Here is a 57,671-nt window from a genome sequence, read left to right on the forward strand (position 1 = left end):
GAGAAAATGAAATTAATAAAAAAATAATCAAAATATACATATGAAGTTATATCCAATACAATGTGGAAAATTTAAACTGGACGGCGGTGCTATGTTCGGCGTCGTCCCAAAGAGTCTGTGGGAAAAAACTAATCCGGCAGACGAAAAAAACCTGATCGAGCTGGGAACCCGTTCCCTGCTTATTGAAGACGGCAAGAAACTGATTCTGGTTGACTGCGGTCTTGGAAATAAACAAGATGATAAATTCTTTGGCCACTACTCTCTTTGGGGAGATGATAACCTGGATAAAAATTTAAAAAAATATGGTTTTGTAAAGGAAGATATTACTGATGTCTTTCTTACTCACCTTCACTTTGACCACTGTGGTGGTGCCATTGAATGGAACGACGACAGAACCGGATACAGACCTGCTTTTAAAAACGCACAATTCTGGACCAATGAAAATCACTGGCAATGGGCAACAGAGCCTAACGCGCGCGAGAAAGCAAGCTTCCTGAAAGAAAATATCCTTCCGATGCAGGAAAGCGGACAACTGAGTTTTTTACCGCTGCCAACAACAGGAAATTACGGATTTGCCCCTGATCTTAAGATGGATGTTATTTTCGTAGACGGTCATACAGAAAAGCAAATGCTTCCGGTTATTCAATATCAGGAGAAAACAGTTGTTTTTGCTGCAGACCTTATCCCTACTGCCGGGCATATTAATCCGGTCTACGTAATGGGGTATGATACCAGACCTCTTTTAACCATGGAAGAAAAAGGAAAATTTCTTAAACAGTGCATCGATAACGAATATTTATTGTTCTTTGAACATGATGCCCATCATGAGCTGGCAAGCCTTAAAATGACAGAAAAAGGAGTGAGATTGGACGAGACGTTTAGTTTTAATGATGTTTTTGGATATTAATTTTTAAGTATGGAAGAATTACGTTCAGAAGCACAACAACCGGAACCGGAACCAGCGCCCAAGATCATCGGATTAACAGGAGGAATCGGGTCCGGAAAAACTACCGTAGCCCGTTTTATTGAAGAATTTGGATTTCCTGTTTATTATTCTGATGACAGAGCAAAAACCATTGTCAATGACGATGAAGAGTTGAAAGTAAAAATTAAAGAATTACTAGGCAATCAATCTTATGACGAAAACGGATTTTATGACAGAAAATTTGTTGCCGATAAAGTTTTCAACAACAGAGATCTTCTCCAGCAATTAAATGAAATTATTCATCCTGCTGTACGTATTGATTTTGAAAACTGGGTGAAAAAACAAAGTAAATATCTTGTTTTTAAGGAGACCGCATTACTTTTTGAGCTTAGACTCAACAGACAATGTTATAAGTCTCTTTTGGTGACTGCAGAAGATAACATCAGGATCAAAAGGGTAATGGACAGAGACGGTAAAACATATCGTGAGGTAGAGGCAGTTATGGAAAAACAAATGCCCGAAAGAGATAAAATAAAAATGGCAGATTGTATTATCTATAACAATACCAATTTGGAAGAATTAAAAGAACAGACTGAAAAGGTAGTTTTTACTATTGAATAAACCTGTTACTGCATAAAAAATAAGCCCTCATATCAGAGGGCTTATTTTTTTATGATTAATTGTATTGTTGTGCTGTCAATTTTGAGAATACAGTCTTCTCTTATATCATTTTTTCAGCGTTCAGAAATTGTTTCATTCCTTGATAAATTTCTTTTGTGCGGTTTTACCGTTATCATCAATATCAAGCACATAAACTCCGCTAACCAGTTTACTCACATTGATCTGATTATTTAAGAGAATACCATCTGCTATTATCTGCCCGGCTGCATTATAAATTTTATACTTCGCTTTCTTACTGATGTTCTTCACATACAGTACTGAGCTTACCGGATTAGGATAAATCAATATATCAGTCTGATTAATTGGGTTAGGCCCCAGATTCCTGGATATTCTTACCGCGTAATCTTCCACTTCTCCGTTAGCGAAATTAAGGCAATTCACAGGAATATCTCCTCTTTGCATTGCTACTCTCATCGTGACATATTTATAGTCTGTCATACTTACAAAAGCATCAGTCGGCACACTGAATTTCCCGGAAACAGGGGTTGTTGTATTCGGTGGGGAAGCAAGGACCCTTTCATTGATATCAAATGCACCATCTCTGTTAAAATCAATCCATACTGCAATCCCTTCGTTGTAGGTAGCTCCTGTCCATCTTTTCTCAATGATAATTTCATTATCCGTAGATCCTTGTATAAGTTCTATTATTTTTTTAGAGTCTCCTGAATAATTTGTGTACGTAGAAGCACCTGAAGCATTTTCCATAAGAGGTTTACCATTCGGCTTAACCGTTACCTTTGATATATGTTCAACTGTAGCACTTCCCGAAGACATGGTACAATATGTTACCGTAGGCGTTGTGAAATAATAAGGAGGAGTGAAAGCGCCCGGTGTTCCGTTACAAACATTAGCGACCTGCATTTCATATTTTGTCAACTCCATTAAGCCGGTTAATATATAGTGATTTGTATTCACCGGAACATGAGTCCAGCTCGGAATCCCCACTTTTCTATATTTTAAAATATAAGTGGTCCCAGGGAAAGGATCCCATTTTATTTCTGCCGATGTAGGCAGCAACTGAGTAATGGTTAATCCCGGAGGAGGAAGTTCACATGTTCTCTCAGTCGTGAAGACCATCGGATTTGAATAAGGATTCCATGAATTTTCATTAGCACACTTATTGGCAATCTGTACTTCATATGTGGTATATGGATCTAAACCGCCAAGCGTATAAGTATTGGCTGGTGCAGCTGGTAAAGGAATATCAGGGTTCGGCCATCCCGCAGTCCCTACTTTTCTCCATCGCATTTTATATGATACACCGGCTATAGTCGGATTCCATGTAATCAAGGCAGAATTGGTTGTAATAGTACTTACTGTAATGCCCGGAGGAGTAGGATCACATCTTGTTGTGAATGTTTCCACAGGAGTAAATGTTCCTGTTGTAGCCCCACAGTTGGCTGCGACCTGAACTTCATATGCAGTGGACGGAATCAGATTATTTAGCGTATACGGAATACTTGACACATATACATTTGTCCATGCCGTTGTTCCTGCTACTCTGTACTGTAAAAGGTAAGTCAGGTTATCTGTCGCACCTGTCCAGTTGACAATGGCAGAGGTATGGGTTATGGTATTAAATGATAATCCGGTAGGCGTAGCAGTACTACACGGTTTTAATTTTACAACATAATCTTCCACTTCACCATTGACTGCGTTTTGACACATTGTCGGAGAACTTGAACGTTGTAATACCACTCTCATGGTTGTCGTTAACGGTCCCGAATAGGCTCCAGCCGGAACTGAGAATAAACTGGTAACCGGAGTGGTGGTACTTGCTGCAGAATTAATAATCCTCTCCGAATTACTAAATTGCCCATCTCTGTTAAAATCGATCCATGCTGCAACAGCTACGTTACCTGTCGCACCTGTCCAGCCTTTTCCTACCGAAATTTTGTTATCTACCGAACCAATCTCCAATGTGATCAGTGTTGCAGGTGTAGTATAGCTGATGTAATTGGTTTGTACAGAATTATTACTCATTACCGGCAATGCAGGATTCACAGAAGTAACCGTCACATTTGTAATATGATCATTGGTCCCTGTTCCCGTCATCGGGCAGTATGATAATGCAGGTGTTGTAAACTGCTGCATTGTTGAATATGTTCCGGGTGTACCTCCGTTACATCTGGTTGCGATCTGAAATTGGTACTGAGTCTGTTCTACCAAACCTGAGATGGTGTAATTATTCCCGACAGGCGGCACAGGATCAATTATTGTCCATGCTGCAGCACCTACACTTCTCCATCTCAAAACATATACTGCTCCGGCAGTTGCCGACCATGATATATTCGCCGAGTTCGGAGTAATATTGGTAACTGTAATATTAGATGGTGCAGCATTGGTACATTGTGGCATATCAATAAGTTTTACCGCATAATCTTCTACTTCACCGTTCGTAAATGTACCACATTGATTAGGATTATTGGTATCTCTTAAAACTACCCGCATACGGGTGGTAAGAGGTCCGCTATAAGCTGTTGCCGGAACCTGGAATGTACCCGTTACCGGAGTAGTCGTATTATTTGAGTTGTTTAAAATCCTTTCTGAGGTATCAAAAGTACCGTTTTTGTCAAAATCAATCCAGACGCTTACTGCCTTACTACTAGTGGAAGCTGGCCACGACTTGGAAACAGATATACTGTTATTAGATGTTCCCCTGACCAGAGTGATGAGTTTTGCAGCATCTGCCGAATAATCAGTATAATTATTCGCTGCTGAAGTATTGCTCATCGTATATGAATTGGTAGCAACGACCGTTACATTGGAAATATATCCGTTGTTGGTATTGGTAGATGTGGCTGTACAATAAGGCGTCATGAAAACTGTAATTGCCGAAAAACTACCTTGCACTCCCGAGCATATATTTGCGATCTGAACCTCATAATATGTACCTGCCGTAAGACCTGTAAGTGTTACCGTGTTTGTAGTAGGTGCAGGAGTCACTGTTGTCCATGCTGTAGTTCCTGCGACACGATATTGTACGACATAGGTTGCATTGAATGAAGCATTCCAGGTGATGGTGGCATTATTCTGGGTAGTTGCTGTAACCTGAACACCACCCGGCGGATTTGAAGTACATATGGGTAAGGTCTCTATCGGCGCATTTCCAATAGCATAAAAGACGTTATTGATAGCACTTACCCTTATTTTTGCCGTTCCTCCTACCGTAAGTGGAAAACCGCTGAAATCCAGAACCTCAGTTCCATCGTTTGGTGTGGAAGCAGATACTACATTCCAGGTGGCTCCGTTATTGGTTGTAAAATCTATTTTAACATTCGCGGCATTATACGGCGCGGCATTGGTATTTACCACATTCCAGGTCACTGTTGTCGGGCCGTTATTATAAATAGTTGCCGGATTGACTATAAAAGGGCCGTTATTACCTACTATTATGGTTTGAACTGCGGTTTGTGTTTGCTGTTGGCTCGGGTTCGGATTATTGTCCCGTACAGTAATCCCAAATCTTGATGTTCTGGCAACCGTAGATACCGCTTCCCACAGATTGTTTGAATTATTTAAAACTCCCGCCAGTACAGAAGACAGCCTTGGAAAATAGCGGCTGGGACTTGTGGTTGGCATCAAAGATCTAAAGGAGGGACCTTCTGCGGTTGTCCCCAGATTAACTGCATTAATCTGCCCTGTCATCAGATCTGCTTCTTCCCAGGCATATGTCATAGGATCATTTTCTGCATCTGTAGCTGAAGCAGTCAGGACGAAAGCAGTTCCCTTCGGAATAGTATACGTAGGAAGAGGCCCAATTACCGGCGGATTATTGGTTACATTGGTTTCTATATCACACGTTCTTTGTGCCAGTATAGCCTGAATATCATCAATGCTTTTCTTAAAAAAGTAAGCATCACTGTTTAGCTGTACATTGAAAGTCGTTCCTGCCGGAGGGGTGACACCCTGGCTATCCGCAACACCGGCGTACGCCATAATTGTAGATCCGGAACCGGGCTCCATTTGTGCAGAATTTCCTTGATTTTGATAGGTAAATGTATGATATCCTCCTAATTGATGCCCCATTTCATGGGCTACAAAATCAATATCAAAAGTATCTCCCTGCGGACTTCCGTTAGATGGTGAGGTATAAGCCGATCCTTTACCCTGGCCGGTAGAAGGATTAGAACTGCCCGGGTCCAGACAGATACACCCTATGCATCCTGCATTTCCGCCACCCCCTGAAGCTCCGAATAAATGCCCTATGTCGTAATTGGCATTTCCTACATTCGCTGTCAATGTATTTTGTAATTCCAAATTCCAATTATTCATTTGGCTTGATGGAGAATATGGATCTGTAGTAGGATTGGTGTAAATTACATTAGGATAATTTTGTACAATCAAGTGAAGAGCCAAATCTTTTTCAAAAACTCCATTTACTCTCGTAAGGGTCGCATTAATTGCTGTCAGAGCACCAGCCACAGTACCACCATGAAATTGGGTATATTCTCCTGTCACAGACATTGCCAATCGTAAAGTCCTGTATTTTCGGTCAGAGGACCTGGCAAAATTTGTAGGCTGATTCTGAAATGCTTGTCCCTGCTGAAAGAGTTCCTCTATTTCCTTTTTTTCGCTGTCTCTCTCTTCGGTAGAACAGACAAATCCATTTTTACTACCCTGAGTTTTGGGATGAACTTCATAAATTGTTTTATCAGAATTGGCGGGCTCAATAAATTCATACCCTTCGTTGGTAAAAATCATCGACTGGAAATCGTTGGGAGCCAAACTGAACCTTACATATTTGGAAGGATCATCCAACCCCACCCCTACATAAGATCCCAGCTGATACTGATCTGCCAGTTCCTTTACTACAACCGGCAGGCTAAAGACTGCAAACCTTTCAATTTTACCCCCTAAAGTTGGTAAAGAGATGGTAACTGGTTTTGCATTTTTTCCTGCTTCCTGTGCTTTTTCAAGCTGAGATTTTAGCGATGAAATATTTAAAGAATAATAACTCTTAGCCTTTGAGTCATTGTTAGTTTCTTTTCCACTGAATGTTGTGGGCATCCATTGTGCGTGCACTACTACAAACAAACATAGGAAAAAAAGAGAAGTAAAGATTTTCTTCATAATTTTCTCTTAATTTTATATTAATCTCACAAATCAAATTATTTATTTGACATAAAACAAAGATAAATAACCAATCAATGAAATATCATTAACAAAAAGGTAGTGATATTAAAAATTTAAATATTTAATTGCGTTTAAATGAAAAAATTCAACAAATAATGAATTATTGATTAAAAACAATAAAAAATTCTTACAATACCAAAAAAATAGGCCTCCATTTCTGGAGGCCTATTCTATGTGAAGGTTACTTTATTATTCTTTAATAAATTTCTTCTGAGCTGTATTTCCGTTATCATCAATATCCAAAACATACACTCCATTAATCAATCTGCTCACATTGATCTGATTGTTTAACAGAATACCGTCTGCTATTACCTGTCCTGCAGCATTGTAAATTTTATACTTCGCTTTTTTGCTGATATTTTTCACAAACAATACTGAGCTCACAGGATTAGGATAAATCATGATTTCGGTCTGATCTAATGGGTTTGGAACTCCTTTTTTAGAGATTCTCACCGTGTAATCCTCTACTTCACCATTGTTAAAGTTGGTACAGCTTACAGGAATACCATCTCTTGACATTGCCACTCTCATTACCACATATTTATAGTCTGTCATACTTACAAAAGCATCAACAGGTACATCAAACTTCCCTGAAACAGGAGATGTAGTATTTGGAGATGAGGTAAATACTCTTTCATTGATATCAAATTCTCCATTTCTGTTGAAATCGATCCAGACTGCAATTCCTTCATTATAGGTATTACCTGTCCATTTTTTCTCAATGATAATTTCGTTATCGGTAGATCCCTGAATAAGTTCAATAAACGTTTTAGGAACTCCTGTGTAATCCGTGTACGTAGATGCTCCGGAAGCGTTAGCCATTGAAGGTTTACCATTAGGATTAACCGTTACCTTAGAAATATGCTCACCTGTAGCACTGCCTGATCCCATTTTACAATAAATTACTGTTGGTGTTGTAAAATAGTAAGGAGGTGTATAATTTCCAGGTGTACCATTACAGATATTTACTACCTGCATTTCATATTTTGTAAGCTCTACAAGACCATTTAATACTATATTATTAACCGCTGTAGGTACTTCTGTCCAGCTTGGAATACCTACTTTTCTATATCTCAGAACATATGTGGCTCCAGGGAAAGGATCCCATTTAACCTCTGCAGATGTTGGTAATAACTGTGTAATTGTTAATCCCGGCGGAGGAATTTCACATATTCTTTCGGTTGTAAATACTTTTGGATTTGAATATGGATTTAAAGTAGTTTCTCCGTTACACATATTAGCAATCTGAACCTCATAAGTCGTAAACGGCTCCAAAGGAATAACACTACCTAATACATAAGTATTTGCAGGAGCAGCAGGCAGAGAAATATCGGCATTTGGCCATCCTGTAGTTCCTACTTTTCTCCATCTCATTGTATAGCTGGAACTCGCAGCAAGAGGAGCCCAGGTTACAAGAGCAGTGGTTGGAGTAATATTACCAATAGTAACAGTTGGAGGCGTAGGATCACATCTCGTCGTGAATGTCTTAATAGCCGTAGCTGTTCCAATAGTAGTTCCGCAGATTGCTGCAATCTCAACCTCATATGTTGTCGCCGGTGTAAGTCCGGTAACGGTAAGAGGCATATTTCCTAATAATGTAGAGGCAAATACTTCCGTCCAGGTTGTAGTTCCCTGCACTCTGTATCTTACTACGTAACTTACATTACTTGCTGCTCCCGTCCATGTAATAACCGCAGAGTTATGAGTAGGTGCAGGCGTAGTAAATGTAGGTGCATTTGGAGTAGTTGTACTACATGGTCTGATCATAACTTTATAATCTTCCACTTCCCCGTTCACAGCATTCTGACACATTGTAGGAGAACTGGTACGTTTCAGCACGACTCTCATCGTAGTACCCAATGCTCCTGTATAAGCAGTAGCAGGAACATTAAACAAAGCAGTAACAGGTGTAGTAGTACTTGCTGCTGAATTCATAATTCGTTCAGTAGTTTCAAACTGACCATTTCTGTTGAAATCAATCCAAACTGAAACGGCATCATTACCTGTAGAACCCGTCCATCCTTTTCCTACCGAAATTTTATTATTCACAGAATTTACATCCAGAGTAATTAAAGTTGCCGGTGTTGTATAGCTGATATAGTTAGTCTGAACAGAGTTATTACTCATAGGAAGTACTCCCAGGTTAGCAGATGAAACAGTTACATTAGCAATGTGGTCGTTGTCTCCGCTACCTATCATCTGACAGTACTGTATTGGCAACGTTGTAAATTGTGTAGATGCAGAGAATGCTCCGAAAGCACCGGTTCCGCATTTTGTAGCCACCTGCACTTCATATAAAGTCTCTTCCGTCAAAGGAGTTGTAGGGTCTACAGTGTACACGTTACCAGGAGCCGGCACCGGATTAACTGTCGTCCATGCTGTCGTTCCCACTTTTCTATATCTCAATTGATATGTGGCATTTGCTACAGCTATCCATGAGAAGGTAGCACTGATATCAGTAAGATTGGAAACAGTGATATTGGTAATAGGAGTTGAAGAACATACCGGCTGATCAATAAGTTTCACTGCATAATCTTCCACCTCACCTGTATCAAATGTTCCAAATGTTCCACAGGCACCAGGCACTGAATATGATTTCATAGCCACACGCATACGGGTAACAAGCGGACCTGAATAAATCGCAGGGTTTGGAGGAAGTGCAATTGTGAAGTTATTATTTGAAACAGGAGTCGTTGTACTGCTTGAAGAATTAAGTACCTGTTCACTTGCTTCAAAAACACCATTCCTGTTAAAGTCTATCCATACAGAAATACCATAGCTGGAGGTCGCACCCGGCCAAAATTTACTAATGCTTATTTTGTTATTCGTTGTGCCACGTACCAAGGTAACCAATCTTGTTGGATCTGCTGAATAATCTTTATATCCGTCATATCCGGAATTACTTACCATCAATGGTCCATTCGTTGGGGTAACAGTCACTTTGTTGATGTAACCATCTGAAGTAGTAGCAGTAGGAACATTCGGGCAGTACGTAAGAGCAGGCGTTGTAAAGGTTCCGATAGGAGAATAAGTTCCCTGAGTTCCGTTACACTTAGTTGCTATTTGATATTCATACTGAGTTCCGTCTACTAAATTATAAAGAGTCACACTTCCTGTCAGTGCTGTATTAATATTTATTGTCTGCCAACCTGTAGCTCCTGATCCGAATACCCTGTACTGTACAACATATGTTGCTCCTACTGCGGGCATCCAGCTAAGGTTTGCGGAACTTGGGGTAATATTACTCACCGCAATATTGGTAGGAGGTGCTGTTGAACATGGTTGTAAATCAACTCCTGTAAGCATCAGTCTCGGGATATCAGAATATCTGCTTGATGCAGTTGGAGGAGAAGCCGGATCCGGATTTGTAGAATCATTGTAATATAATATTCCTTTGTTTGATCCTGCATTATATGATCCCCATGAAGCAGCACTTGTGCTGTATCCTGGTGAATTTTCATCTACTGCAACAACAAGGTTACTGACACCATCCCATACAAACGGTGTTGATAAAGGAATTGTAACCCACGTACCTGCTGTCATCGTAGGAAGTGTTCCTGCATAAACCTGAGTCATGGCAGCTGATGGCACCCAGTCTGTAGTATTTGCAAAGTTCGTTTTGGTGGTATTTCCTAAATAAACTACCCAGTCATTATATGAAGTCTGAGGAGTTTGAGGAGTTGCCACATAAAACTTTACAGCGGTAATCAAAAGAGAAGTTCCTAATACAGCCCCTACTTCTGCAGCTGTATAAAGCTGTTGAGAATAGTTATATCCATAATAAGAATATACCGGCAGATTACTGGTTGTTCCTGTTCCGTTACCGATTTGTCCCGGAGTGAATGAAGCCCCGGCAACCCATGGCGTTTTATCAGTAGCTGAACATACTGCTCTTACCCACCAGTAATACGTAGTTCCTGAAGTTAAAGGAGATAAAGTAGTGGAAGTTCCTGAAGTAACAGGTGTTCCCACTGTAGCTGCTGTCGGAGCAGTATTGGTAGTACTGTAATATACTTCATATCCTCCGGCGGGTGCAGGAGAAGGTGCAGTCCAATTAACCACAGCACTTGTTAAAGTTACGGTACCTACTGATAATGCAGCGCCACCAGCCATTGGTATACAAGTAGGCGGTGTTGTAAATGAGATAGGTCCACTCCATGGACTTTGATCTGCTGCACTACATCTTGCTCTTACCCATACATAATAAGTAGAGTTGGGAGTCAGCGGAGATAAATTAGCTGTAAGACCTGCCACACCTGATTGAGAAGGCACTGTAGCAGCTGTAGGTGCTGTATTGGTAGTACTATAATATATATCATAGCCTCCTGCCGGCACAGGGCTATAAGCAGTCCAGTTGAGTACTGCGCTTGTTGCCGTTATCGTACCTGTAGATATCGATCCTCCTGGAGGCATTGGCAGACATGTCGGGGCTGTACCGAATGTTAACTGAACATTGGGTCTGTTAGCATTTACAGTACCATTTCCTGTAGGAGCAGTGGTATCAGTCTCAAAATACATGTGGCTTGCAGTAGCCGTAGAGTATTTAAAACCGGCGCCATTCGTTCCGGAACCTCCTCCGGAGCCTCCGTAATTGGTTTCAACCAAAACCATAAGATTATCCGTTCCATTATAATTATAAGGAAGCTGGAGTTGGAAAGTATTCCATCCCACAGCTAAACTGCTTATGCTTCCACTGTACACCAGAGTAGCTCCGGTGGTGGTTGCATTCCAGTTTTGTTGTGTAATAGCTGTGGTAGAAGCCGGTACGGATTTCAAATAAATTTTAACCGGAAAGGTAATGCTCATCGTTGATGTAGCTTCCCATCCGACAGATAAGATAGTACCCCCGGCGGGAGTATTTACTTCTGCTGCAGTATACAATGATGCAGACCTTTGAAATCCATAATATGGTGTCAAAGGGTATCTTTGAGTACTTGTCCCGTTACCGATAGTAACAATTTGTGCCTGCATGAGCAGTCCGAAGACCATACAGAACAATGTTATGAGCCCCCGTATAGGTCGGCCCATTTTACAGAGTAAAAGTCCACTCATATTTTAAAAAATTTAATAATGATAACAATAAGTAATTCTAAGTGTTCAAATTTTGTTGTCACGGCGATTCTTGAAATACCGCCTTTTACAGATAAACTGTAATAAAAAGAATAATTCTATACCATACGCGAATATTTTTACATTTACACAAATCTAATGATTTTTTCATTGTGAACTATTTACTTAACGTAATTTTTTTGAAAAAATTTCACGATAATCACATAAATGATCAAAATAAAAAATCCCCGAATAACTCCGGGGATTTAACATTATTTACGATTATGTTATTTTTTGATAAATTTAGATTTGAACAGCTCCTGTCCTTTTTCATCAATGGTAATAATATATCCGCCTTTAATTAAAGATGAAATATTGATCTTTCCATTGTTAATATTTCCGCTATTGATCAACTGACCTGTAGCTCCGAAAATCTTATAGGTAGCTTTATCTGAAACCTTAGTTATATTAAGAACATCAGTAGCCGGGTTTGGATATAACTGAATTCCTCCATTTTTAAGATTCGTTTCAGAAGTAGCCAGGTTACTTGTAATATATACGTTATAATCTTCAACCTCTCCATAACCAATATTAACTCCACATAAGAAGTCTGGAGGTAATGATAATCCTACATAAGTGTTATTAGGACCAGCTCCCATCCAGCCACCTAGAACTCTCATTCTTAAAGCCTCTCCTTCTACTGCATTAGCCGGGATATTAAATGTTCCGCTAACGACAGTTCCGGGTTGGGTTAATGCAATAGGATAATCCAACACTCTTTCCGTCTCAGAGAAAACTCCGTCTTTGTTAAAGTCAATAAATGCCACTACAGTATCATAATCAGCAACTCCAGCATTACCTAATGTAACAGAAATAGGCTGAGGTGTTCCTTTTGTTAAGTTAATATGAAGTGCCGTATTTGTAGTATAGTTTGTATATGTGCTGTTTGCGGAAGTATTGTTTATATTTCCAATGGTCACATTTTGAATATACTCATAATCCTGATCATCTGTAGCAGTAGTGCAATAACGTAATGCCGGTGTTGTAAAGTTTACAGATGCGGAGTAAGTACCTACTGTTCCTCCACATACTAAAGCCACCTGAACCTCATACGTTGTATCATCTATCAAACCAGCTATATTAATAGAAGGAATAGTACTATCTACATCTATCCAGTTTGATGCACCTACTTTTCTATAGCGTGCTTTGTACGTTGCTCCTGTATAAGACATCCATGATGCACTTGCTGTAGTCATAGTAATATTGCTTATCACTACATTTGTTGGTGCAGCAGAACTACATGCAGCCAAAGGTGCTATGGTAACAGATCCTAACGCATAGAAAACATTTCCGATTGCAGAAATTCTCACTTTAATAGTCTGTCCGTTCAGTGTAGAAGGGAAAGTAAAGTTCTCAGATCCGTCATTAGGAGTTGACGCTGACAATACTGTCCAGTTAGTTCCATTATCAGTAGTATAGTCAATCTTTACATTGGCAACATTATAAGGAGCAGTATTCGTATTGGCCACCACCCATTGAACTGGAGTCGGGGTATTGACATCAGCATATTGATTAGCTACTCTGAAAGGTCCGCTTTCACCTACAATAATCGTCTGAGTTTTAACAGAAGACTGTTGTTGCTGTACATTGCTATTATTATCTCTTACCGTTACGGCAAATTTACTTGTTCTCCCTACCGTTGATACAGATTCCCAGGTATTATTTGAGTTAGTTAATGCGCCAGTCAATACACTTTGCCATTTCGGAAAGTATCTTGTTGGGCTAGCCGATGGAGAAACGGATCTGAACGAAGCTCCGGTAGTGGTAAGTCCTAAATTAAATCGATCAATAGGTAATTCAGCATCGTCAAGTTCCTCCCAAGAATATGTCATTGGATCATTTTCAGGATCAGTTGCGGTAGCTGTTAGTACGAAAGCAGTTCCTTTAGGAATACTAAATGTTGGTAAATCGGCAATTACCGGTGGATTATTATTGATCGTAGTCTCTACGTCACAAGTCTTATCAATTAAATTAGCCTGAATCTGCCCAATACTTGCCGCATGGAAGTAAGGATTGGAGTTCACCTGAACGTCTGTATCAGGACCTGTAATTCCGGCATATCCCATGATGGTAGACCCAGATCCTGGTTCCACATTCACACCGCTTCCTTCAAGATTATGAGAGAAAGTATGATTACCTCCTAACTGATGTCCCATTTCATGAGCAACATAATCTATATCGAAAGCATCTCCTTGCGGCACGCCATTAGCCGGAGAAGTAAATCCTGAACCTTTTCCTTTAGCAACAGCCGGCGTAGGATCCACACATACACACCCGATACATCCTGCATTACCTCCACCTCCGGATCTACCGAATAAATGGCCGATATCATAGTTGGCATCTCCTACATTATTTATATTAGACAATGTATTCTGCAATTCAGTATTCCAAGCTCCCTTAACTCCTACTGAAGCAGCTGAATATGGGTCTGTGGCAGAATTTATATAAATTACGTTTGGATAATTCTGCAAATTCAAATGCAATGCAAAATCTTTTTCAAAAACTCCGTTTACACGGCTTAAAGTAGCATTAATTGCAGCTAGTGCAGGCGCTCTTTTTCATCATCAGTGGCAGTGGCAGGTACTCCTGCCTGGGTCATAAAATACTGAGTATATTCTCCTGTAACAGAAACTACCAATCTCATGGTTCTGAATTTTTTATCAGAACTTTTCGCAAAAGTTGTCGTCTGATTAGAGAAAGACTGACCTTTCTTCAACAGATCATTTATCTGCTTTTTAGCAGCAGGAGATTCTTCTGTAGAACATAAGAAGGAGTCACGATTCTTTCTTGTCTTTGGATGAATCGCATAGACTGTTTTATCAGCTGAAGCAGGTTCGATAAATTCATAATTATCTCCATCAATCACCATAGACTGGAAATCATTTGGAGCTAAACTAAATCTCAGGTACTTTGTAGGATCATCAACACTTGCTCCCACATAAGATCCTAAATTATACTTATCTGCCAGTTCTTTTACAACAACCGGAAAACTGTACACATTAAATCTTTCAATCTTCCCATTCATTGTAGGAAGAGAGATCACAACAGGAACGGAATTAGCTCCCATTTCCTGAGCATTCTTCAGCTGCGATCTTAGCAAGTCCAGGTCTAATTTGTAGTACCCGTTACTTCTTACACTAGATCCATCTACTTTAAATCCTGTACTTCTTTTATTACTGTCACCTTTAAAGGTAGTTGGCGTCCATTGACCGAACGCTGCCCCTCCCACAAAAGTAAACAATAAGGCAGTAAATAGTCTTTTCATAAATTAAAACATAATTATAATTCCGCCAAATATAATTATTTTATGAATAAAATTATCAAAACAATAGGGTTATTTTTGATAACATACATAAAAATATAATATTTATTAAAAAAATACAAACTTTAAAATATTTTAAAGTTTGTATTTTATATGACTTAAAGGCTAAATCGTTGCTTTTTTTTAAAATTTATAAGCAATATTCCATGCAAATCCCATATTGAATTTTGAAGAACTGCGTCCAAAGCCGGGAACAATCATGGGAGAAATATCATCCTGCTTTGACGTATACACCATATATCTTGGCTGAAGATTCACATCAATATAAAAATTTGAATCAAACAACTGCACTCTGCCTCCTAAAGTACCCTCGAGCCAAAAAGAAGTCTGTGATGATGACGGAAATGCTACAGAAGAAGAACTTCCTCCAAATCCACGGACCGGGATCGCCATATACTCCTGATTGTAGAACGAGCCTCCTACTTTTCCTCCAGCATAAAATCCGTTAAATTCATTTTCTGCATCCTTTGCCAGCATATAGAATGCCCCCAATTTCACGAAGGGACCATTCGCTTTAGCATCATACCCGTTCTTCTGATATACATTTTTTCAAAACCCGCTTCTGCTATGACGTGAACATTCCCGTTCAGTTTAGAAGAAACAAATCCCTGATATACTTTTCTGTCAGAGAAAAAAGAAATTCCTGCATTAAGGGCATCAAAACCAACCATAAAATTGGGTTCATATTTCCAGTGCTCCTTTTTCTCTTTTTTCACTTCTTTTTTTCCTGTGACCAGACCAGTAGACTTATGATGCTAAAAAAAAGGAATAGATTAGTCTTGTTTTCATTCTCTATTTGGTTTAAACCGTTTTCCAGTTTTGTTACCGGAGTAGGAGTTAATAATTCTGAACTCACATTTTCGTAAGTTTTTTTAATACCACATCCGGGTGAAACATAGGCAGATTTTGTCGTATAACTCACCCTTACCTTTGATTGTGGCCCTTTAATTCTGGTTTTAAAGTAAAGATCTGTATAGGGTGATTCATCAACACGCAGCGGAATCAGCCTAAAGTTATTATTTGCTGTTTTACCAAGGTCTACAAGAGCTCCTGTACCATAATCTGCAGTTACATATAATGAGTCTACGGTCATTTCTTTACCGTCAGCATTTTTAAAAGCAATCCTAAGTCTGGGAGTACCTTCGCCGCTTTCACAGATATCATCATCTCCACCACAGGAAGAAAGAGTTCCCAAAAAGCAGATCAGCAGGAAAAATTTAAAATACTTCATCTGTATATTTTTATTTTTTATTTGTCAGATGGAACTGGCGTTTCGCAAATTCAAATTTAATTAAATTTATTTTTTAACCAACAAGGCAATGTTCTCAACATGGTGTGTTTGCGGAAACATATCTACGGGTAATATTTTCACTAAAGTATAATCGTCTTTCATCAGAGCAAGATCTCGTGCCTGGGTTGCAGAATTACAGCTTACGTAAACTACTTTTTCCGGAGCCAGTTTCAATATTTGTTCAACGACTTTCTGGTGCATTCCGTCCCTTGGCGGATCAGTAATCAATACATCTGCTTTTGGATGGTTTTCCATGAATTCATCGTTAAAGACATTTTTCATATCTCCACAATAAAAAGTTGTATTGGTAAGACCGTTCAATTCGGCATGTTCAATTGCTGCATCAATTGCTTCCTGCACAGATTCAATACCAATTACCTGTTTTGCATTTCTTGCCACATATTGGGCAATAGTTCCGGTTCCCGTATACAGATCATACACTACTTCATCTCCTTTCAGATCAGCAAACTCCAATGTTTTTCTGTATAATTCCAATGCCTGTTTGTAGTTGGTTTGAAAGAATGATTTGGGACCTATTTTGAACTTCAGTCCATCCATTTCCTCCATCAGGTATCCGTCACCAAAATATACATTGATATCCAAGTCATAGATTGAGTCATTCGCTTTTGGATTAATGGCATACACCAGAGTTTTTATCTGAGGAAATTTCTCTAATAAGAATTGGAAAAGCTTTTCCCTGTTTTCTTTTTCTTCCCTGAAAAGCTGGAAAAGAACCATCCACTCACCTTTAGAATTCTGTCTCATCATTAAGGTTCTTAAAAATCCTTCATGATTTCTTACATCAAAAAAGTCCAGCCCATTGTCAACAGCATATTCTTTTACGGCAAGTCTTATGGCATTGGAAGGATCTTCCTGAAGAAAACATTCTTTAAGGTCAAGAATCTTACTCCACATTCCCGGAATATGGAATCCTAAGGCATCTTTACTTCCAAAATTTTCTTCAGAGCTGATTTCATATTGAGTCAGCCATCTGGCATTAGAGAAAGAAAACTCCATTTTATTTCTATAAAAATACTGTTCTTCAGATCCCAGAATAGATACGGTTTCAAAATCTTCAATCCCCCCGATTCTCTTAATATTGTTATAAACTTCTTCCTGTTTAAAATCAAGCTGCTTCTCGTAGGTCATGTTTTGCCATTTGCATCCTCCACAAGTTCCAAAGTGTATGCACTTAGGTTCTGTTCTGTAAGGAGATTTTTCCAATACATCGGTTGCTTCACCTTCATAATATTTGGATTTCGCTTTTTTGACTCTGACATTTACCAAATCTCCGGGAATGGCACCCGAAACCAATACTGTTTTCCCCTCCTCTGTTCTACCAATAGCAACTCCTTTTGCACCGGCAGCTACCAGTCTGATATTTTCAAGAATAATATTTTTCTTCTTTCTCATTCTACAAATTCTATTTTTTCTGTATACAAAAACCTTCCGGTTTCATTTTGCAAAAATACAATAAAAAAAACCTTATCCACGGATAAGGTTTTCAAGTATATAAAAGTTTATTATTTCGTCTGAGCCGGGTGCGGGTTTGCAGGCTGTGGAGCCCCCGGTTGTGCAGAAGGATCAATCTGCAGCTGCGGCTGCATTTGTGCATTCGGATCTACTCTCGGGGCAGCAAGACCTGTCAGTTTATCCAAAATAGTTACAAGTTCCTGCTCACCCAGGTTCACGAAAGATCTGCTGGCAATCTTTCCGTCCTTATCAATGATTACATAGCAAGGTAATTTAAATCCGTAAACACCGTATTTTTTAGCGATTTCAGATTCCATTCCTTTTTCACCATATACATTTACTCCCTGAATTCCTTTCAGTAAAGAGTTGCTCGTTTTTACAAACTGATCTTTTGTATCATCTACGTTCACAAATACAAAGTTCATTTTAGACTTGTAAAAGTTGACCACCTCTTTCAGAACCGGTACTGTAGCTTCAGCAATATAAGGGTTCCATGAAGCATAGAAAAATAGCATATACGGTTTTCCTTTGTTTTCAGAAAGGTTATAAGATTTACCGTCCTGCTTTACCAATGGAGCTTCAGGTGCAGCTTCACCGATTTTAAGTCCTGTGATAGCCACCTGCATTTTTAACAGGTTACTTTTGATGGTAGCATCTTTAATATCTGTATCGATCAGCTTTTTAATTTTGTCGATATTTTTAGCAGGAGAAGTAGGATGAATATCAGCCTGAGCCATTACAAATGCCAAAAGATAGTCTTTTGCAGTCTGAGAAATGTCTTTTTTAGTTTTCAGGTATTGAGCAAACATTTCAGAAGTTGTAATATCAGTTTTTCCTTTGCTGTTTGCTTCAGCATACTTCTGGAAATCAGGAGTCATTTTCACCAATAGATACTGTCTGTAAAGCGGAATGGTCTTCACCATAGCTTCTTTATCATTATCTAATGCCGTTTCATAGTCTTTGAATGCTTTAGAAGCTTTGTATGAAGGATTTCCGGACATTGGACCGTGAGACATCTCGTAGTTGGCAAGAAGGTTAAGAATCGTTACTTTAACATCATTTTTCTTCCATTCTAAAAGTCCTTTGCTAGGATTGTTCTTTTTTGCAAGCTCATCAACATTTTTATTGATGTCTGCTTCTACTTTGTGCATTCCTTTCAAAAAGGCAGCTTCGTCACCACCCATTAATGCTCCTAAGTTAACTTTACCTGCATAGGTGGCCAAAAATTTCTGGCTGGCGGAAAGAAAGTCATTATTTTTTTTAGCGTCACCTGTAATAACGTATTCATTAGGGAAAGTAGCTCCATTCCCTGAGATCGTAACACTTTGTCCTTTTTCAAGGTAAATCAGATTTTGTCTGGTCGCATAGTTGATTACATACATTCCATCTTTAGGAGCTTCAAAGCTTCCGGAAAAATTCCCATCTTTATCAAGACCTATATTAACCAAAGGAAGGGTCCCTACTCCTGAAGCTTCCACAAATTCAATTCTGTCTAATGGTGAGCCTCCGGTGATTTTTCCTTTTACTTCTACTTTTTTTGAACAAGACATCACGAAAACCGCGATGATAAACAATAAAAGATATTTTTTTCATTTCAATTTTTAATATTACACAAAAATACGCTTTTTAGGGCTTCTTACTTAACACTGGTTATTTTTTTTGAAAATTTTATTATAGTCGATTATCAGGTATTCTGAAACACTTTATTATTCAATTTTTTAGAAATAAAAAAACTTTAAAATGTATTTTAAAATGCCGCTCAACTACCCTTCAAATATATACTTATTAAATAAAGAATACCTAAAGTACATCAATAAGTTAACAAACTTTAACAGGAAATTACAGCATATAAAAAAATCGCCTCCAAAATGGAGGCGATTTTCACATATTTGAATCAATTCTATCCTTGATCTACTAAAGCAGCCATGTATTCTCTGTTCATTCTTGCGATATTCTCAAGAGAAATACCTTTAGGACACTCAATCTCACAAGCTCCTGTGTTGGAACAGTTTCCGAATCCTTCTTCGTCCATCGCTTTCACCATGTTCAGAACTCTTCTCTTCGCTTCTACTCTACCTTGTGGTAATAAAGCAAACTGAGAAACTTTAGCTCCAACGAATAGCATAGCAGAACCGTTTTTACATGTAGCTACACAAGCACCACATCCGATACAAGCAGCAGCATCCATTGCTCTGTCTGCATCTTCTTTAGGAACAGGAATTGCGTTAGCATCCAATGTGTTTCCTGAAGTGTTTACAGAAATAAAACCACCTGCAGCCATTACTCTGTCGAATGCGCTTCTGTCTACCATTAAGTCTTTAATAACAGGGAAAGCAGCACTTCTCCATGGCTCAATAACGATTGTTTCACCATCTTTGAACATTCTCATGTGAAGCTGGCAAGTTGTGATACCTGTATCCGGACCGTGTGCTCTACCGTTGATGTATAGAGAACACATTCCACAGATTCCTTCACGACAGTCGTGGTCAAAAGCGATTGGTTCCTTTCCTTCGTTAATTAAATTTTCGTTCAGGATGTCCAGCATCTCCAGGAATGAAGAGTCTGTAGAAACATCTGATATTTTATAGGTCTCAAACTGACCTTTAGTTTTACTATTTTTTTGTCTCCAAATTTTCAGCGTAAGATGTAAGCCTTTTTTGCACTCATAATGTTATATTTATAGGTTGGAGATTATTTATAACTTCTAGTTTTAACCTCGATGTTGTCATATATCAGTTCTTCTTTATGCAACACTTCCGCGTTGATATCTGCTCCCTGATATTCCCAAGCTCCGACGTATTTGTAGTTTACGTCATCTCTTTCCGCTTCACCATCCGGAGTGGAGTGATCTTCACGGAAATGTCCACCACAAGATTCATTTCTGTGTAGTGCATCGATAGCCATTAATTGACCTAGTTCAAGGAAGTCTGCTACTCTGAATGCTTTTTCAAGCTCAGTGTTCATTCCTTCTCCTTCTCCAGGAACTTTTACATTTTTCCAGAAGTTGTTTCTTACTTCTTCTATTTCTTTGATCGCTTCTCTTAATCCTTCAGGAGTTCTTCCCATACCTACTTTATTCCACATGATGTGTCCTAATTGTTTATGGAAGTGGTCTACTGAATGTGTTCCTTTATTATTCAGGAAGAAATTAATTTTTTCTTTAATTCCTTTCTCAGCCTCGTCAAATGCTCCTGAATTGGTAGGAATAGCTCCTGTTCTGATATCTGCCGAAAGGTAATCTGCGATAGTATAAGGAAGTACGAAATATCCGTCTGCAAGACCCTGCATCAATGCAGATGCTCCCAATCTGTTGGCACCGTGGTCAGAGAAGTTAGCTTCACCGATTACGAAACATCCAGGGATTGTAGACTGAAGGTTATAATCAACCCATACACCACCCATTGTATAGTGTACCGCAGGATAAATCTTCATTGGAGTTTTGTAAGGATCATCAGCAGTAATTTTTTCGTACATTACGAATAGGTTACCGTATTTCTCCTCAACCCAGCTCTTACCTAAATCATAAATCTGCTGATCTGTTGGGTTATGAATATGTTTTTCGATAGCGGCTTCTCTACCTTTTTTCATGATCTCTGTTGAGAAATCAAGGTAAACACCTTCCTGCGTATCATTATTTTCAATACCGAATCCGGCATCACATCTTTCCTTAGCAGCTCTAGATGCAACGTCTCTAGGTACAAGGTTACCGAATGCAGGATATCTTCTTTCCAGATAATAATCTCTATCTTCTTCTTTAATGTTTTCAGGTCTTAATTTACCTTCTCTGATCGCTACTGAATCTTCAATCTTTTTAGGAACCCAGATTCTTCCTGAGTTTCTTAATGATTCAGACATCAAAGTCAGTTTAGACTGCTGAGTTCCGTGAACAGGAATACAAGTCGGGTGAATCTGTACGTAGCAAGGGTTTGCGAAGTAAGCTCCTTTCTTATGAATTTTCCATGCTGCAGAAACGTTTGATCCCATTGCGTTGGTAGAAAGGAAATATACGTTTCCGTATCCTCCGGATGCAATAACTACTGCGTGAGCAGAATGTCTTTCGATTTCACCTGTCACCAGGTTTCTAGCGATGATTCCTCTTGCTTTTCCGTCAACAATAACAAGGTCAAGCATCTCATGACGGTTATACATTTTGATTCTTCCTTTACCGATCTGACGGCTCATTGCAGAGTATGCACCTAATAATAACTGCTGTCCTGTCTGTCCTTTTGCATAGAAAGTTCTTTTTACCTGAACCCCACCAAATGAACGGTTATCCAGCTGACCTCCGTAGTCTCTACCAAAAGGAACACCCTGAGAAACACACTGGTCAATAATATTTGCTGAAACTTCAGCTAATCTGTAAACGTTAGCCTCTCTTGCTCTATAGTCACCACCTTTGATGGTATCATAGAACAGTCTGTACGTAGAGTCACCGTCACCCTGATAGTTTTTAGCTGCGTTGATCCCTCCTTGGGCTGCAATAGAGTGCGCTCTTCTTGGAGAATCCTGGTAGCAGAATGCTTTTACGTTATATCCCTGCTCAGCTAAAGTTGCTGCTGCAGAACCTCCTGCCAAACCTGTACCTACAACAATAATATCAATCTTATCTCTGTTGTTTGGTGCAACAAGGTTCATATGGTCTTTATGATTTTTCCACTTGTCTTTTAGAGGACCCGCCGGAATTTTTGAATCTAATTTACTCATACTAGTATATTGATATTATTGAGTTATAAAATGAAAAACTGCAACGATGATAAATCCTGCAGGGATTAGGATCGAATACCATTTCCCGAAAGCTTTGATCACCGGCGTATATTTTGGATGTCTTGCTCCGATAGACTGGAATGAAGACTGGAATCCGTGAGCTAAGTGTAAACCTAATAGAACAAAAGAAATCACATATAAAGCTACTCTCCAAAGATCGGCAAACTTCTCATGAAGCTCCGGCCAGAAACGTTCTGCATCAGGAGCGATTCCTTCCACATATTTGTAATTGATTTCATGCAACCAGAAATCATACAAGTGAAGCGCCAGAAAAGCTAAAACAACAGCTCCGGAAATAATCATATTTCTGGACATCCATGAAGAATTCATAGAAGCATTGTTTGATTCATACTTTACCGGACGCGCTTTGTTATTCTTAATTTCCAGTACAAATCCCATTACAAAATGGAAAATTACTGCAAAACCAAGAATCGGCTGCATTAAGAACTGCACAAAAGGATTATAGCCCATAAAGTCAGATGCTGTATTAAAAGCATCTTTGTTCAGGACTGATAACAAATTGGTTGTCAAATGCAGTATAAGAAAAACCAGCAAAAACATAGCTGATAATGCCATAGCGTATTTTCTACCTATCGTAGAACTCGTTAAACCTGCCATATAAGTTTAAATTTGAATTTCCACAAAATTAAGAAATGTTAACAATATCGAAAAGTGAGAAATCTCACAATTAGGCAGTTTGTAATGTTTCTAAATAAGAATTTACATGTTATAAATACAGGAAAACAGAATGAGAAAAACGGCTATTTCAACTCATATATTTTATCCTTAAAAACTACTTTTTGAGCGGAAGAAGGAAACGTTTTTATGTCAAAATGCCTGATTCTCCTGGAAGAACAATATGGGCTGATAACAAACTTCACAACCTTTTCAGAAGCTTTTATATCCGAAATCCAAAAGCGCGCTTTATCTCCCTTCTTCATCAAAAATACCTTAGTTTTCCCCAGGTTGAGAAATAATATTTCATTCTTTTTATTTTCATAAATCTGATACCCGGTCTTTATCATTAAAAAAATAAAAAAACACATAACAAATCTCACACTGCTTTTTAAGTTGGGCCTGACAATGACAAATCTGAGCATATATACGATCACCAGTATAGCGAAAACCTCGGTAAGGCTCATGGGTATATGTTCTATGAACAGGACATCTGCTTCAGCAAACCAATGAATAACCTTCAGCAAAACTCTGATAACAAAATCATATACATTGCTGATCATATAAAAATCAATTCTCAACGCAATAAAAATGGTCATGACGAGTGAAAACACAATGATTACTTCTGAAAAGGGTACAATCAGAAAATTAGCAATAATTGAAACCCATGAAAACTGATGAAAATAATATAAAACCAAGGGCAGTGTCGCCAACTGTGCTGACAGAGAGATGGTAATCGTGTTAAACATCAGCTTCTTAAAATAATTATCCTGATTAGGAAAATATTTCAAAAGAGGCTGATTGAGCCAAAAAATCCCTAAAACGGCCAGGTAACTAAGCTGAAATCCCACATCAAAAAACTGTTGCGTATCCGGAATGAGAATAACAAATGCGGATAATGCGAGTGAGTGAAGCAGATCAGGCTTGCGCTGTAACAATACAAATGTAAAATACACGCTCAGCATAATGCAGGCCCTCAAAACAGAATTTCCAAAACCAATAAAAGCGGCAAACAACCAAATAAAAACAAGACTTAGTATAACCACATATCTCCTGAACCTTAAGGGAATAAACCGTCCTGCCAAAAAGTAAAATATTCCGAAAATAACTACGATATGGGTTCCTGAAATAGCCAATAAATGAACCAGTCCTGATTTATTAAAGTCCTCTACGGTACCGGGATCTATTTCTGTTCTGTCTGCCAGAATAATTCCTTTCAGAAATTCCCTGGTCCTGGCCGACATTCCGGATTGATTTATTTTTTGCAAAACTTCAAGCCTGCGCTGCCTGATCCTGTCTGTAAGGCCTATATCTTTTCTTTCAACAGATGATATCTCTTTTGAAATAAAAACCTGATAGTCAATATCCTTGCGCTTCAGATACCGGGCATAATCGAACTGAAAATCATATTGCGGAGATTGTGGCTGGATAATAAATGCTTCAGCCTTGTAGTAATGGGTAAAATCAAGCTCCGGATTATTCCTTGGGATATAAAGAATCGATTGAAAATTTTCATTACCGGCTTTTATAATACCAGTATATTTCTTATATTTTTCTATTGAGTTTAATTTCTGAGAGATTCTGAAAACAATAGTTTCCTTACCCTTGATGACAGTTTCTTTTCCGGATAATGACGTATTACAAAAATGAAGTATCATTCCTGTTCCAAAAAATAACAATCCCAGAAAAACGCTCCGGGCTTTATGTAAAAAATAAGACTGAAAAAATAATACAATTAAAATTCCAAAAGCAACTGCAGCTATAGGGTAACACCAGGTAATATCAAGCAGCATCAAGTCCTGGAAGATAATTCCCAGAATAAAACATATGACCAGGATGAGAAGCGGCTGTTTATTCAATTTCAGTCAATTACCTCAACAAATTAGGAAAATTACCCCATCGATTGTACTTCTGTAATTACTGAATAAGGAAATTACACCGCTTTAAAAATGTCAACAAAGCGCTTAAATTTTTGCTATAAAAACAAACAGAGAATTAAACTTTTAAAATAACATCGGCGGCATGGTCACTGGCTCCTTTACCACCCAGTTTTTCTCTTAACAACTTATAATCATGCAGTACCTGCTCTCTTTTATCTCCGGCAAGGACCTTATTAAGTTCTTCTATAAGATTATTTGTATTTAAATCGTTCTGGATCAGCTCTTTTACCACCTCCCTGTCCATGATCAGATTAACAAGGGAGATATAATTGATATTTTTAACAAGTCTTTTGGCTATAGCATAGGAAATTTTGCTGCCACGGTAGCATACTACTTCAGGAATATTCAGCAATGCGGTTTCCAGGGTAGCAGTTCCCGATGTAACAAGAGCTGCTTTTGAGCATCTCAATAAATCATAGGTTTTATTGGACACAAAATGCACGTTATCATCTACATATTTCTGATAAAATTCTTTTGGAAGGCTCGGTGCACCGGCGATTACAAACTGGTAGTTTTTAAAATGAGGGCGTACGGAAAGCATTATCTCCAGCATTTTTTCAACCTCCTGTTTTCTGGAGCCCGGTAAAAGAGCGATAATCTCTTTTTCGTTCAATCCGTTCTCCTTTTTGAAATTCCCGATATTGATTTCCTGAAGATCAGAAATGGCATCCAGTAAAGGATGTCCTACAAAATGGGAATGGACCCCGTGTTTTCTGTAAAAATCTTCTTCAAAAGGAAGAATGACCATCATTTCATCTACATATTTTTTGATAATCTCTACCCTTCCTTCTTTCCAGGCCCAAAGCTGCGGAGAAATATAGTAAACAACCTTGATTCCCAATTCTTTGGCAAACCTTGCAATTCTGAGATTAAATCCCGGATAATCTACCAGAACTAAAACATCAGGTTTATTGTTCTGAATATCTTCCTTACATAATTTTATATTATTTAAAATGGTCCGGAGGTTCATCACTACTTCCAAAAAAACCCATAAAAGCAAGATCCCGGTAATGTTTCACCAACGTTCCTCCCTGAGCTTTCATCAGGTCTCCACCCCAAAATCTAAATTCCGCTTCAGGGTCTTTGTGCTTTAAGGCTTTCATCAGGTTACTTCCATGCAAATCACCGGAAGCTTCACCCGCAATAATGTAATATTTCATGTCTATTGTAAGGATAGAGAACAAATTAAAATATATCCGATCTTAATTTGTAAATTTGCTCAAAGATAATGATAAAAAATGTCAGAAGAATTTGAAATCCGGAATAAAGTTGCTGAAAGCGGCCTTATCAATTTTGACCTTACCACTTTACTTCCAAAAGGGGAGCGAAAAGGCATTGACCTTAAAGATTTTCTTTTTCAGGAAATGATTCTTAAGGAAAAGGATTTCCGCGAAAAAGTAGAGGCCATCAATATCGAAGAATATAAAGACACTTATATTTACATCTACAATTCCGTGGATACAATCATCCCGTTATGGGCTTATTTTGTTTTAACGGCAAAGCTTACCGAAGTAGCCAGGAAAATTGTTTTTGGCAGTCGTGAAGATCTGGAGGTTATCCTCATGCATAATGCAATCCAGACCTATGATTTTGAAGAGATGAGAGGGAAACGGGTTTTGGTAAAAGGATGTTCTGATAAAGAGATTCCTGAAAATGCTTACATCGAATTGGTTGAACAGCTGAAGCCTATGGTAAAGTCCCTGATGTTTGGAGAGGCTTGTTCCAATGTACCCATTATAAAAAACTAAAAAGAGGACTTAAAAAATTTAACAATAATTATGAAGTCTTAGTATTTTGTGAGGCATATTTTTTGATAACTTTGATTCACTTAATACAAACAAACACAAACAATGAGTTTAATTGACCTACTTACAGGGAATACCAGCAACCAGGTTGCAGAACAAGCTGAAAACAAATTCGGAATCAGCAAAAATCAGGTAATTGCCCTATTGGCAGTAGCTACACCTCTTATCATTTCTTATCTTAGAAATAAATCTCAGGATGCAAAAGAAGCAGAGGCCTTAAATAATGCTTTAGATAAAGATCATAATGGAAGTATTCTGAATGATCCGTCACAAATCGAAGCAAGACAAGCTGAAGGAGGTTCAATTCTTGACCATGTTTTTGGCGGACAAAAAAGTAATGTTGAAAACCAGCTGTCACAAAATACAGGAATTTCAATTGATAAGATTGGCCCTGTTCTGGCGATGCTGGCGCCTTTAGTAATGGGCTATATCGGTCAGCAAAAACAACAGAGCAATGTTGGTGCCGGTGGTCTGGGAGATCTATTAGGAGGAATCCTTGGAAATGCTTCTAATCAGGCTCAATCACAACAGTCTAATCCTTTAAATGACATTTTAGGAAGTGTCTTGGGAGGCGGTGCAGGACAATCTCAGTCTTCAGGAAATCCTTTGAATGATATCTTAGGAAGCGTACTGGGCGGAGGCGGAAACCAACAGCAGCAAGGAGGTGGCTTAGGCGGCATTCTTGGAAATATTTTTGGAAAATAATTAGTTTAATTTGTTATAAAAAAAGACCTGGGAAATTTCTCAGGTCTTTTTATTTCTTTTACTTTTTAGATTTTTCTTCGGATACAGCAAACGATTTTGAAGATTTTCTAGGTCTTCTTTTTCCGTAGCTTCCGGCATTGATTTTTCCTCTTCTTGATTTTTTATCTCCTTTTCCCATAGTAATATGTATTTTGTTGTTCTTACGAATTTAAAAAATATGCTTTTAAAATCCAAAAAATGAAGCTGTTAAAATTTTATAAATTGAGGAGGAAGATGGAAGTTCCGTCAGTCGTTAATTGTATATTGTTTAATAAAGCTCTTGCAATAAAAATGCTTATCCTTTATTTCACCCTTATTTTCCCACGCTGCCATTTTCCTGTTCCCTTTTTCTTTTACACTTTAATCGTCTTCCATTTTCCTTTTTTAAACAAAATAAAAGCTATTATAGTGATTAATGTCTCCGCAGCAGGTATAGAGATAAATACCCCTTTTGGCCCCATCCCCAAATATTTAGAAAGGAAATAAGCCAATGGAATCTGAAACAACCAGAATCCAAAGAGGTTCACCCATGTCGGGGTCCACGTATCTCCGGCTCCGTTGAATGCATTGATCATAACCATTCCTATTCCATAGAAAATAAATCCCGTACTCATAATGTAAAGAGCACTTTTGGCAAAATCCTTGATCTCCGCTTCCTGAGTAAAGAAACTTACTAAAAAGTTACCCATAAAAATAAATATCAAGCTGACAATCAACATAAAAATCACGTTATACTTTACTGTTTTCATTACAGACTGCTCTGCACGAAACATTTCATTAGCTCCCATATTTTGGCCTACCAGCGTAGACGCAGCATTACTTAGCCCCCATGCAGGTAGCATAAAGAACATCATCAACCGTAAAGCCGTTTGGTAGCCGGCAGAAGCATTTTCTCCTCCGGTAGTAGCCACCAGTTCTGCAAGAAAGATCCAGCTGCATGACGCTATCACAAACTGAAAAATTCCCGGAGTGGCAATCTTTACAATAGATTTTATTAAGCTGAAATAAGGCTTAAAATAATCAGGTTTCATACGAATCTGTGTATCCGCTATCAGGAGATGATACAGTTGATAGATCACTCCTACACTTCTTCCTATTGTAGTAGCCAATGCAGCTCCCGTAAGTCCCAGAGCCGGAACCGGGCCAAGTCCTTTGATCAGAACCGGACACAGAATGATATTGGCTATATTGGCAATCCATAAGCTCTTCATTGCAATCATGGCATTTCCTGCTCCTCTGAAAATCCCGTTAATTAAAAACAAAAGCATAATAATCGTGCTGCTTCCCATCATAATTCTCGTAAAGTTCTTTCCATAAGCAGCCGCTTCCGGTCTTGATCCCATGAGAATCAAAATTTCTTCTGCATACAATACGCCCAGTAAACTCAATATAAAAGTGATAGCAAACGAGACCAATAACACCTGGGCAGCACTCCGGGAAGCCTGTTCCGGATTTTTCTCACCAATTCTCCGGGCAACCAAAGCGGTAGCTGCCATACTCATCCCAATGGCGATTGAATACATAATAGAAAGAACAGATTCTGTAAGCCCAACGGTCTGAATAGCAAAACCGCTCTCTTTTAAATGCCCTACAAAATACAGGTCTACCAATGCAAATACCGACTCCATTGCCATTTCCAGCATCATAGGAATAGCTAAAAGAAGAACTGCACTTCTGATATTTACTTTCGTAAAATCAGTTTCTTCCCCACTAAATGCTTTTTTAAAAAAATCAATATATTTTGACATTCTTTTCTCAATAATTTATATAATCCCAAAAATACAAATCCAATTATTATAAAAACTTAGCAATTGATAATAAAATTTAATTTAGATTTGTATATTCTTAAAAGTAATTCTTATGAAAAAAATAATCTCTACAATTTTTCTATTTGGAATTTTAGCATCTGCCAACATGCTTTCTGCTCAGAAACTGACTCAGGAAAAGTTGAAGGCTATTGCCACTGATAATATCGCAACATTTAAAAAGCATTTTGCACCCGGCGATTACAACAAATGTTTTAGTCTCGGATATGAATCGTTCACTCCGCTTGCCTACAGTGCTTTAAACGGAAAAAAGACGATTGTCAATTTTTTACTGAATAGCAAAGTCGACATTAATAAAAAATGTCAGACGGATACCGCACTCAAAATCGCAGAGGATTCAAAAAGAGTTGAAATAGCTCAATTACTTATTGAAAAAGGCGCTAAAAGAGATTAAAAACTCACAAAATACAATTTATCAACTTCCGAAAGGAAGTTTTTTTGTTTATAAAACCTCTAAAAATCTTATCTTTGCCAACGAAAAAATAAAGGCTTGAAGCAGAGCCTTAAATATTGAATTTTAAACAAATAATTATGTTTCGATCACACACCAACGGAGAATTATCTCTAAAGAATCTGAATGAAGAAGTTACACTATCAGGATGGGTACAGACTATCCGTGATAAAGGATTTATGATTTGGGTAGATCTTCGAGATCGTTACGGAATTACCCAACTGGTGTTTGACCAGGACCGTTCTTCTGCTCAGTTGATGGAAGAAGCAAAGAAATTAGGCCGTGAGTTTGTGATTCAGGCTACCGGAAAAGTCATTGAAAGAGTAAGCAAGAATCCCAATATTCCAACGGGAGAAATTGAGCTTTTAGTAGAAAAATTAACGGTTCTGAATGAGTCACAATTGCCTCCTTTCACTATTGAAGATGAAACAGATGGTGGTGAAGAATTAAGAATGAAGTACCGTTATCTGGATATCAGAAGAAATCCGGTAAAAGATAAACTGATTTTCCGTCACAAAATGGCACAGAAAGTAAGAAATTACTTATCTGAAGAAGGATTTATTGAAGTGGAAACTCCTGTCCTGATCAAATCTACTCCGGAAGGGGCAAGGGACTTTGTGGTTCCAAGCAGAATGAACCCGGGACAGTTTTATGCACTGCCACAATCTCCACAAACCTTCAAACAGCTCTTGATGGTAGGCGGTATGGATAAGTATTTCCAGATTGTAAAATGTTTCCGTGATGAAGATTTAAGAGCCGACAGACAGCCGGAATTTACACAGATCGACTGTGAAATGGCTTTTGTAGAGCAGGAAGATATCATGAACGTTTTTGAAGGAATGACCCAAACTCTTTTAAAGGATATTACAGGTCAGGAATTCGGTGCTTTCCCAAGAATGACTTTCGCAGATGCGATGAGGAAATACGGAAACGACAAACCGGATATCCGTTTCGGAATGGAGTTTGTGGAACTTAATGAACTGGTTAAAGGAAAAGATTTCAAAATATTTGATGATGCAGAATTAGTAGTGGGAATCAATGTGGAAGGATGTGCAGACTATACGAGAAAGCAGATTGACGAACTTGTAGACTGGGTAAAACGTCCACAGGTTGGTGCTTCAGGATTGATTTGGGCAAAATTCCAGAATGATGGAGTGAAAACCTCATCAGTAAACAAATTCTACAACGAGGAGGATCTGGCAAAAATCATCGAAAAATTTGGGGCCAAAGAAGGCGACTTAATGTTGATTCTTTCCGGAAATGAAAATAAAGTAAGAGCTCAGCTTTCTGCGTTAAGAATGGAGCTTGGAAACCGTTTAGGATTGAGAAAAGGAAATGAATTTGCACCACTTTGGGTCATTGACTTCCCTCTATTGGAATGGGATGAAGATACTGAAAGATACCATGCAATGCACCATCCTTTCACCTCTCCAAAACCGGAAGATATCCATTTATTGGAAACTGATCCGGGTAAAGTAAGAGCCAACGCTTACGATATGGTTCTTAACGGAAACGAAATCGGGGGCGGATCGATCAGAATTTTTGACAAAGACCTTCAGTCTAAAATGTTTGACCTGTTAGGATTCTCAAAAGAAGAAGCGGAAGCTCAGTTTGGATTCTTAATGAATGCCTTTAAGTACGGAGCACCTCCACATGGTGGTTTAGCATTCGGATTTGACCGTCTGGTAGCGATTCTGGATGGCAATGAAGTAATCAGAGACTATATCGCATTCCCTAAGAACAATTCCGGACGTGATGTCATGATTGATGCACCTGCTTCCATTGCTGATACACAGCTTGATGAGCTGGAATTAAAATTAGATTTAAAAGCATAAATATAAAGCGGGGCCAACACCCCGCTTTTTTATATTATGAAAACCTTCATTCAGCTTCTTTCTTTCATTAGCTACGCATCAGCTTTGGGAATTGCTGCATACGTACTACGGGAACTATTAAAAAAAGTACTATACTATCCTCCTAACACAATAAATAGCGCTAAAGAAAAACTTTCAAAACACCAATCCATACTTGGACTATGTTTTCCATTAAGTATTGCTTGTATTATAGGCAGCAAAGCACTTATAAAACATGATTTCCAAAAAATGCTGAAAGAAAACAAGATTATTCTGGTAGAAGTCAACGGATTTCCCTTCGCTCAGGAAGATGGTGCCGACCTTTTCACAAAATTTGAAGAAGATCCCGGACGTTTTCATTGTGAATCGTATTCCGGAAATATTACTTTTGAAAATAATGAGTCAATTCCTATTGAAGTTATTCAACATTGTTATGAGGAAAATAAATACATTATTGTTTCAAAGAAGTATTCAACCGATGCTACCATTGGAATTATTACAACTTCAAAATTCCAGTATATAAAAAATAAAATTCCATCTGAAGATCAGTGATAATCCTCAGCAGATCATTTCATTTTCAACATCTGCTCTCTTCCCGGGCCTGTGGACAAATACGATACAGGAATACCCAGCTCAGCTTCCAGGAAAGATAAAAACTCAGTGAGTTCAACCGGCAGTTCCGAAGAATTCTTCATATTAGAAAAATCGGCTTCCCATCCATTCATCCACTTCAGCACAGGGCGGGTATTTTCAGAAAGAGTACCGGAAACCGTTTCAAGTGTTCCGTCCTCCGATTCGTAATGAGTGCAGACAGCAACAGATTTTAAACCACTTAACACATCAGCTTTTGTTAAAACCAGTTGAGTTACACCATTAATCATTATAGCATATTTTAACGCCGGTAAATCTAACCAGCCTGTCCTTCTCGGCCGGCCGGTATTGGAACCGAATTCATTTCCTTTCGTTCTGATCTCATCTCCTAACTCGTCAAAAAGTTCAGTTGGGAATGCTCCGTTTCCTACTCTAGTACAATATGCTTTTGCTATCCCATAGATTTCTCCCATTTTTTTCGGCGAAATCCCCAGTCCGCTGCAAGCACCAGCTGCTGTGGTAGAAGAAGAGGTTACATAAGGATAAGTCCCGTGATCGATATCCAGCATAGCGGCCTGTGAACCTTCGGCTAATATTGTTTTTCCTTCTGATAAAGCATTATTCAGATAGATTTCCGTTTCCGTACACCTGAATCTTTTCAGGAAATCTACTGCATCCAGAAATTCCTCTGTAATTTCTTCCAATATTGGTAAAGTCATCTTTCCGGCAGCCAGCATCTTATAATCTCTTTCGATGATGTACCGGGCCCTGCTTTTAAAATCGGGAGCATACATATCCCCTATTCTCAGGTTCTGTCTTAAAATTTTATTGGAATACGCCTGTGCGATTCCATTTTTTGTAGTTCCTATAGTAGTAAAATCGGGATTTTCCTCCATGAAAACATCAAGAAGCTTGTGTGTTGGCAATACAAAATGTGCCTTTCTGGAAATAATGATATTGTTTTCCGGTTGTAGGGAGGCATCAAATAATTGAAGGTTGAGTATTTCCTTTTTAAAGCTTACAGGATCCAGAACAGTTCCCGTACCGATCACATTCTGTACTCTGTTCATAAAAATCCCGGAAGGGATCATTTTAAGGGTAATTCTCTTTCCGTTTCGTTCTATGCTGTGCCCTGCATTCGATCCTCCGTTGAAACGGGCTGTAATGTCATAGTTTTCACTGATCAGGTCAATAAATTTCCCTTTTCCTTCATCACCCCACTGCAATCCTAATACGATATCCATATTTTAAATTTTATGAGACAAAGCTATGACTCTTTGAAACGAAGGCCATTGTCAATTGACAAAAACGTATTGCTAAAAATGTATCATACAGATATTAATCAGATATTAATCAATCTAAAGCCAATTTTCACCCTAGAGACATTGTTTTAAGTTTTAAAAAGCAGAACGGTCTAAAGCCCGTTCCTATTGCATTTTTTTTATTTATATAGATCTATTTTTTACTGCGCCTCTTGGCTCTTGACTCTTGACTCTTGACTCTTGACTCTTGCCTCTTGGCTCATGACTCTTGGCTCTTGCCTCTTGCCTCTTGGCTCATGACTCTTGGCTCTTGCCTCTTGCCTCTTTATTCTACTCATTAATATTTCTTCTGATCCTGCTCAGTGATGAAGGTGTCACTCCAAGATAGGAAGCCAGCATCGATTGCGGAACTCTGTTTGCCAATCCTGGGTAATGATTTAAAAAGTGAATATACCGTGCTTTTGCATCCTGATTGAGCATAATGCTCGCTACCTTGAGTTTATTCTCTGCGACAAACGCATGAATTCTCGCAAAAAGTACCGGCCATACACTAATTTTTTCTTCCAAAACTTTGAAATGTTTAAGATCAATTACGAGTAAAACAGCATCGGTAATCGCCTCTATATCCTCATGAGCCGGCAGCTGATCGGTAAACCCCTGAAAATCCCCGATAAAGCGACCTTCATAGATAAAATAGCGGGTAAAGTCATCTCCCTGCTTGTTATAATACAGTGAACGGAATACTCCATCTTTTACAAAAGCAATCCTTTGGCTGGGCTTTCCGGCTTCTACAAAAGTCTCGCCCTTCCGTATTTTGATTTCCTGAATTCCTGCTGCAATCAGGAGCTGATCACTTTCATTCAGTAATCCGAATTTTTTGATGTAACTAAAAAGTTCTTCCATATTATTTTACCCGTGAATCCGATATATAAAGGTATAAAACTCGCTGACAAAAACAATTGTCATTTGACAACAAAGCCTGCTAAAGATACCACAAAAACCTGTCACGGCATATTAATTGATTGATTTTTAAAAACGTAAGACAATGAAAGCAATATGGAATGGCGCCATTGGCTTCGGTTTAGTAAACATTCCCGTGAAGATTTACTCTGCTACTGAAACCACAAAACTGGACCTAGACATGCTTGATAAATCCGATTTTTCCAATATCCGGTTCAAGCGTGTAAACGAGAATACGGGAAAAGAAGTAAAATGGGAAAATATTGTCAAAGGTTTTCTTATGGATGATAAATATATTGTCCTTGATGAAGAGGATTATGCAGCTGCAAGCCCTGAAAAAACAAAAATACTTTCTATCGATCAGTTTGTAAAAGAATCGGAAGTAGACAGCGTTTATTTTGAAACACCTTATTATCTGGAACCTCAGAAAAATGGGGAAAACGCTTACAGGCTCCTGTTAAAAGCTCTTGAAGAAACCCAAATGGTAGGAATCGGAACTTTTGTACTCCGGGAAACGGAAACCATCGGTATGATTCGACCATATAAAGATAATATCCTGGTTCTGAATCGTCTCAGATTTGATCAGGAAATCAGAGATTACACAGATTTAAAGCTACCCGCACAGAAAGCACCTAAACCGGCAGAGCTCAAAATGGCAGTCAGTCTTATCAAACAACTTTCTCAGGAATTTGATCCTGCCCTATATAAAGATACTTATTCTGATGAACTGATGAAAATCATTAAACAGAAAGCGAAAGGTAAAAATGTAAAAGCTAAAAAAGCAGAGCCTGCAAAAGAGGGTAAAGTAATTGACCTGATGGCGCAACTGAAGGCCAGCTTAAGCAGTTCCAAATCTAAATCCGCATCATAATGGCTCTGAAAGATTATCAACAGAAACGGAAGTTCGATGAAACTTCTGAACCTAAAGGAAAAACAAAGAAGAGCAAAAATAAACTGATTTTTGTGATTCAAAGGCATGCTGCTACCCGACTTCATTATGATTTCAGACTGGAAATGGAAGGAGTACTGAAAAGCTGGGCGGTTCCCAAAGGCCCATCATTAGATCCAAACGATAAACGTCTTGCCATGATGGTAGAAGATCATCCTTATGATTATAAAGATTTTGAAGGAAATATTCCCGAAGGAAACTATGGTGCCGGCCAGGTAGAAGTATGGGATAGCGGAACTTACGAACCTTTAGATGAAAATTCTAAACTCTCTGATGAAAAAGAGCTGTTGAAAGAATTGCATGCGGGATCTTTAAAGTTTGTTCTCCATGGCAAAAAGCTCAAAGGTGAATTTGCTCTGGTTAAAATGAAAAACAGTGAAAATAATGCCTGGCTGCTTATCAAACATAAGGATGAGTTTGCAGAAAGTCCGTATGATGCAGAAGAAAACACTTCACCAAAATCATTGGTCACAAAATTTCTGGAGGAAAAAAAAAGCCTAAAAACAAGCAAAAAAAAGAAGTTGTAGTATCTGAGAAAAAATTCAGGAAATTCAATGATTTAGGCAGTGAAAAAAAAGTAGCAAACTATATTCAGCCTATGCTGGCTAAACTTTCCGGCGAAGCCTTTAATGATAAAGACTGGGTTTTCGAAATAAAATGGGATGGTTACCGTGCCATTGCAGACTTAAGCCACAAACAACCACTCTTCTACTCCCGCAACGGCATTTCGTTTTTATCAAAATTTAAAATCATTACCACTGATTTTGACCGACAGAAATATCAAATGATCCTTGATGGTGAGGTGGTGGCCTATGATCATGAAGGGCGACCAAATTTCCAGCTTTTACAGCAAATTGGGGATAATCCCGGCCTGGCACTTGTTTACCAGGTTTTTGATATTTTATGGCTAAACGGCCATTCTACGGAAGAACTTCCTTTACTTCAACGTAAAGAATTATTGAAAGAAGCACTGGTGGAAACCGATGTTATCAAATATTGTGATCATATTCCTGAAAAAGGGATTGACTTCTTTGAACAAATGAAAAAAATGCAACTGGAAGGAATGATTGCCAAGCGTGCAGACAGCCTGTATGTAGAAAACCATAGAACCAGTGACTGGCTTAAAATTAAATTTACCAATACGGAGGAAGCCATTATTTGTGGATTTACCGAGCCACGAGGTTCAAGAAAAAGCTTTGGTGCGTTGATCCTGGGGAATTATATTGATGGCAGACTGACCTATTGCGGACATACCGGAACAGGATTCAACAACAATTCGCTTCAGGAACTTTATGAGAGGCTTCATCCACTCATCATGAAAACTTCACCTTTTGAAACCATTCCGAAAACCAATATGCCTGTTACGTGGATTAAACCGGAACTGGTTTGCGAAATAAAATACTCTGAAATTACAAAAGACGGTATCTACAGACATCCTGTTTTTATAGCGATACGAGAGGACAAAGAACCGGAGGATATTGTAAATACTGTACATGAACACACCGAAAAATTTAAAAATATGAAAGCTAAAACTTCTTCAAAAAAAGCAGAAACTCATGAAAAAGAGAAGGAAATCACTTTAAACAAACATATCGTCAAACTGACCAATCAGGATAAAGTTTATTTCCCAAAAGACGGTATTACAAAAGGAGATGTAATTGCCTATTATCAATCGGTTGCTACCTATATTTTACCACATTTGAAAAACAGACCACTTTCTCTCAATCGTTTTCCTAATGGAATTGAAGAACAAAGCTTTTATCAAAAAGATGCGGGTGAGCATATTCCTGACTGGATCAAAACGACTCAGGTGTATTCCGAATCGAATGACAAATACATTGATTATATATATTGTAATGATAAGGCTACTTTGGCCTATCTGAATAACCTTGGATGTATTGATCTTAACCCCTGGAACAGCTCGTTGCCTGATCTGGAGCACCCTGATTATCTCGTTTTAGATTTGGATCCGTCGAAAAAAAACACATTTGATGATGTGATTGAAACAGCTCTCCAGGTCAACGAAGTATTAAATTCTATAAAAATAAAGGGATACTGCAAAACTTCCGGAAGCACAGGAATTCACATCTATATCCCGATGGGAGGGAATTATGACTTTGACCAGGTAAAAGATTTTGCACACATTCTCATGAAACAAGTGAATGAAAGACTTCCGAAAATTACAACACTTGAAAGGAGTTTACAGAAAAGAGATTCCAATAAAATATACCTTGACTACCTCCAAAACAGAACAGGACAGACATTAGCCAGTGCTTACAGTCTAAGACCCAAAGAAGGGGCTTCGGTTTCCATGCCTTTAGATTGGGAAGAACTTAAGCCGGGTATCAGACCTGCAGACTATAATATTCATAACAGTCTGGAAAGGATTAAAGAGAAAGGAGATTTATTCAAACCTGTGCTGGGAAAGGGGATTGATATGATGAAAGCATTGGAACTGCTTCAGAACATTGATTAACGTTCAGTACTATCAAAGCATTAATAATCTATGCAATAAGTAATAAAAAAACCCTGCATGATCTCAATGCAGGATTTTTATGATCATATTAAAATACCGTTACTGGTTGTAAACGTGCACATCTCTTTGTGGAAAAGGAATTCCGATTCCGGCCTGATCAAGGGCTTCTTTACAACTGATAATCAGTTCTTCATTCATTGTCCAGAAATCAGCAGCTGTAGCACTTACTCTTATTGATAAATTTACGGCACTGTCCCCAAGCTCAGTCACTACTACCTGCGGTGCCGGTGTAGCAAGGGCATATTGATTATTTTTTATAACATCCAATAAAAGGTCCTTTGTTTTTCTAAGGTCTGCATCGTAAGCAACCCCTATATCAAGTGCTGTTCTTCGTATTCCCAGTTGTGTAAAGTTGGTAATGCTGTTATTTGAAACGACTCCATTAGGAATAACAATTAAATGATTCTGGGGAGTAATCAGTTTGGTATGGAAGATATCAATTGCCTGTACCGTTCCTGATACTCCGGAATTAGTAGAAATAAAATCTCCGATCTTAAATGGTTTTAGTAAAAGAATAAGTATTCCCCCTGCAAAATTTGTCAGTGATCCCTGTAAAGCAAGACCTACGGCCAGACCGGCAGCACCAATCATCGCTACGAATGCTGAAGTCTGTACTCCCAATTGCGTAACTACCACGATGAAAAGCAGAATATTAAGTCCCCAGTTGATAATATTTAAAAGGAAAAGCTGTAAAGAAGCTTCCATATTACGCTTTTTAAAAGCTTTTTCAACAAGTTTTTTAATCATTCTGATCATCCACGAACCTATCAGGTAAATCAATACCGCAGAAACTACTGCCGTAAAAATTCGTGGAGCCCATGAAATGGCAGAAGCGATTAAAGTGTCCCAATGTTGCTGAATGTTGTTCAATTCCAGATTGTCCATTTGTATTGTACTATTTAAGTGTTTTTAATTTGAATTTCAGACTCTTCACCATGTATGAATTCCCAATGAAATTGTGTAAAATAATCTATACCCAAAAGAAACGATGCCTTACCTGCCCGGAGGTAAAGTAAAATGTTTTAAAAACACAGAAATAGATTGATTGCTAAACAGAAGGGTTCAACATTACTCAATGATCATTCGGAATTACATCTTACATAAAGAAATAATTTCGGTTCTGACTATTACAAAAAAGGTACCGAACTTTCGTTTTATCGGAACTTATACACATAAAAGTGATAATTAACCAGATGTGTTCAAAATATTTTTTACAAAAGTATTTAATTAGGGTACAAACTATGGGAGTTTTGCGACCAGACTTTCAGGTAAAAGCCTTAAAATATGGTAAATGATCTTCCATTTAAAATTTGGAACAATGGTAAAAGAATTTCCCGCATTGACGATAAATTTTGCCACGTAATCAGGTTCCATAATCAGGGACTCGTTCAGTTGCAGTCCGTCATTAATTTTTGTTCTGATATACCCAATTACCAGAGCATTGACAATTATTTTCCGGGCTGAAAGTTCCTGTCTCAATCCGGCAAGATATTGTGTAAAAGCGGCCTTTGTGCTTCCATACACAAAATTACTTTTCCTTCCTCTTACTCCGGATAATGAAGAGAGCCCTACAATCCTTTCGAGATTTTTATTGCTTTCATCCATGGCAATAATATTCAGGACAGATACTGCGCCCATATAATTGACTTCCATCATTTGTTTTGCTCCTCGGAAATCGGTTAATGCACTGTGATTATCTACTAAAAAACCTGCTGCATAGACAACAATATGAGGTTTTACAGGAAGATCAGCATACAATTTCCGATGTGAATCAAAATCCGCAGCATCAAAATATAAAACCGTTACTTTATCCTGATTCAGATTATCTGACACCATAAAATCCTCGAGTGATGTTGTATTTCTGGAAGCAGCGATCACAGAAAAGCCCTTTTCAAGGTATTGGATGATACATTGTTTTGCTACGTCTGAATTAGCTCCTAAAATGAGAACCGTTTTGCCTGTGTTTTGATTCATACGGCAAAGATAATTTTTATTACCGCTAATTTCACTAATGTTTTCTCAAATAAGCACAAATGATTTCGAGCACTACCCAATCAGGAATTGATAGGTTATCCGTATTTTTATTAATTATGGAGCAAAGCATATAAAAAGGTTGCGGCGGGTGAACTTCGTTCACCCGCCGCAACTCAATATTTTCAAACCGAATTATTTTTTTTCTTCAGTTTCTGTTTCTTTTTATCAGCAGCTTTTGTTTTATCTCCAAAACGCGATTCTGTCATTTCTCTTGAAACCGCTGCTTTTTCAAATTTCAGTTTTCCTGATAATGTTTCAATTACGAAACCATCATCCTGAACCTGAGCTATTCTTCCGTGAAGACCTGATGTAAGGACTACTCTCGTGCCTACTTTAAGGTTCTCCTGAAAGTTTTTTTCCTGCTTTTGTTTTCTCATCTGAGGTCTGATCATCAGGAAATAAAACCCTACAAACATTACCCCCATCATGATCAGCATCATAGATGAAGATCCTCCTGGCTGGGCTTGTAAAAATAATGTCAACATATTTTTAAAATTATGGTTGAATGTTCGCAGTGAACGTTAATTTAATAGGAGCCTTTTCTACATTGGCAAAAACATCTGCGTATTTCTGAACATTACCGTCGAAGTTTGTAGAATCAAAATGTAAAGTGATTTTACCTTTTTTACCAGGCATGATCGGCTCTTTTGTAAAGTCAGGGGCAGTACATCCGCATCCAGGTTTTACTTCAGAAATTACTAAAGGATTCTTACCTGTGTTGGTTACTTCATACACGTGCTGAACTTTATCTCCTTTTTTAATTTTTCCAAAATCGAAATTGCTTTCCGATAAAGCGATAGAAGTAGATGGTTCGTTAGAAACCGGTGCAGCGGCAGTCTCCCCTGCAACTGGTGCGGCTGCAGAATCTGTAATTGCCGGAGCGGCAGCTGTAGAATCTGTAGCGATAGCTTCAGCACTTTGAGTTTCTTTGTTTTCTTTTTTACATGAAACTAAACCAAAGCCTATGATAGATAAGGCGATAATTGATAACGTCTTTTTCATTTTATATTCTATTTTGATCTTTACAATATTTATCTAAAATACCATTAATGAAAATATTGGAACGGTCTGTAGCAAATACTTTTGCAATTTCAATATATTCATTAATAATAACTCTTGAAGGGGTAAACGCAAAGTTATCAAGTTCTGCAATGGCAGTAGACAAAATAACTTTATCCATGAGAGAAACTCTTTCAAGATCCCAGTTTTCGAGTCTTTCTTCCAGCTTTTTCTCATTGTTTTCCCAATTGTTCAAAGTATCTTTCAACAATTTTGCTGCGAAAGTTTTATCCTCTTCATCTTTAATCATTTTGATTAAAGTTCTGCTTTCTTCATCTTCTCTCAAGAAACCGATTGTTTTCTGTACCATGGAATTGGCAATGTGGATATCATCATACCATGAAAGTTCTTTATCTCCAAGATAATCATGAAAATCTTCGTTCTCAGCAATATATCTTAAAAATAATTTTCCGATAAATTTCTGATCTTCTTCAAAAGAATAGCCTTCTTCTTTCATGAAATCCTGATAACGCTTTCCAGCAGTGATTCTTTGGAAAGTTTTCACCAATAAATCATCGTGCATATCCCATTTCAGTTGTTTATGCTGACCTGTGAAAAATAATCTCTCCGGATTTTCTTCCAGTTTTCGCAATACCTGATTGTTGATGAATTTTTGGTTAGGATTAATATCAGCATCGGTTTTAAGATATTTATTCTTCCCGATTTCAATCTGGTGTTCCGCCAGATCTTTCAGGCCCACCAAAAAATTAAGCTGATAAATATAGAGATAATAGATTTTCTCTATACCGGAGAACATATTTTTCTCTAAAACATCAAACTTTACAGGATTCTGATAGTAAGAATACACTGTTTGTACTACTTTTTCACGGATTTGTCGTCTTCCTAACATTCAAAGAGCTTTTTTATGAGTGCAAAGATACAAAATTTAAAATTGATGAAATTCGTAGTGTGATGACATTTTTGTAATTTTGTCAAACTATATGAAAGCTCTAAAAACCTTAAACCCTTATTTTTGGAAACACAAAATATTATTGTTTTGGGGAGTACTATTTATCATTGCCAGTAATTTTTTTAATATTTATAAAGTTCAGTTTGTAGGTAAATCTGTTGATGAGCTTACAAAAAGCGGAAATCTTGGTTTCAATCAGCAGGTACTTATTTATGTTGCGATCATTGTGGGATGCTCACTTCTCACGGGATTCTTTACTTTTATGATGAGACAAACGATCATTGTAGCTTCAAGAAGAATTGAATATGAACTGAAAAACAAGATTTACAGGCACTATCAGGATTTATCTTTGACGGATTATAAACAAACCACTATCGGTGATCTGATGAACAGGCTCAGTGAAGATGTAGTGGCGGTAAGAATGTATCTCGGACCTGGTGTCATGTATGTGGCCAACCTTATTGTTCTGGTATTGATCACAGCTATTTATATGGTGAAGACGGATGCTTCAATGACTTTATGGACATTGCTGCCACTTCCGGTTTTATCCTATGCAATATATAAAGTCAGTTCGATCATTAATAAGAAGTCGAAAATCATGCAGAAAAGTCAGTCTGCTATTTCAACTTTCGTTCAGGACAGTTTTTCCGGAATCCGTGTGGTAAAGTTTTTTGCACGTGAAAAATATATTGAGAAAAACTATGGTGTAAAAGTGACTGATTACCAGAACAAAGCTCTGGATCTTGCGAAAACAGAAGCCTATTTCTTTACCATTATTTTATTTGTAATCGGACTTTTGAACGTGGCCGTGATTTTAATAGGCGGTCAAAAATATATTGCAGGAGAATTAAGTATCGGCAAGATTGCAGATTTCTTCATGTATATCAATACATTGATTTTCCCGTTCTCCATGGTAGGCTGGGTAACTTCCGTTAACCAGAGGGCTGAAGCATCCATGCAAAGGATCAATGAGTTCATGGATAAAAAATCAGAAATTATTAATACCAATTTTGAAAATTATCCTATCCAAGGAGAAATTGAATTCAGAAACGTTTCTTATGTATACCCTAATACAGGGATCAAGGCTCTGCAAAACCTGAGTTTTAAGATCAAAGCTGGAGAATCTTTGGCTATAATGGGGAAAACCGGAAGCGGAAAGTCTACTGTAGCTTTGCTTTTATGCAGATTAATAGATCCTACAGAAGGGGAAATCTTAATTGACGGCAAAAACCTGAAAGAACATAATCTTACCAATTACAGGAACTTCATAGGATATATTCCTCAGGAAAGCTATTTATTCTCCGATTCTATTGAAAATAATATCGGATTTGCCATTGACCATCCTTCTCACGAAAAGGTAGTAGAATATGCCCGCATTGCAGATGTTCATAAAAATATTGTTGAATTTAAAGAGCAATATAAAACACTGGTAGGTGAAAGCGGGGTGATGCTTTCGGGAGGTCAAAAGCAAAGAATTTGTATTGCAAGGGCCTTAATTAAAGACCCGAATATCATAATTTTTGATGATTCTTTGTCTGCTTTAGATACCGAGACAGAACAGAATATTCTTGAAAATATAGACCGGAAAATCAGCAATGCGACGTCCATAATTATCACACACAGAGAGTCTAGCGCTCAAAAGGCTGACCAAATCATCAACCTTACAGAAATTGCCAATTCTGTAACTGCTTAGCCGTTTCATTCTCAATTGTTAAATAAATCATAAAAAAAATTTTGTGATTAAAAGAATTCTTTTATATTTGTTCTTAACAAGATTAAAAAATATCTAACAATGAGTGAATACAAGGAACGCCATGAAAATGAGATTTTCACGAAGGTGTTAAAAGCAGGAAGAAGAACTTATTTCTTTGATGTGCGCGAGACGAAAGCAGGAGATTATTATCTTACGATTACCGAAAGTAAAAAGAATTTCGGAGAGAATGGGGAAGCCACATTCGAGAAGCATAAAATTTACCTTTATAAGGAGGATTTTAAAAGTTTCCAGGAGATGTTTAATGAGTCCACAGATTTCATCATTAACGAAAAGGGTGAGGATGTAATTTCAGAAAAACATGACAAAGACTTCAAAAGCAGATCTTTCACAATCGATTCTGACGACGAGGTTTAAAAAAGAATATCTAAAAACACAAGCATCTGAAAAAGATGCTTTTTTTATGTCTGAAAATGACAGCCCAAAAATATCCAAAAGAAAAAGTATACTTCAGAAAAGTGCACTTTTTCTAATTCTAAGCTTACTTCTTGCCGGCCGGAAACATTTATGTATGCTGCATTTCTTTACCAACGCCGAATAACAATACTCTAATTAATTTCGGATCACGGCTTCAAAAAGCTAAATAATTCAGCGGGCAGCTCATCCTGGCAAGGATTTGTATTCTTATCATTCATTGTATTAGTATGACTTACGGCATCTATAACCTTTGCTGCAGAAAACATCACGATACCGCCATCTTTTCTAAGAGTAACCAGTTCATCATTTTTTGAACTTGAATCAAAATTTCCAAAACACATTACATTGTTTTTGGTTTGCACTGCAGGAAAGCTTTCAACCCCAATATTATCTAAATATTTAACCCCATTTGATTCATTCATTTTAAAAACTTTATAATCTCCATCAAAGTTTCTATGAGCAATAATTTCATCTGCTCCATCACCATCCAGATTTCCAACAGCCAATCCTTTCCAATCTGAAGCCGCCCCAAACCCTATAGATTTATCAATAAGAGTCATTACCCCATTATCATCAATACTATAAACATACACCCCATTCTGCATATAATCATCAGCATCAACCAGCAATACAATTTCATCTTTACCCACACCATCAAGGTCACCAGCAGCAACTGCTTTGATTTTAGAATTTATAGGAAGATTGAGCTGATTAAAATAGACCAATTCAGGATCAGTACCATTAAATTTATATACTCTTACTTCTTTATTGTAATTTCGGACAGCAACAAAATCATCTTTCCCCCCACTGATAAAATTTCCGGCAGTGATACCTACCCAATCAGACTCTGTCCCAAAACCTGTAAATTTTGAAGACTCAACGATCTGGTTATTTTCAATTTTAAAAATATAAAAGCCATTCTTATTAAAATCAGCATGATCACTCAATGCAATGATTTCGCTTTTATCATCACCAAAGAAATCACCAGCACCCAATCCTTTCCAATTATAAGTACCACCATAAGCGATACTATTTGTAACAGTATGGAAATTCTTGCCGTCAGGTTCAAGAGTACCTATCAACCCATCATAATTTCTGATTTTTACAAACTCATCATCGTCGTCGTCATCAAAATTCCCCTTTGCTATACCTCTCCAATCAGAATCTTCTCCCCACAAATGATAAGTACTAACAGGGACTATAAAGTTTTCGTAATTTGCTAAAAGTGCTAGTGTCAAAGAAGAACCATCTACGTCAATATGATCATAATAATTTTTTGCTGCTTGCAAATCTGCGATAATCTGATATATTTTTTTATCATACTCCGCTGAGAGATATAACCACATATAAGAAACATATGCATCATATTTAGTAGTAACATCCGTTGGAACATTATTTATAGTACTGTATTTAAGATTCCATTTTAACCCATTATAATTTACTGCATCATTTATTGTTAAAGGTCCCTGATAAATATCTTTTGTGAAAGTTTTAACATACCTCTCTATATCTAAAGATGTATAGAGAGGATCGTTGGCGTTATTCTTTATATTATATTTAAAGCATTCGTATGGAAAACTCACCGTTAAGCCTGCATGAGATATATCATCACGTAAATAAAAATGATTCCAATATGTCCAAGTATATGATCCCAGATTATTGTTAACAGAGGTGTTCAGTTTTAAAAAATTAGCAATTTTATTAAGCTGTTTAAGATAATCCTGATTATCTGTTGCTCTGTACATTTGTATCAAAACCCTTCCCATGGAGCTTTGCATATTAAACGGCAAAACTTCACCCTTATACTTTAGTGGGGGGTTATTATTAACATTAATAGAATCTCTTTCTTTATAATATCCTATACCATCAATAGAATTAGGATTTAACTCCTCATGCCATTGATCTTTATGATAAAGAAGTGTTTCTTTTATCTTTTCCTTAAGATCATCAGTAATATTTTTAAAAGTCATATTATTATAACGCCCCCCTGATTGGTACAATACATTTTGAATACTGCTATCATTTTTCACAATAGCAGCAAACTTAGCCATTGGATAGGTTATATTAGCGCTGTGCACCATATGAGCATAAGTCTTTCCATCATTCTGTACTACATTATAACGATTGTTTGACCATACAGGGCCAATAATACCTCTATAATCAGAAATATTGCTTAAACCTAAACTTGGAGTTTGCTCCCTAAGATCATCTCTCCTATCAATAACATTCCCTATGCATCTTATTAAGTTTTTAGCATATTTTAGATCTTGTGTTTTTTCATACATTAGTACTAATGCTTCCATATGTGCTGGCACTCCCCAAGCAAACTCAGTCTGATCAGGGCTGTCTGAATTACCTAATGATGTATCATAGTGCTTCTCATCAAACATATTTTTATAGTAAGATTGAGCATAAGATTGTAGAATAAATAATAACGTGAGAATTGTAAAGAGTTTTTTCATAGTAATTAGTTGTGATTATAAATAGATTAAGGAGAATTATTTCTCTTAATTTGGTAACCCAATATAAAAACATTTCCTCTCCTTCCCTAAAAACTATTGAAGAAAAACATTTTTACGTGCTTATATAAAGAATCTGAATAAATAAAAGGAAAAAAATTCCCGCTGGAATATGAAAACAGAAGATTATTTTCTTTTTGAAATATTGTAAAATAAAAAAGTACACTTTCAAAAAGTGTACTTTCTTTGGGTGAATGATGGGTCTCGAACCCACGACCTTCGGAACCACAATCCGACGCTCTAACCAACTGAGCTACAATCACCGTTTTCTGAGTGCAAATATAGGACAATTTCCTCAACTACCAAACAATTCCATCAAAATTTTTCAAAGAAATTAACCTTTCTGACGTAAAGCCCTCAGCATAAGCCACTCCCGATAAACGCCCTAAATCCTGCGCACGGTAGGTTAAGCTTTCATAAAAGTCTTTTGTGGTGATTGGAGTCTCAGGTTCCGTGGAAGTCGGGTCATAAAACTGAGTTTTATATGCCATACACGAATCGATCTTCTTATCCAGAAATTCTGAGATGTCAATAACAAACTCCGGTCTGATGTCTTTCCATTGAATATAATGAAAAATATGCTTTGGACGCCAGACTTCCTGATTCTCGCCGTCCAATACTGTTTCAATTTTTCTCAATCCGGACAAAAAGCACGCATCCGACACTAATTTCGCTCCTTTTGCATGGTCCGGATGTCTATCATCAATTGCATTGGCCAAGACGATTTCCGGGCGGTATTTACGAATCATTTTTACGATCCTCATCTGGTATTCTTCAGAGTTGACAAGAAAGCCGTCTTTCATTCCAAGGTTTTCTCTTGCGGAAAGCCCCAAAATTCTTGCAGCATCAGCAGCCTCTGCTTTTCTTGTTTCATCGGTACCTCTTGTCCCGAGTTCTCCTCTTGTCAGATCTACAACAACACATTTTTTACCCTCCGAAACCATTTTGGCAATAGTTCCTCCACATCCGAGCTCTACATCGTCAGGATGTGCTCCAAAAGCAAGTATATCAGTTTTCATATAGTCAAAGATAGGATTTAAAATAAAAACTTCCCATACATTGCGAATGGGAAGTTTTACTATATATAATTTAAATTTAAATTACTTATTAATTTCTGCATTTAATTTTACAGCGTCCTGGTAAGTAGGATCCAGCTGTAAAGATTTAGCAACATAATCTTTCGCTTTTGCAATATCAGAATCTTTGCTCATGTAAGCCACTGCAAAGTAAGCATAAGCAAGAGTTTGCTTGTTGGCTTCCTGATCAGCCGGTTTTACCGTACTGATGAATTTTTCGTAAGCTATTTTCGCAGCATCGTTATTTCCTGCCTGTTGGTAAGAATATCCCTGGCTGTAATAAGCCGGAGCCCAATCAGGAAGTAATGCTGACATTTTTTGCCATGTTAGGATGGCACCATTCCAGTTTTTAACATCCTGGTAAGCTGTTGCCAGTTTAAATAAAGCATCAGAATCCTGGCTGTTGGCAGCCACTTGTTTTTTCAAAGCTTCGATAGCAGGGCTGGTAGCCCCTTTATCTACATCAGCCTGAGAAGCACCTCCGCCACCAGCGATGTTGGCTAATTCCATATCCCACTTCATTGTTTCATCTTTTGCAGCTTTTGCAATGGCGATTTTCTGCTGAGATTCAGTCATTAAAGCAGTTTTCTTAGCAGCATCTTTTTCATCTTTTGCTAATCCAGCAGCAATAAGCCCCTGAAGTCCCTGGTCAGCAGGTTGTACTCTTGTTTTCTCTGCCTGAGAAATGAAAGTGTCCATATTCTGCTTAGCTCCCGTATAGTTTTTATCTGCATAATCCTGGTATGCTCTTAATTTGAATTTAATAGGATCTTCAATTTTATCAAAAATCTTATCCAGAACTGTTTTAGAATTAGCATAATCTTCGTTTGTGAAGTACAGCTTTGAAATTTCTAATTGAGTATACGGATCTTCGTCAGCGTATTTTGTATAGTTAATAAGGTCTTGTGTAGCTTTTGCATTCTGCTGATATCTGATATCATATCCAGCCATTGCTTTGTAAGCAGGAGCATATGTTGGATCTACACCAATTGCCTTATCGATATTTTGTTTAGCTTGTTGCCATTGTTGAGCTGCCATCCATAAAGTCGCCATTCTTGTATAAACAGATGCTTTATTTTTAGCTGTAGGTAGTGCTTTATCGTATGCAGACATAGCCTCACCCGGCATTCTTTTCAATCTGTAAGCATCTCCTAATGTATAATAATAATGTGCAGGAACTCCTTTTTTCTCAGCTTTTTCAATTGCTTTGGTTAAGAATTGGATAGCAAGATCCGGAGAACTGTTCTTTTCAAATAAAGTTAAAGCTTCTGCCGCTCTGAAGAGAACTTCAGCATCTTTTTCTCTTGAATCAGTTACTACTTTCTGAATCTCAGCGATTGCAGCTTTGTCTCCTTTTCCTAATTTCACGGCAGCAAGACCGATTTTATTAAGAAAGCTCTTGCCGTCAGCAGCTAATCCTTTGTTGAAATTTTCAGTTGCTTTGGCATAATCAGGTTCTCCCTGTCTTAGGAAAGTGTTTCCTAAGTAGAAGTAATTCTCAGCAGTAGGTTCTTTAGCGATCATATCAGTGAAGTTGGTCTTTGCCTGAGCAAATTTATCACTGTCTATACTGTTGATACCATCCTGCAGTGTTTGTGCAGTGGCAAAACCGGTAAAAAATACTACGGCTGCTCCAAAAGCAATCTTCTTTACATTCATAATCATTATATCTTTCATTTTATATTTCTAAATAATCGAGTTATATCTACACAATTTTCAGACCAAAACGGTTATTTCTTTTGTGGTAAATTGTGACTTTAATATTTTTTAACGCATTTGCACCTCTCTCTTGTAAAGGTTATAAGGCTGTAAACCTTCTTTCTGAACTATTTTTTGTCCTAAATGTGTGCAGGAAAATCTGATAAATCCATTGGCAATATTAAAATTACCTTCATTGATAAGGAAATAAAGGACTCTTGTAAACGGATATTCCATGTTGCGAAGTCCTTCATAGTCGGCTGTATATTGTTTTCCTTTCTCTACAACGGGCAGTACTTTCACCATTTCTCTAAGCTTCTCAGAAGTTTTATCATAAGGACGGCTAAAGGTATTTAATCCGATTACTCCAATCTTACCGGGATATTTTCCAAGTTCTTCAATAATTTTCTGATTCCCCGGAATAATTGAAAATTTAAGGTCTTTAGGTTGTTTTTTCAGCTTTTCAGCTACAAAATTAAGATTACTTGAGTTGGTTCCGTCGAAGATAAAATCTTTTTATCTGAAGCCAGCCCGGCATTGATTTCCTCCATTGAAATACTTTCTTTAGGAGAATCTTTAGGAACAACAAACACCACTGCGTCAGCTGCAAATTTAGCAGGAAGAAATTTTAAATCAGTTCTTTCCTCGTATGTTTTGATCTCGTCAGCATTAAGATTTCTTGACATAACAATGACCTTTGCCTTACCTTTCAAGAGATCCAATAAGCCTAAATCTTCTTTTTGGGTAGCAACCTTAATCCTTGTTTCAGGATAATTGATCATATAGCCGTCAGCTAATGCTTCAGTAACGCTTTGAAAGGATTCGTCTGTATAAATGGTAAGATCACCTTTATTATAGGATGGGGATTTCTCCTCCTTTTTTTGCAGCCAATGAGCAGTATACTCAAAACAAAAACGACTGCAATTTTAACACTATTCTTCATCTCTCGATTTTTTGATTCTTGAAATCGCCCTGTAAATTCTGAAAACTCCATAAATAATAAGAACCACGCCTAATGCATAAGCAACAGCAGGTTCTAAAATGGTAAAGAAGAATTTATAGACAATTACTACAATTCCCAAAACGATATAAAACAATCCCGTAACCAGGGATAACCAATTGAACATCATGTAACAAAAATACCAAAAAAATAAAAAAGAGAAGCATATGCTTCTCTTTTTATTTATAATTTGAATAATTAGTCTTATTCAAAGTTCATCGTAAATGGTACGCTATAGTAAGATCTTACGCTTTCTCCGTTTCTCTTAGCTGGAGTCCACTTTTTAAGTTTCTTTACTACACGGATTGCTTCATTGTTGAAGTCGCTATTTGGAGATTTTTCTTCAATAGTAACTCCGGAAACAGTTCCGTCTTTTTCTACAACGAACTTAAGCTTAGCTTTAAGTGTACCTTCTCCTTCCATTCCTGAATTATCGAAGTTTTCACCTAAGAACTTTCTTAATGCTCCCATACCTCCAGGATATTCCGCAGACTGGTCTACATCTTTGTAGATTTCGTTAGGGTTATTCGCTTTCACCTCTACCGTAGCAGTTTTTGTACCTGTAGATGGTGGTGGCGGTGGTGGCGTATAAGCCGGAGCTTTTACTCCTTCCTGATTATTCAAACCAGTTGTAGTTTCCAACTGCTTAGAAATTGGCGGTGGTGGAGTTTCGATCTTCGGAGCTTTTACAGGCTCAGGAACAACGTTCTGAATTACCTCGATTTTCTCCTCTTCTTTTGGTGGTGGAGGTGGTGGAGGTGGTTCTTCTTCTTTAGGCTGCTCAATGATCGGATCTTCTTCGATAATATCTACAAGATCTGCCTTTACTTCTTGCTTAGGCGGAGCTGTAAGATTCTTGATCGTAAGATAGATGAACGGAGATAAAGCTGCCAAAAGGAATAATGCTGTTCCGATAATAAATGACTTTGTTAAAAGTCTCGGATACTGATGTCTAAGATCATAGGCACCATATTCCTTGTTTCTATTTTCAAATACGATTTCGTCTAGGGTAAGATTCTGACCGTATACATTTTCATCTGCCATAGATTAGATATACAATTTTATGGTTAAATTACTTTGTAGCAGCCGGTGCAGCAGCACCACCAATTTTCTTTTCATAAACAGCTTTTTCAAAAGGCTTTATATCGGTAACACCGTATTGTTCGCTTTTGGTAATTGCCATTTCGTCAAGAATATCAACAAAGTTCTTATATACAGCATCGTCAGTTGGCTTAATGATCACGGTAAATTTACTTTGATCTGCAGCTTTAGATTTTGCCTGCTGAATTACTTTTCTAATTCCTTCTCTGTCAAGAGTAGTTTCCATAAGATTCTGGTCATTCAAGGAAGTTGGATCCTGCTGGTGCCAGAACACTCTGTTATCTTTTCCTAATAAGATAGAAATTGAGTTAGAAAGTTTAATTTCTGTTGGAGGAGGTTTCGGCTGATCCTTTTTAGGTTTAGCCGGAAGACCTAAGTCCATAACATTCGGTTTACTGAATGTAGTTGTGAACATAAAGAAGGTAATCAATAGAAAACCCAAGTCCACCATCGGAGTCATATCGACTCTGGTACTCTGCTTCTTGGAACGGACTTTGCCGCCCTTGCCGCCTTTTTCCTGTACTTGTACTTCTGCCATTTCTATCGATATTATTCGTTAGGTTTACCTTCTTGTGATGTAATCAACCAAAATTTAAGAAAATCAATATCTCTTAAACCTTCAAACAAGCTTTTTACTTTAGGGTACTGAGTTGTAACGTCACCTTTAATAGCTAACTTGTAGTCAGGATTAACGCTTAAACTTTCTTTTACCCAGTCGATTAATTGCTTATTTGTACTGTCCATAGGAATACCTGTAGGACTCTTATAATTTTTCTGCTCATCTGCAGGCATATCCAAGTACCCTTTTAGTTGGTTCATTGGAACTCCAATTGCCTGAACTTTCTGGAAAGCAGCTTTTTGGTTGTTGTCAAAAGTAATTCCATACTTTTGTCCCATTTTATCCAAAAGAGCAACTCTTTCTGATGCGTTTTCTACTGGCTGGAAATAGAATTTTCCGTCCGGAGTAGCGTTGATAGTCATTAAACTAGCATCAGGAAGCAATTTTTCCGAAATTGAAGATGGCGGTTTGATCTGCTCCACGTCAGGTTTTTTAAACTGAGTGGTCAAGATAAAGAACGTAAGGAGTAGGAACGCAACGTCACACATTGCAGTCATGTCCGTAATTACTCCATGTCTTTTTGGTTTGACTCTCGCCATTATTATAAAATATTTTTAATTAAACTTCTTTTTAATTGCTAATGCAAATTTCTTGCTAATTCTTAGTTGAATTCAGCGAAAGATTGTTGGATACTCATAGAGATCTCGTCGATCTTGTAAGTTAATCCGTCAATTTTAGAAGTAAAGAAGTTATAAAGGATAATAGCGATTGCTGAAGTACCAATACCTAATGCCGTGTTGATCAAGGCTTCAGAGATACCAGTAGATAGAGCAGCAGCATCCGGAGTACCACCTCCTGAACCTAATGCGAAGAACGCCTTGATCATACCGATTACCGTTCCAAGTAGTGCTACTAACGTTGCAACAGTACCTAAAGTAGAAAGGATCATCATGTTTTTCTCAAGCATTGGCATCTCAAGAGTTGTAGCTTCTTCGATAGCTTTGTTAAGTGCTACCATTTTCTGCTCTTTATTTAATGTGTTATCATGAGAAAGTGCTTTGTAAGTAGTAAGACCTTCTTTCACTACGTTACCTACAGAACCCTGTTGTCTGTCGCACTCTTCGATAGCTTCATCAATTTTGTTTTGGTTTAGTAAGCTTCTTACTTGTACAACGAAGTTGTCTAAGTTTCCTTTTCCTGCAGCTTTACCAAGAACGAAATATCTTTCAAAAGAGAAAACGATTACAGTAATCATGAAAGTAATCAAGATTGGTACGATAACCCCTCCTTTGTAGATAATACCTAAAAACGATTCTGGGTGAATGTCTTTTCCTTCAATACTTGAAAACGCTACAGATCCGCTTCCCAGTTTGTCTGCATCTTTGAAGTTTCCTGGGCTACCAAGAACGAATAAATAAATACATACTCCTATAGCAAATAGAATAGGAATAATAACAGCTGGATTTAAACCTCCTGCTTTTCTAGCAACTACTTGCTCATCATTTTTTGAAACATTCATTTCCATATTTAACTAAATTATATTGTTTTAAAATTTTACAGGGTGTAAATTAAAGGCAAAATTAATTAAAATGCAAGAGTCTTAATTAAACATTTTGCTTTTTTTTAATAAAGAAAATTTAATACGATTTTAATATTATAATTATTCGCAGTTATTTTATTTATTTTTTTCAAATTTAACATTTGGGTTAAAAAATCAAAAAAATTAGACGTCCATTTTTTTTAATTTCCCAATGTTAATTTTTTTTAAATTACGATATTCACAATACGGTGAGGAACTACAATGATTTTTTTAGGGGTTTTTCCTTCCAAAATCTGTTGCATTTTCTCATTTGAAATCACCAAATCTTCTACTTCCTTAGCAGAAAACTGAGCGGAAAGGGAAATTTTGAACTTCATTTTACCATTTACGCTTACCGGATATTCAATTTCATCTTCGATGAGATAATCCTCATTTAATACAGGAAACTTTTCAAATTCGATAGAGGTTTCATGTCCCAGCAGGCTCCAAAGTTCTTCACAGATGTGAGGGGCATATGGAGAGATGATTACGGCAAGAGGTTCCAGAATGCTGCGTTTGTTGCATTTTAATTTCTGAAGTTCATTCACGGCAATCATAAAGGAAGATACGGAAGTATTGAAAGAGAAGTTTTCAATGTCGTACACCACCTTTTTAATTAAGGTATGTAGAACTTTATATTCAGCTTTTGTAGGCTCTTCATCAGAAACTTCGAATACGTCTCCGTTGAAATAAAGGTTCCAGAATTTTTTAAGGAATCCGTACACTCCACTTAATCCCTGAGTATTCCAAGGTTTGGATTGCTCCAATGGTCCCAGGAACATTTCATATAATCTTAATCCGTCTGCTCCGTATTCTTCACAGATATCATCAGGATTCACGACATTATATTTGGATTTGGACATTTTTTCAACTTCACGGTCTGTGATGTATTTTCCGTCTTCCAGGATAAATTCTGCATCTGCATAATCAGGTCTCCATGCTTTGAAAGCTTCGGTATCCAATTCGTCAGAGGTTCCTTTTAATAAGGATACATCAACATGGATTTGTTGGGTCTGATAGTCTTTTGCTAAATTTTTAGATACATATTGATTGGTCCCGTCAATTCTATAAACGAATGCGCTCATTCCGAGAATCATTCCCTGATTGATCAATTTCTGGAAAGGCTCATCATGATTGATCCAGCCTCTGTCTTTTAAGAACATATTCCAGAAACGGGAATATAATAAGTGACCGGTTGCGTGCTCGCTACCTCCGATATACAAATCTACCTGTCCCCAATAATCGGAAAGATTCTTTGCAGAAAATTCACCATCATTATGGGGATCCATATATCTAAGGAAATACCATGAGCTTCCGGCCCATCCTGGCATTGTAGACAATTCCAATGGGAATGTGGTCTGGTCATCAATTAAATCTGTAGCCACTACTTTTTGATTCGCTTCATCCCATGCAAATGTTTTTGCATTTCCTAATGGCGGATCTCCATCTTCTGTTGGCAGATATTTTTCAACTTCCGGAAGTTCCAATGGCAACGCAGAAGTTGGTAATGTATATGGCATCCCATCCTTATAATATATAGGAACAGGTTCTCCCCAATATCTTTGTCTTGAGAAAATCGCATCACGTTGTTTGTAGTTCGTCGTTCCGTGTCCAATACCTTTGGTTTCGATCTCGGAAATTATTTTTGATTTTGCATCGTTATAATTTAATCCGTTTAAGAAATCAGAATTTACACAAACAGAATCTTTAGAATCAAAAGATTTTTCCTGAACATCTTCTTCGGTTTCTACTACTTTTTTAATTTCTAAATTAAATTTCTTCGCAAATCTATGATCACGCTCGTCATGTGCCGGAACAGCCATCACAGCTCCTGTTCCGTATCCCATCAATACATAGTCTGAAATATAGATTGGCATTCTCTCACCACTGAACGGATTGATTGCATAGCTTCCGGTGAACGCTCCGCTCACGTTTTTCACGTCGGACATTCTGTCTCTTTCGGTTTTTTTGGAAGTTTCTTCTATATATGTATCGACTTCTGCCTTTTGGGCATCTGTAGTGATTGTATCTACCAAAGGGTTTTCAGGAGCCAGTACCATAAATGTAGCTCCAAAAATAGTATCAGGTCTTGTAGTAAATACTTCAACGATTTCGTCATGTCCTTCTACGTCGAACTGAACCTGTGCTCCCTGAGATTTTCCGATCCAATACTCTTGAGAATCTTTCAAAGGCTGTGGCCAATCCAGTGTAGCAAGTCCCTGTAATAATCTTTCTGAATAAGCAGATATTCTCATGCTCCACTGCATCATTTTTTTCTGAAATACAGGAAATCCTCCTCTTTCAGATTTCCCGTCTTTTACCTCATCATTGGCTAATACAGTTCCTAATGCAGGGCACCAGTTTACGGTAGTTTCGGCTCTGTAGGCAAGACGGTAATTCAATAAGATATCTTCTTTATCAATTTCGGAAGCACTTTTCCACTCTTCAGCGGTAAAGTTTAATTCGTCATTCTGATTGGCATTCAATCCTTCGGTCCCTTTTTGTTCAAAATGCTGAATCAGGGTATCGATAGGTTCTGCCTTATCCGTATTTTTATTATACCAAGAATGATACAACTGAATAAAAATCCATTGTGTCCACTTGTAATAGGAAGCATCAGAAGTTCTTACTTCCCTGCTCCAGTCAAATGAAAATCCGATTTTTCTCAATTGCTCTTCGTATCTGTTGATGTTTTGCTCTGTAGTGATTGCCGGATGCTGTCCTGTCTGGATGGCATACTGCTCAGCAGGAAGTCCGAAACTGTCATATCCTACAGGGTGGAGCACGTTAAACCCCTGATGTCTTTTATATCTCGCATAAATATCTGATGCAATGTATCCCAGCGGGTGACCTACGTGAAGTCCGGCCCCGGATGGGTACGGGAACATATCGAGTACATAAAATTTAGGTTTATCGGTATTATCGGAGGTTTTATAGGTTTGATTTTCCTCCCAGTATTTCTGCCACTTTTTTTCTATCTGCTGATGATCGTAAAACACTTTATATATATGTTATATGTTAGACTTTAAATATTGGATTTTTTTATCCCGTAAACAAGATTCACAAAAATAATGATTTTAAAAGAAATAGAAATTTAAATTATGATGAATTCCAAATCTCTGGTCATAAAAAAATCTCATCCGGGGATGAGATCTGTTTTTATATCTTGAATTACACTTATTATTTCTGAGGATTTACTCTCGTAAAAGTATATGTCCTTGTTTTAAATACAGTCGGATCCTGAGTCTCTTCTCTTACTGCCAGGTTGAGAGTCGTATCGTTCAGAGTCACCACCTTTGCTGAAACAGGTTCTACAATTCCCTGAAATTTCATGATAACCGTCTTCGCCCCTTTTTCATAGGTGTAGGTAAAGTTTTTGTCCGGCAAAATATTACATGTGCCACCAGCAGTAGTAGGCTCCGTTACATCTATTTTTTTCCCATTGGTTTCAGTGCTGAACCACCATCTGGATAGCTTCTGGCAATCGGTATAAGTAATCTGATCTGAAATCGGTTGTTCTCCCGTCTCTACTGTAGTAACCACTTCTTTTAACGGTTGCCAAAGTCCTACAAGCGGTGCTTCCCTAACATTATCATTATCGTTATTACATCCGGTAGCCACCAATAATGACACCCCTGCAAATAGTAGTAGTAAT

At 37.7% G+C, this 57,671-nt stretch carries 43 protein-coding genes, 1 tRNA gene and 3 pseudogenes (2 of these 47 only partly in view); 13 read left to right on the top strand and 34 right to left on the bottom strand.

Annotated elements, in window-relative coordinates; all coding sequences use genetic code 11:
• The 3 genes in view from H3Z85_04930 to H3Z85_04940 are tightly spaced (at most 13 nt apart) and all read left to right on the top strand, a layout consistent with a single transcriptional unit that may run on beyond the window.
• Nucleotides 1-27 carry the final stretch of an FMN-binding negative transcriptional regulator gene (locus tag H3Z85_04930; protein QPQ52767.1) on the top strand. 585 nt of this gene lie to the left of the window's left edge, so the window shows 27 of its 612 coding nt (coding positions 586-612); its start codon lies off the left edge, out of view; it ends in the stop codon at nt 25-27.
• Between the two features lie 13 nt (nt 28-40).
• Nucleotides 41-907: an MBL fold metallo-hydrolase gene (locus H3Z85_04935; protein QPQ52768.1), complete on the top strand. Its 867-nt coding sequence runs from the start codon at nt 41-43 to the stop codon at nt 905-907.
• Between the two features lie 9 nt (nt 908-916).
• Complete coding sequence (locus tag H3Z85_04940; GenBank protein ID QPQ52769.1) at nt 917-1,546, top strand: dephospho-CoA kinase; 630 nt, start codon at nt 917-919, stop codon at nt 1,544-1,546.
• 132 nt (nt 1,547-1,678) lie between these two features.
• Here H3Z85_04940 and H3Z85_04945 read toward each other — a convergent pair whose 3' ends face one another.
• The 13 genes and pseudogenes from H3Z85_04945 to lpxB all read right to left on the bottom strand — a co-directional run bounded on the left by H3Z85_04945 (nt 1,679) and on the right by lpxB (nt 26,476).
• Nucleotides 1,679-6,679 carry a fibronectin type III domain-containing protein gene (locus H3Z85_04945; protein QPQ52770.1) on the bottom strand — a complete coding sequence of 1,667 codons (5,001 nt, stop codon included), beginning with the start codon at nt 6,677-6,679 and terminating at the stop codon, nt 1,679-1,681.
• 252 nt (nt 6,680-6,931) lie between these two features.
• Nucleotides 6,932-11,731, bottom strand: a complete 4,800-nt coding sequence (locus H3Z85_04950; protein QPQ52771.1) for a fibronectin type III domain-containing protein — start codon at nt 11,729-11,731, stop codon at nt 6,932-6,934.
• A gap of 347 nt (nt 11,732-12,078) precedes the next feature.
• Nucleotides 12,079-15,116, bottom strand: a pseudogene (locus H3Z85_04955) (T9SS type A sorting domain-containing protein).
• 180 nt (nt 15,117-15,296) lie between these two features.
• Nucleotides 15,297-15,650 carry a hypothetical protein gene (locus H3Z85_04960; GenBank protein QPQ52772.1) on the bottom strand — a complete coding sequence of 118 codons (354 nt, stop codon included), beginning with the start codon at nt 15,648-15,650 and terminating at the stop codon, nt 15,297-15,299.
• A gap of 17 nt (nt 15,651-15,667) precedes the next feature.
• Nucleotides 15,668-15,889 (bottom strand): hypothetical protein, encoded by a 222-nt coding sequence (locus tag H3Z85_04965; GenBank protein QPQ52773.1) that lies wholly within the window; start codon nt 15,887-15,889, stop codon nt 15,668-15,670.
• The gene (locus H3Z85_04970; protein QPQ52774.1) at nt 15,886-16,404 is read right to left on the bottom strand and encodes a hypothetical protein; all 519 of its coding nucleotides are present in this window, start codon (nt 16,402-16,404) and stop codon (nt 15,886-15,888) included. The genes H3Z85_04965 and H3Z85_04970 overlap by 4 nt, the downstream gene beginning before the upstream one ends.
• 66 nt (nt 16,405-16,470) lie before the next feature.
• Nucleotides 16,471-17,877 carry a 23S rRNA (uracil(1939)-C(5))-methyltransferase RlmD gene (rlmD, locus tag H3Z85_04975; GenBank protein QPQ52775.1) on the bottom strand — a complete coding sequence of 469 codons (1,407 nt, stop codon included), beginning with the start codon at nt 17,875-17,877 and terminating at the stop codon, nt 16,471-16,473.
• A 110-nt stretch (nt 17,878-17,987) separates the two neighbouring features.
• Nucleotides 17,988-19,487, bottom strand: a complete 1,500-nt coding sequence (locus tag H3Z85_04980; protein ID QPQ52776.1) for a TlpA family protein disulfide reductase — start codon at nt 19,485-19,487, stop codon at nt 17,988-17,990.
• A 350-nt stretch (nt 19,488-19,837) separates the two neighbouring features.
• Nucleotides 19,838-20,575, bottom strand: a complete 738-nt coding sequence (locus H3Z85_04985) for a succinate dehydrogenase/fumarate reductase iron-sulfur subunit (GenBank protein ID QPQ53839.1) — start codon at nt 20,573-20,575, stop codon at nt 19,838-19,840.
• Nucleotides 20,576-20,628: 53 nt separating this feature from the next.
• A complete protein-coding gene (locus tag H3Z85_04990; protein ID QPQ52777.1) occupies nt 20,629-22,641 on the bottom strand; it encodes a fumarate reductase/succinate dehydrogenase flavoprotein subunit in 2,013 nt (670 codons plus the stop codon).
• Nucleotides 22,642-22,656: 15 nt separating this feature from the next.
• Nucleotides 22,657-23,319 (bottom strand): succinate dehydrogenase cytochrome b subunit, encoded by a 663-nt coding sequence (locus H3Z85_04995; GenBank protein QPQ52778.1) that lies wholly within the window; start codon nt 23,317-23,319, stop codon nt 22,657-22,659.
• Between the two features lie 143 nt (nt 23,320-23,462).
• A complete protein-coding gene (locus H3Z85_05000) occupies nt 23,463-25,241 on the bottom strand; it encodes a ComEC/Rec2 family competence protein (GenBank protein QPQ53840.1) in 1,779 nt (592 codons plus the stop codon).
• A 130-nt stretch (nt 25,242-25,371) separates the two neighbouring features.
• Nucleotides 25,372-26,476: pseudogene (lpxB, locus tag H3Z85_05005) on the bottom strand (lipid-A-disaccharide synthase).
• 78 nt (nt 26,477-26,554) lie between these two features.
• Here lpxB and H3Z85_05010 point away from each other — a divergent pair.
• Together H3Z85_05010 and H3Z85_05015 are read left to right on the top strand one after the other, a co-directional pair.
• Nucleotides 26,555-27,064, top strand: a complete 510-nt coding sequence (locus H3Z85_05010; GenBank protein QPQ52779.1) for a DUF2480 family protein — start codon at nt 26,555-26,557, stop codon at nt 27,062-27,064.
• Between the two features lie 102 nt (nt 27,065-27,166).
• Nucleotides 27,167-27,826, top strand: a complete 660-nt coding sequence (locus H3Z85_05015; protein ID QPQ52780.1) for a DUF937 domain-containing protein — start codon at nt 27,167-27,169, stop codon at nt 27,824-27,826.
• 58 nt (nt 27,827-27,884) lie between these two features.
• On the opposite strand, the gene H3Z85_05020 is transcribed toward H3Z85_05015, so the two are convergent.
• On the bottom strand, nt 27,885-28,004 hold the full coding sequence (locus H3Z85_05020) for a 30S ribosomal protein THX (protein QPQ52781.1): 120 nt from the start codon (nt 28,002-28,004) through the stop codon (nt 27,885-27,887).
• 214 nt (nt 28,005-28,218) lie between these two features.
• Complete coding sequence (locus H3Z85_05025; GenBank protein QPQ52782.1) at nt 28,219-29,613, bottom strand: MATE family efflux transporter; 1,395 nt, start codon at nt 29,611-29,613, stop codon at nt 28,219-28,221.
• Between the two features lie 112 nt (nt 29,614-29,725).
• On the opposite strand from H3Z85_05025, the gene H3Z85_05030 reads away from it, so the two are divergent.
• The 3 genes from H3Z85_05030 to H3Z85_05040 all read left to right on the top strand — a co-directional run bounded on the left by H3Z85_05030 (nt 29,726) and on the right by H3Z85_05040 (nt 32,547).
• Nucleotides 29,726-30,085 (top strand): ankyrin repeat domain-containing protein, encoded by a 360-nt coding sequence (locus H3Z85_05030; GenBank protein QPQ52783.1) that lies wholly within the window; start codon nt 29,726-29,728, stop codon nt 30,083-30,085.
• Between the two features lie 137 nt (nt 30,086-30,222).
• The gene (aspS, locus tag H3Z85_05035) at nt 30,223-31,977 is read left to right on the top strand and encodes an aspartate--tRNA ligase (protein ID QPQ52784.1); all 1,755 of its coding nucleotides are present in this window, start codon (nt 30,223-30,225) and stop codon (nt 31,975-31,977) included.
• A gap of 36 nt (nt 31,978-32,013) precedes the next feature.
• Nucleotides 32,014-32,547 (top strand): hypothetical protein, encoded by a 534-nt coding sequence (locus tag H3Z85_05040; GenBank protein ID QPQ52785.1) that lies wholly within the window; start codon nt 32,014-32,016, stop codon nt 32,545-32,547.
• Nucleotides 32,548-32,561: 14 nt separating this feature from the next.
• Here the strand turns inward: H3Z85_05040 and H3Z85_05045 are convergent, their stop codons facing one another.
• Together H3Z85_05045 and H3Z85_05050 are read right to left on the bottom strand one after the other, a co-directional pair.
• Nucleotides 32,562-33,830 (bottom strand): adenylosuccinate synthase, encoded by a 1,269-nt coding sequence (locus H3Z85_05045; GenBank protein ID QPQ52786.1) that lies wholly within the window; start codon nt 33,828-33,830, stop codon nt 32,562-32,564.
• A gap of 348 nt (nt 33,831-34,178) precedes the next feature.
• On the bottom strand, nt 34,179-34,751 hold the full coding sequence (locus H3Z85_05050) for a Crp/Fnr family transcriptional regulator (GenBank protein QPQ52787.1): 573 nt from the start codon (nt 34,749-34,751) through the stop codon (nt 34,179-34,181).
• A gap of 142 nt (nt 34,752-34,893) precedes the next feature.
• On the opposite strand from H3Z85_05050, the gene H3Z85_05055 reads away from it, so the two are divergent.
• The 3 genes from H3Z85_05055 (at nt 34,894) to ligD (ending at nt 38,233) form a co-directional block, all read left to right on the top strand.
• Nucleotides 34,894-35,679, top strand: a complete 786-nt coding sequence (locus tag H3Z85_05055; protein QPQ52788.1) for a Ku protein — start codon at nt 34,894-34,896, stop codon at nt 35,677-35,679.
• Entirely contained in the window at nt 35,679-36,284 is a 606-nt protein-coding gene (locus tag H3Z85_05060; protein QPQ52789.1) for a 3'-phosphoesterase, read from the top strand. Before H3Z85_05055 ends, H3Z85_05060 begins: the two co-directional genes overlap by 1 nt.
• Before the next feature lie 71 nt (nt 36,285-36,355).
• Entirely contained in the window at nt 36,356-38,233 is a 1,878-nt protein-coding gene (gene ligD / locus H3Z85_05065) for a DNA ligase D (GenBank protein ID QPQ52790.1), read from the top strand.
• A 99-nt stretch (nt 38,234-38,332) separates the two neighbouring features.
• Here the strand turns inward: ligD and H3Z85_05070 are convergent, their stop codons facing one another.
• The 5 genes from H3Z85_05070 to H3Z85_05090 all read right to left on the bottom strand — a co-directional run bounded on the left by H3Z85_05070 (nt 38,333) and on the right by H3Z85_05090 (nt 42,236).
• On the bottom strand, nt 38,333-39,178 hold the full coding sequence (locus H3Z85_05070) for a mechanosensitive ion channel (GenBank protein ID QPQ52791.1): 846 nt from the start codon (nt 39,176-39,178) through the stop codon (nt 38,333-38,335).
• A gap of 354 nt (nt 39,179-39,532) precedes the next feature.
• Entirely contained in the window at nt 39,533-40,267 is a 735-nt protein-coding gene (locus tag H3Z85_05075) for an SDR family NAD(P)-dependent oxidoreductase (GenBank protein QPQ52792.1), read from the bottom strand.
• 182 nt (nt 40,268-40,449) lie between these two features.
• Complete coding sequence (yajC, locus tag H3Z85_05080; protein ID QPQ52793.1) at nt 40,450-40,812, bottom strand: preprotein translocase subunit YajC; 363 nt, start codon at nt 40,810-40,812, stop codon at nt 40,450-40,452.
• Between the two features lie 10 nt (nt 40,813-40,822).
• Nucleotides 40,823-41,329: a DUF1573 domain-containing protein gene (locus H3Z85_05085; GenBank protein ID QPQ52794.1), complete on the bottom strand. Its 507-nt coding sequence runs from the start codon at nt 41,327-41,329 to the stop codon at nt 40,823-40,825.
• Nucleotide 41,330: 1 nt separating this feature from the next.
• Nucleotides 41,331-42,236 (bottom strand): transcription antitermination protein NusB, encoded by a 906-nt coding sequence (locus tag H3Z85_05090; protein ID QPQ52795.1) that lies wholly within the window; start codon nt 42,234-42,236, stop codon nt 41,331-41,333.
• A 91-nt stretch (nt 42,237-42,327) separates the two neighbouring features.
• Between H3Z85_05090 and H3Z85_05095 the strand changes: the two genes are divergently transcribed.
• Together H3Z85_05095 and H3Z85_05100 are read left to right on the top strand one after the other, a co-directional pair.
• A complete protein-coding gene (locus tag H3Z85_05095; protein QPQ52796.1) occupies nt 42,328-43,989 on the top strand; it encodes an ABC transporter ATP-binding protein in 1,662 nt (553 codons plus the stop codon).
• 99 nt (nt 43,990-44,088) lie between these two features.
• Nucleotides 44,089-44,424, top strand: a complete 336-nt coding sequence (locus H3Z85_05100) for a PUR family DNA/RNA-binding protein (GenBank protein QPQ52797.1) — start codon at nt 44,089-44,091, stop codon at nt 44,422-44,424.
• A gap of 206 nt (nt 44,425-44,630) precedes the next feature.
• Here the strand turns inward: H3Z85_05100 and H3Z85_05105 are convergent, their stop codons facing one another.
• From H3Z85_05105 to H3Z85_05160, 12 genes and pseudogenes are all read right to left on the bottom strand, one after another.
• Nucleotides 44,631-46,946, bottom strand: a complete 2,316-nt coding sequence (locus tag H3Z85_05105; protein ID QPQ52798.1) for a hypothetical protein — start codon at nt 46,944-46,946, stop codon at nt 44,631-44,633.
• Nucleotides 46,947-47,191: 245 nt separating this feature from the next.
• Nucleotides 47,192-47,267 (bottom strand) — tRNA-His (locus H3Z85_05110).
• A gap of 35 nt (nt 47,268-47,302) precedes the next feature.
• Nucleotides 47,303-48,022 carry a bacillithiol biosynthesis deacetylase BshB1 gene (gene bshB1, locus H3Z85_05115; protein ID QPQ52799.1) on the bottom strand — a complete coding sequence of 240 codons (720 nt, stop codon included), beginning with the start codon at nt 48,020-48,022 and terminating at the stop codon, nt 47,303-47,305.
• A gap of 81 nt (nt 48,023-48,103) precedes the next feature.
• Entirely contained in the window at nt 48,104-49,756 is a 1,653-nt protein-coding gene (locus H3Z85_05120; GenBank protein ID QPQ52800.1) for a tetratricopeptide repeat protein, read from the bottom strand.
• A gap of 90 nt (nt 49,757-49,846) precedes the next feature.
• Nucleotides 49,847-50,720 (bottom strand): annotated as a pseudogene (locus tag H3Z85_05125) (substrate-binding domain-containing protein).
• Complete coding sequence (locus tag H3Z85_05130; GenBank protein ID QPQ52801.1) at nt 50,710-50,907, bottom strand: DUF308 domain-containing protein; 198 nt, start codon at nt 50,905-50,907, stop codon at nt 50,710-50,712. The pseudogene H3Z85_05125 and the gene H3Z85_05130 overlap by 11 nt, the downstream one beginning before the upstream one ends.
• Before the next feature lie 74 nt (nt 50,908-50,981).
• Entirely contained in the window at nt 50,982-51,821 is an 840-nt protein-coding gene (locus H3Z85_05135; GenBank protein QPQ52802.1) for a TonB family protein, read from the bottom strand.
• A 28-nt stretch (nt 51,822-51,849) separates the two neighbouring features.
• Nucleotides 51,850-52,416, bottom strand: coding sequence for a biopolymer transporter ExbD (locus tag H3Z85_05140; GenBank protein ID QPQ52803.1), 567 nt, complete (start codon nt 52,414-52,416; stop codon nt 51,850-51,852).
• A gap of 11 nt (nt 52,417-52,427) precedes the next feature.
• Nucleotides 52,428-53,036, bottom strand: coding sequence for a biopolymer transporter ExbD (locus H3Z85_05145; protein QPQ52804.1), 609 nt, complete (start codon nt 53,034-53,036; stop codon nt 52,428-52,430).
• Nucleotides 53,037-53,098: 62 nt separating this feature from the next.
• Nucleotides 53,099-53,962: a MotA/TolQ/ExbB proton channel family protein gene (locus H3Z85_05150; protein QPQ52805.1), complete on the bottom strand. Its 864-nt coding sequence runs from the start codon at nt 53,960-53,962 to the stop codon at nt 53,099-53,101.
• Nucleotides 53,963-54,201: 239 nt separating this feature from the next.
• The gene (locus H3Z85_05155) at nt 54,202-57,015 is read right to left on the bottom strand and encodes a leucine--tRNA ligase (protein ID QPQ52806.1); all 2,814 of its coding nucleotides are present in this window, start codon (nt 57,013-57,015) and stop codon (nt 54,202-54,204) included.
• A 181-nt stretch (nt 57,016-57,196) separates the two neighbouring features.
• Nucleotides 57,197-57,671, bottom strand: partial view of a lipocalin family protein gene (locus tag H3Z85_05160; protein QPQ52807.1) — the 3' portion only. 8 nt of this gene lie beyond the right edge of the window; the window shows 475 of its 483 coding nt (coding positions 9-483); the start codon falls outside the window, past its right edge; it ends in the stop codon at nt 57,197-57,199.

Source organism: Chryseobacterium indologenes (assembly GCA_016025055.1).
GTDB classification, from domain to species: Bacteria; Bacteroidota; Bacteroidia; order Flavobacteriales; family Weeksellaceae; genus Chryseobacterium; species Chryseobacterium indologenes.

Coding starts and splice junctions, on each gene's coding strand:
- H3Z85_04935 (QPQ52768.1), top strand. CDS start 41: ATGAAGTTATATCCAATACAATGTGGAAAATTTAAACTGGACGGCGGT.
- H3Z85_04940 (QPQ52769.1), top strand. CDS start 917: ATGGAAGAATTACGTTCAGAAGCACAACAACCGGAACCGGAACCAGCG.
- H3Z85_04945 (QPQ52770.1), bottom strand. CDS start 6,679: ATGAAGAAAATCTTTACTTCTCTTTTTTTCCTATGTTTGTTTGTAGTA.
- H3Z85_04950 (QPQ52771.1), bottom strand. CDS start 11,731: ATGGTCTTCGGACTGCTCATGCAGGCACAAATTGTTACTATCGGTAAC.
- H3Z85_04960 (QPQ52772.1), bottom strand. CDS start 15,650: ATGCTGGCAAAGGATGCAGAAAATGAATTTAACGGATTTTATGCTGGA.
- H3Z85_04970 (QPQ52774.1), bottom strand. CDS start 16,404: ATGAAGTATTTTAAATTTTTCCTGCTGATCTGCTTTTTGGGAACTCTT.
- rlmD (QPQ52775.1), bottom strand. CDS start 17,877: ATGAGAAAGAAGAAAAATATTATTCTTGAAAATATCAGACTGGTAGCT.
- H3Z85_04980 (QPQ52776.1), bottom strand. CDS start 19,487: ATGTCTTGTTCAAAAAAAGTAGAAGTAAAAGGAAAAATCACCGGAGGC.
- H3Z85_04990 (QPQ52777.1), bottom strand. CDS start 22,641: ATGAGTAAATTAGATTCAAAAATTCCGGCGGGTCCTCTAAAAGACAAG.
- H3Z85_04995 (QPQ52778.1), bottom strand. CDS start 23,319: ATGGCAGGTTTAACGAGTTCTACGATAGGTAGAAAATACGCTATGGCA.
- H3Z85_05010 (QPQ52779.1), top strand. CDS start 26,555: ATGTCAGAAGAATTTGAAATCCGGAATAAAGTTGCTGAAAGCGGCCTT.
- H3Z85_05015 (QPQ52780.1), top strand. CDS start 27,167: ATGAGTTTAATTGACCTACTTACAGGGAATACCAGCAACCAGGTTGCA.
- H3Z85_05020 (QPQ52781.1), bottom strand. CDS start 28,004: ATGGGAAAAGGAGATAAAAAATCAAGAAGAGGAAAAATCAATGCCGGA.
- H3Z85_05025 (QPQ52782.1), bottom strand. CDS start 29,613: ATGTCAAAATATATTGATTTTTTTAAAAAAGCATTTAGTGGGGAAGAA.
- H3Z85_05030 (QPQ52783.1), top strand. CDS start 29,726: ATGAAAAAAATAATCTCTACAATTTTTCTATTTGGAATTTTAGCATCT.
- aspS (QPQ52784.1), top strand. CDS start 30,223: ATGTTTCGATCACACACCAACGGAGAATTATCTCTAAAGAATCTGAAT.
- H3Z85_05040 (QPQ52785.1), top strand. CDS start 32,014: ATGAAAACCTTCATTCAGCTTCTTTCTTTCATTAGCTACGCATCAGCT.
- H3Z85_05045 (QPQ52786.1), bottom strand. CDS start 33,830: ATGGATATCGTATTAGGATTGCAGTGGGGTGATGAAGGAAAAGGGAAA.
- H3Z85_05050 (QPQ52787.1), bottom strand. CDS start 34,751: ATGGAAGAACTTTTTAGTTACATCAAAAAATTCGGATTACTGAATGAA.
- H3Z85_05055 (QPQ52788.1), top strand. CDS start 34,894: ATGAAAGCAATATGGAATGGCGCCATTGGCTTCGGTTTAGTAAACATT.
- H3Z85_05060 (QPQ52789.1), top strand. CDS start 35,679: ATGGCTCTGAAAGATTATCAACAGAAACGGAAGTTCGATGAAACTTCT.
- ligD (QPQ52790.1), top strand. CDS start 36,356: ATGCTGGCTAAACTTTCCGGCGAAGCCTTTAATGATAAAGACTGGGTT.
- H3Z85_05070 (QPQ52791.1), bottom strand. CDS start 39,178: ATGGACAATCTGGAATTGAACAACATTCAGCAACATTGGGACACTTTA.
- H3Z85_05075 (QPQ52792.1), bottom strand. CDS start 40,267: ATGAATCAAAACACAGGCAAAACGGTTCTCATTTTAGGAGCTAATTCA.
- yajC (QPQ52793.1), bottom strand. CDS start 40,812: ATGTTGACATTATTTTTACAAGCCCAGCCAGGAGGATCTTCATCTATG.
- H3Z85_05085 (QPQ52794.1), bottom strand. CDS start 41,329: ATGAAAAAGACGTTATCAATTATCGCCTTATCTATCATAGGCTTTGGT.
- H3Z85_05090 (QPQ52795.1), bottom strand. CDS start 42,236: ATGTTAGGAAGACGACAAATCCGTGAAAAAGTAGTACAAACAGTGTAT.
- H3Z85_05095 (QPQ52796.1), top strand. CDS start 42,328: ATGAAAGCTCTAAAAACCTTAAACCCTTATTTTTGGAAACACAAAATA.
- H3Z85_05100 (QPQ52797.1), top strand. CDS start 44,089: ATGAGTGAATACAAGGAACGCCATGAAAATGAGATTTTCACGAAGGTG.
- H3Z85_05105 (QPQ52798.1), bottom strand. CDS start 46,946: ATGAAAAAACTCTTTACAATTCTCACGTTATTATTTATTCTACAATCT.
- bshB1 (QPQ52799.1), bottom strand. CDS start 48,022: ATGAAAACTGATATACTTGCTTTTGGAGCACATCCTGACGATGTAGAG.
- H3Z85_05120 (QPQ52800.1), bottom strand. CDS start 49,756: ATGAAAGATATAATGATTATGAATGTAAAGAAGATTGCTTTTGGAGCA.
- H3Z85_05130 (QPQ52801.1), bottom strand. CDS start 50,907: ATGATGTTCAATTGGTTATCCCTGGTTACGGGATTGTTTTATATCGTT.
- H3Z85_05135 (QPQ52802.1), bottom strand. CDS start 51,821: ATGGCAGATGAAAATGTATACGGTCAGAATCTTACCCTAGACGAAATC.
- H3Z85_05140 (QPQ52803.1), bottom strand. CDS start 52,416: ATGGCAGAAGTACAAGTACAGGAAAAAGGCGGCAAGGGCGGCAAAGTC.
- H3Z85_05145 (QPQ52804.1), bottom strand. CDS start 53,036: ATGGCGAGAGTCAAACCAAAAAGACATGGAGTAATTACGGACATGACT.
- H3Z85_05150 (QPQ52805.1), bottom strand. CDS start 53,962: ATGGAAATGAATGTTTCAAAAAATGATGAGCAAGTAGTTGCTAGAAAA.